At 70.9% G+C, this 56520-nt stretch carries 51 protein-coding genes, 1 tRNA gene and 1 pseudogene (1 of these 53 only partly in view); 27 read left to right on the top strand and 26 right to left on the bottom strand.

Going from position 1 to position 56520, the window contains the following annotated elements:
- The 6 genes from D3218_RS18410 to D3218_RS18385 all read left to right on the top strand — a co-directional run.
- Positions 1-1663: the 3' portion of a putative bifunctional diguanylate cyclase/phosphodiesterase gene (locus D3218_RS18410; protein ID WP_119541541.1), read on the top strand. The gene continues 521 nt to the left of window position 1, outside the view; the window shows 1663 of its 2184 coding nt (coding positions 522-2184); its start codon lies off the left edge, out of view; it ends in the stop codon at positions 1661-1663.
- Positions 1664-2044: 381 nt separating this feature from the next.
- Positions 2045-2815: an L-iditol 2-dehydrogenase gene (locus D3218_RS18405; protein ID WP_119541540.1), complete on the top strand. Its 771-nt coding sequence runs from the start codon at positions 2045-2047 to the stop codon at positions 2813-2815.
- Positions 2816-2901: 86 nt separating this feature from the next.
- On the top strand, positions 2902-3915 hold the full coding sequence (locus D3218_RS18400) for a LacI family DNA-binding transcriptional regulator (RefSeq protein ID WP_119541555.1): 1014 nt from the start codon (positions 2902-2904) through the stop codon (positions 3913-3915).
- Positions 3916-3940: 25 nt separating this feature from the next.
- Positions 3941-4906 carry a sugar kinase gene (locus D3218_RS18395; protein WP_119541539.1) on the top strand — a complete coding sequence of 322 codons (966 nt, stop codon included), beginning with the start codon at positions 3941-3943 and terminating at the stop codon, positions 4904-4906.
- Positions 4903-6222 (top strand): D-tagatose-bisphosphate aldolase, class II, non-catalytic subunit, encoded by a 1320-nt coding sequence (locus tag D3218_RS18390; protein WP_168990592.1) that lies wholly within the window; start codon positions 4903-4905, stop codon positions 6220-6222. The genes D3218_RS18395 and D3218_RS18390 overlap by 4 nt, the downstream gene beginning before the upstream one ends.
- Positions 6219-6881, top strand: a complete 663-nt coding sequence (locus D3218_RS18385; protein ID WP_210209710.1) for a DUF1989 domain-containing protein — start codon at positions 6219-6221, stop codon at positions 6879-6881. The genes D3218_RS18390 and D3218_RS18385 overlap by 4 nt, the downstream gene beginning before the upstream one ends.
- A gap of 17 nt (positions 6882-6898) precedes the next feature.
- Here the strand turns inward: D3218_RS18385 and D3218_RS18380 are convergent, their stop codons facing one another.
- From D3218_RS18380 to hutC, 6 genes are all read right to left on the bottom strand, one after another.
- Positions 6899-7630, bottom strand: a complete 732-nt coding sequence (locus tag D3218_RS18380) for an amino acid ABC transporter ATP-binding protein (RefSeq protein ID WP_119541537.1) — start codon at positions 7628-7630, stop codon at positions 6899-6901.
- Positions 7608-8267 (bottom strand): amino acid ABC transporter permease, encoded by a 660-nt coding sequence (locus tag D3218_RS18375; RefSeq protein WP_119541536.1) that lies wholly within the window; start codon positions 8265-8267, stop codon positions 7608-7610. Before D3218_RS18375 ends, D3218_RS18380 begins: the two co-directional genes overlap by 23 nt.
- The gene (locus tag D3218_RS18370; protein ID WP_119541535.1) at positions 8264-8935 is read right to left on the bottom strand and encodes an amino acid ABC transporter permease; all 672 of its coding nucleotides are present in this window, start codon (positions 8933-8935) and stop codon (positions 8264-8266) included. Before D3218_RS18370 ends, D3218_RS18375 begins: the two co-directional genes overlap by 4 nt.
- 74 nt (positions 8936-9009) lie before the next feature.
- Positions 9010-9801, bottom strand: a complete 792-nt coding sequence (locus D3218_RS18365) for a transporter substrate-binding domain-containing protein (RefSeq protein WP_119541534.1) — start codon at positions 9799-9801, stop codon at positions 9010-9012.
- Positions 9795-10538, bottom strand: coding sequence for a GntR family transcriptional regulator (locus D3218_RS18360; protein WP_425359317.1), 744 nt, complete (start codon positions 10536-10538; stop codon positions 9795-9797). Before D3218_RS18360 ends, D3218_RS18365 begins: the two co-directional genes overlap by 7 nt.
- A 186-nt stretch (positions 10539-10724) precedes the next feature.
- The gene (hutC, locus tag D3218_RS18355) at positions 10725-11468 is read right to left on the bottom strand and encodes a histidine utilization transcriptional repressor HutC (protein WP_119541532.1); all 744 of its coding nucleotides are present in this window, start codon (positions 11466-11468) and stop codon (positions 10725-10727) included.
- A gap of 129 nt (positions 11469-11597) precedes the next feature.
- Here hutC and hutF point away from each other — a divergent pair, with 129 nt between their 5' ends.
- From hutF to D3218_RS18320, 7 genes are read left to right on the top strand one after another with little or no spacing between them, the layout of a single operon-like run.
- A complete protein-coding gene (gene hutF, locus D3218_RS18350) occupies positions 11598-12968 on the top strand; it encodes a formimidoylglutamate deiminase (protein ID WP_119541531.1) in 1371 nt (456 codons plus the stop codon).
- Complete coding sequence (locus D3218_RS18345; RefSeq protein WP_245415112.1) at positions 12965-14473, top strand: HAL/PAL/TAL family ammonia-lyase; 1509 nt, start codon at positions 12965-12967, stop codon at positions 14471-14473. The genes hutF and D3218_RS18345 overlap by 4 nt, the downstream gene beginning before the upstream one ends.
- Positions 14470-15681 carry an imidazolonepropionase gene (gene hutI, locus D3218_RS18340; protein WP_119541530.1) on the top strand — a complete coding sequence of 404 codons (1212 nt, stop codon included), beginning with the start codon at positions 14470-14472 and terminating at the stop codon, positions 15679-15681. The genes D3218_RS18345 and hutI overlap by 4 nt, the downstream gene beginning before the upstream one ends.
- 3 nt (positions 15682-15684) lie before the next feature.
- A complete protein-coding gene (gene hutH, locus D3218_RS18335) occupies positions 15685-17226 on the top strand; it encodes a histidine ammonia-lyase (protein ID WP_119541529.1) in 1542 nt (513 codons plus the stop codon).
- Positions 17223-18032: an N-formylglutamate deformylase gene (gene hutG / locus D3218_RS18330; RefSeq protein WP_119541528.1), complete on the top strand. Its 810-nt coding sequence runs from the start codon at positions 17223-17225 to the stop codon at positions 18030-18032. Before hutH ends, hutG begins: the two co-directional genes overlap by 4 nt.
- The gene (hutU, locus tag D3218_RS18325) at positions 18029-19714 is read left to right on the top strand and encodes a urocanate hydratase (RefSeq protein WP_119541527.1); all 1686 of its coding nucleotides are present in this window, start codon (positions 18029-18031) and stop codon (positions 19712-19714) included. The genes hutG and hutU overlap by 4 nt, the downstream gene beginning before the upstream one ends.
- 10 nt (positions 19715-19724) lie before the next feature.
- Positions 19725-20309 carry a HutD/Ves family protein gene (locus tag D3218_RS18320; protein ID WP_119541526.1) on the top strand — a complete coding sequence of 195 codons (585 nt, stop codon included), beginning with the start codon at positions 19725-19727 and terminating at the stop codon, positions 20307-20309.
- Between the two features lie 81 nt (positions 20310-20390).
- Here D3218_RS18320 and D3218_RS18315 read toward each other — a convergent pair whose 3' ends face one another.
- The 4 genes from D3218_RS18315 to D3218_RS18300 form a co-directional block, all read right to left on the bottom strand.
- A complete protein-coding gene (locus D3218_RS18315) occupies positions 20391-21293 on the bottom strand; it encodes a D-ribose ABC transporter substrate-binding protein (protein WP_425359318.1) in 903 nt (300 codons plus the stop codon).
- Positions 21294-21396: 103 nt separating this feature from the next.
- Positions 21397-22473 (bottom strand): ABC transporter permease, encoded by a 1077-nt coding sequence (locus D3218_RS18310; protein WP_119541524.1) that lies wholly within the window; start codon positions 22471-22473, stop codon positions 21397-21399.
- Positions 22470-24029 (bottom strand): sugar ABC transporter ATP-binding protein, encoded by a 1560-nt coding sequence (locus tag D3218_RS18305; RefSeq protein ID WP_119541523.1) that lies wholly within the window; start codon positions 24027-24029, stop codon positions 22470-22472. Before D3218_RS18305 ends, D3218_RS18310 begins: the two co-directional genes overlap by 4 nt.
- The gene (locus D3218_RS18300) at positions 24026-24679 is read right to left on the bottom strand and encodes a DUF2291 family protein (protein WP_119541522.1); all 654 of its coding nucleotides are present in this window, start codon (positions 24677-24679) and stop codon (positions 24026-24028) included. The genes D3218_RS18305 and D3218_RS18300 overlap by 4 nt, the downstream gene beginning before the upstream one ends.
- Before the next feature lie 357 nt (positions 24680-25036).
- Between D3218_RS18300 and D3218_RS18295 the strand changes: the two genes are divergently transcribed.
- Genes D3218_RS18295 through D3218_RS18280 form a run of 4 tightly spaced genes read left to right on the top strand, consistent with a single transcriptional unit; the run spans position 25037 to position 30072 of the window.
- On the top strand, positions 25037-25924 hold the full coding sequence (locus tag D3218_RS18295; RefSeq protein WP_119541552.1) for a sugar-binding transcriptional regulator: 888 nt from the start codon (positions 25037-25039) through the stop codon (positions 25922-25924).
- Positions 25925-25978: 54 nt separating this feature from the next.
- Entirely contained in the window at positions 25979-27604 is a 1626-nt protein-coding gene (locus D3218_RS18290; RefSeq protein WP_119541521.1) for an FGGY-family carbohydrate kinase, read from the top strand.
- Positions 27605-27608: 4 nt separating this feature from the next.
- Positions 27609-29123 carry a glycerol-3-phosphate dehydrogenase gene (locus tag D3218_RS18285; protein WP_119541520.1) on the top strand — a complete coding sequence of 505 codons (1515 nt, stop codon included), beginning with the start codon at positions 27609-27611 and terminating at the stop codon, positions 29121-29123.
- Positions 29124-29139: 16 nt separating this feature from the next.
- On the top strand, positions 29140-30072 hold the full coding sequence (locus D3218_RS18280; protein WP_119541519.1) for a sugar phosphate isomerase/epimerase family protein: 933 nt from the start codon (positions 29140-29142) through the stop codon (positions 30070-30072).
- On the opposite strand, the gene mnhG is transcribed toward D3218_RS18280, so the two are convergent.
- The 14 genes from mnhG to D3218_RS18210 all read right to left on the bottom strand — a co-directional run bounded on the left by mnhG (position 30069) and on the right by D3218_RS18210 (position 42296).
- Positions 30069-30458: a monovalent cation/H(+) antiporter subunit G gene (gene mnhG / locus D3218_RS18275; protein ID WP_119541518.1), complete on the bottom strand. Its 390-nt coding sequence runs from the start codon at positions 30456-30458 to the stop codon at positions 30069-30071. The two genes, D3218_RS18280 and mnhG, sit on opposite strands and share 4 nt — an antisense overlap.
- On the bottom strand, positions 30455-30745 hold the full coding sequence (locus D3218_RS18270) for an MrpF/PhaF family protein (protein ID WP_119541517.1): 291 nt from the start codon (positions 30743-30745) through the stop codon (positions 30455-30457). The genes mnhG and D3218_RS18270 overlap by 4 nt, the downstream gene beginning before the upstream one ends.
- Positions 30742-31083, bottom strand: a complete 342-nt coding sequence (locus tag D3218_RS18265; RefSeq protein WP_119541516.1) for a Na+/H+ antiporter subunit E — start codon at positions 31081-31083, stop codon at positions 30742-30744. The genes D3218_RS18270 and D3218_RS18265 overlap by 4 nt, the downstream gene beginning before the upstream one ends.
- Entirely contained in the window at positions 31080-32603 is a 1524-nt protein-coding gene (locus tag D3218_RS18260; protein ID WP_119541515.1) for a proton-conducting transporter transmembrane domain-containing protein, read from the bottom strand. Before D3218_RS18260 ends, D3218_RS18265 begins: the two co-directional genes overlap by 4 nt.
- Complete coding sequence (locus D3218_RS18255) at positions 32600-32983, bottom strand: NADH-quinone oxidoreductase subunit K (protein WP_119541514.1); 384 nt, start codon at positions 32981-32983, stop codon at positions 32600-32602. Before D3218_RS18255 ends, D3218_RS18260 begins: the two co-directional genes overlap by 4 nt.
- The gene (locus tag D3218_RS18250) at positions 32980-33390 is read right to left on the bottom strand and encodes an MnhB domain-containing protein (protein WP_119541513.1); all 411 of its coding nucleotides are present in this window, start codon (positions 33388-33390) and stop codon (positions 32980-32982) included. Before D3218_RS18250 ends, D3218_RS18255 begins: the two co-directional genes overlap by 4 nt.
- The gene (mbhE, locus tag D3218_RS18245) at positions 33387-35699 is read right to left on the bottom strand and encodes a hydrogen gas-evolving membrane-bound hydrogenase subunit E (RefSeq protein WP_210209709.1); all 2313 of its coding nucleotides are present in this window, start codon (positions 35697-35699) and stop codon (positions 33387-33389) included. The genes D3218_RS18250 and mbhE overlap by 4 nt, the downstream gene beginning before the upstream one ends.
- Positions 35700-36011: 312 nt before the next feature.
- Entirely contained in the window at positions 36012-37052 is a 1041-nt protein-coding gene (locus D3218_RS18240) for an ABC transporter substrate-binding protein (RefSeq protein ID WP_119541550.1), read from the bottom strand.
- 44 nt (positions 37053-37096) lie between these two features.
- Positions 37097-37885: an ABC transporter permease gene (locus D3218_RS18235; RefSeq protein ID WP_119541512.1), complete on the bottom strand. Its 789-nt coding sequence runs from the start codon at positions 37883-37885 to the stop codon at positions 37097-37099.
- Positions 37882-38700 (bottom strand): ABC transporter ATP-binding protein, encoded by an 819-nt coding sequence (locus D3218_RS18230; RefSeq protein ID WP_119541549.1) that lies wholly within the window; start codon positions 38698-38700, stop codon positions 37882-37884. The genes D3218_RS18235 and D3218_RS18230 overlap by 4 nt, the downstream gene beginning before the upstream one ends.
- A 215-nt stretch (positions 38701-38915) precedes the next feature.
- The gene (locus D3218_RS18225) at positions 38916-39845 is read right to left on the bottom strand and encodes a hydroxymethylglutaryl-CoA lyase (RefSeq protein ID WP_119541511.1); all 930 of its coding nucleotides are present in this window, start codon (positions 39843-39845) and stop codon (positions 38916-38918) included.
- Complete coding sequence (locus D3218_RS18220; protein WP_119541510.1) at positions 39842-41089, bottom strand: CaiB/BaiF CoA transferase family protein; 1248 nt, start codon at positions 41087-41089, stop codon at positions 39842-39844. Before D3218_RS18220 ends, D3218_RS18225 begins: the two co-directional genes overlap by 4 nt.
- A gap of 72 nt (positions 41090-41161) precedes the next feature.
- Positions 41162-42094 (bottom strand): LysR family transcriptional regulator, encoded by a 933-nt coding sequence (locus D3218_RS18215; RefSeq protein WP_119541509.1) that lies wholly within the window; start codon positions 42092-42094, stop codon positions 41162-41164.
- A gap of 128 nt (positions 42095-42222) precedes the next feature.
- A tRNA-Gln gene (locus tag D3218_RS18210) sits at positions 42223-42296 on the bottom strand.
- 406 nt (positions 42297-42702) lie between these two features.
- Between D3218_RS18210 and D3218_RS18205 the strand changes: the two genes are divergently transcribed.
- Both D3218_RS18205 and D3218_RS18200 read left to right on the top strand, forming a co-directional pair.
- Positions 42703-44076 (top strand): Ppx/GppA phosphatase family protein, encoded by a 1374-nt coding sequence (locus D3218_RS18205; protein ID WP_245415110.1) that lies wholly within the window; start codon positions 42703-42705, stop codon positions 44074-44076.
- A complete protein-coding gene (locus D3218_RS18200; protein WP_119541508.1) occupies positions 44076-44825 on the top strand; it encodes an RlmE family RNA methyltransferase in 750 nt (249 codons plus the stop codon). Before D3218_RS18205 ends, D3218_RS18200 begins: the two co-directional genes overlap by 1 nt.
- Positions 44826-44837: 12 nt before the next feature.
- On the opposite strand, the gene D3218_RS18195 is transcribed toward D3218_RS18200, so the two are convergent.
- A complete protein-coding gene (locus D3218_RS18195) occupies positions 44838-46226 on the bottom strand; it encodes an MFS transporter (protein WP_119541507.1) in 1389 nt (462 codons plus the stop codon).
- 181 nt (positions 46227-46407) lie between these two features.
- Between D3218_RS18195 and D3218_RS18190 the strand changes: the two genes are divergently transcribed.
- On the top strand, positions 46408-47406 hold the full coding sequence (locus D3218_RS18190; RefSeq protein ID WP_119541506.1) for an MBL fold metallo-hydrolase: 999 nt from the start codon (positions 46408-46410) through the stop codon (positions 47404-47406).
- Between the two features lie 111 nt (positions 47407-47517).
- Positions 47518-49023, top strand: a complete 1506-nt coding sequence (gene guaB / locus D3218_RS18185) for an IMP dehydrogenase (protein WP_119541505.1) — start codon at positions 47518-47520, stop codon at positions 49021-49023.
- On the opposite strand, the gene D3218_RS18180 is transcribed toward guaB, so the two are convergent.
- The gene (locus D3218_RS18180) at positions 49002-49913 is read right to left on the bottom strand and encodes a LysR substrate-binding domain-containing protein (protein ID WP_119541504.1); all 912 of its coding nucleotides are present in this window, start codon (positions 49911-49913) and stop codon (positions 49002-49004) included. The two genes, guaB and D3218_RS18180, sit on opposite strands and share 22 nt — an antisense overlap.
- Positions 49914-50011: 98 nt before the next feature.
- Here D3218_RS18180 and D3218_RS18175 point away from each other — a divergent pair, with 98 nt between their 5' ends.
- The 6 genes and pseudogenes from D3218_RS18175 to D3218_RS18150 form a co-directional block, all read left to right on the top strand.
- Complete coding sequence (locus tag D3218_RS18175) at positions 50012-51517, top strand: catalase (protein ID WP_119541503.1); 1506 nt, start codon at positions 50012-50014, stop codon at positions 51515-51517.
- Between the two features lie 126 nt (positions 51518-51643).
- Positions 51644-52942: an RsmB/NOP family class I SAM-dependent RNA methyltransferase gene (locus D3218_RS18170; protein ID WP_119541502.1), complete on the top strand. Its 1299-nt coding sequence runs from the start codon at positions 51644-51646 to the stop codon at positions 52940-52942.
- Positions 52939-53391 carry a TspO/MBR family protein gene (locus tag D3218_RS18165; protein WP_119541501.1) on the top strand — a complete coding sequence of 151 codons (453 nt, stop codon included), beginning with the start codon at positions 52939-52941 and terminating at the stop codon, positions 53389-53391. The genes D3218_RS18170 and D3218_RS18165 overlap by 4 nt, the downstream gene beginning before the upstream one ends.
- Positions 53388-54056, top strand: coding sequence for a 5'-methylthioadenosine/S-adenosylhomocysteine nucleosidase (locus D3218_RS18160; RefSeq protein ID WP_119541500.1), 669 nt, complete (start codon positions 53388-53390; stop codon positions 54054-54056). Before D3218_RS18165 ends, D3218_RS18160 begins: the two co-directional genes overlap by 4 nt.
- A 9-nt stretch (positions 54057-54065) precedes the next feature.
- Entirely contained in the window at positions 54066-55622 is a 1557-nt protein-coding gene (gene guaA, locus D3218_RS18155) for a glutamine-hydrolyzing GMP synthase (protein ID WP_119541499.1), read from the top strand.
- 316 nt (positions 55623-55938) lie between these two features.
- Positions 55939-56400 (top strand): annotated as a pseudogene (locus tag D3218_RS18150) (Arm DNA-binding domain-containing protein); the annotation flags it as partial.
- Positions 56401-56520: the final 120 nt, after the last annotated feature.

Below are 56520 nucleotides of genomic sequence, written 5' to 3'. Positions count from 1 at the left end.
CAGCACGTCGGACTACGTGATCGTCCTCGATCGCGACTGGCGGATCACCTACCTGAACGAGCGGGCCCGGAACCTGATCGGCAAGACGCATCGGGTCCGCGTCGGGGACAGCCTGTGGGACCTCTATCCCGATCATGTCGGAGGGCCCTTCGACCGACACTACCGCGAGGCCATCGCCACCGGACGCACGGCCCGCTTCGAGGCCTTCCTACCCCGATACTCGATCTGGATGGAGGTCAGCGCGCATCCGTGGCGGGGCGGCCTGTCGGTCTTCTTCCGCGACGTGACGGAGGCGCGCGAGGCGCGGGAGCGGCTGTTCCAACTCGCCAACTTCGACTCGCTGACAGGCCTCACCAACAGGACCCATTTTAACCGGGCGTTGGACGAGGCGCTGGCGAGCGCCCGCCAAGGCGCGACGGCCGATGGGCCGGCCGGCGACGTCACGGTCATGCTCCTGGACCTCGACCTGTTCAAGGAGGTCAACGACACGCTTGGCCATCCCACGGGAGACGCGCTGCTGCGCCAGGTCGCCGAACGGCTGATCGAAGCGGTTCCCGCGAACGGCGTCCTGTCGCGTCTCGGCGGCGACGAGTTCGCCGTGCTCCTCGCGCCGGGTTCCGAAACCTCGCCTCCGGCATCCCGTGTCGTGAAGGCCATCCAGCGGTCGTTCGACGCGCCGTTCCAACTCGAGGAGAACTCGGTCCGGCTCAAGGCCAGCATCGGCCTCGCGGTCTCGACCGGGGGCGCCGAGGCGCGGCAGGAGGTCTTCAAGGCCGCCGACATCGCGCTCTACCAGGCCAAGGAGTCCGGCCGGGGCACCACGCGCATCTTCGACGCGGCCATGTCCCAGAAGGTCTGCGCCCGCCAGGACCTGAAACGCGATCTCGCCTTCGCCCTGGAGAAGGGCGAGCTGCGGCTCGTGTATCAGCCGATCCGCGATCTCGGGAGCGGACGCATCGCCACCGCCGAGGCGCTCCTGCGCTGGCGCCATCCCGAGAAAGGCGAGGTCTCCCCGGTCGACTTCATCCCGCTCGCCGAGGAGACGGGCCTCATCAACGCGATCGGCGAATGGGTGCTGGAGGCGGCGTGCCGTCAGGCGGCGCACTGGCCGGCGGACGTGTCCGTCGCGATCAACATCTCGCCAGTCCAGTTCCGCAGCGACACGTTCCCGATGAAGGTCGCGGCGGCCCTCGCGCGCTCGCGCCTCGCCCCCGCGCGGCTGGAGCTCGAGATCACCGAATCCGTGCTCCTGGCCGACAGCGAGCACAACATGCGCATCCTGCACGACCTGAAGGCGATCGGCGTGCGCATCTCGCTCGACGACTTCGGCACGGGCTATTCCTCGCTGTCCTACCTGCGGCTGTTTCCGTTCAGCAAGCTCAAGCTCGACCGATGCTTCGTCAGCGACATCGGCCGCTCCGCCCAGTCCGAGGCGATCGTCCGGGCCGTCGCGGACATGGGGCATGCCCTGTCCATGATGACCACGGCGGAGGGCGTGGAGACGTCGGGGCAGCTCGACTGGCTGCGCGCCAACGGTTGGTCGCAGGCGCAGGGTTACCTGATCGGGCGTCCCGCCGAGGCCGACGTCTTCGGGGCCCTCGTGGCCCCGTCCGGGCTCCGCGATCTCGAAGGCGCCGTTCCGTCGCGGGATCGAACAGGCTGATCGGCCGCCTTGCCGTCCACCGGGGCGGTGTCCTCCGACCGGACGCTGCGCAACGCCGACCGTTCCAACCGCTGGCGATCTGAAACGATCGGTGCTGCGAGCTCTTCACTGGTGGGACCGCCTTGGTCGCGTCCTTTCACTGCGCGCAGTTCCGCCCAAAGTTCCGTTTGGCCGGCCCTCGATTTTTACGCGCGTAAACAAAGTGGCGGCGCGGCCTTGACGACGGTTTTTTACACGCGTAGCAATCTGCCCTGCGGCGACGGGAGGACCGCACGGCCCGATCCACGGGTCCAAGCCGCTACGCGCGGCATCTTCCGCGAACCCTAGGACCGCCGGGCGGCGAGCAGCCGCCGGACCCCGTTGCCGTCGAGGACGAACGCCATGAGACTCCAGGGCAAGACCGCACTCATCACCGGCGGCGCGCGTGGCATCGGGCTGGGCTTCGCCCAGGCCTTCGTGCGCGAGGGCGCGCGCGTCGTGATCGGCGACGTCAACGTCGAGCGGGCGACCGCGGCGGCCGAGGCGATCGGCCCGGAGGCGAGCGCCGTGCGCCTGGACGTGACCGACCTCGCCTCGATCGAGGCGGTGGTCGCCGAGGTGGACCGGGCCCATGGCGGGATCGACATTCTCGTCAACAACGCCGCCATCTTCGACATGGCGCCGATCACCGACATCACCGCCGAGAGCTACGAGCGCGTGTTCTCGGTGAACCTCAAGGGCCCGCTCTTCATGATGAAGGCGGTGTCCAACGCCATGATCGCCCGAGGGCGCGGCGGCAAGATCATCAACATGGCGAGCCAGGCCGGCCGTCGCGGCGAGGCGCTGGTGCTGATGTACTGCGCGTCCAAGGCCGCGATCATTTCCGCCACGCAGTCCGCCGCCTTGGCGCTCGTCAAGCACGGCATCCAGGTCAACGCGATCGCGCCGGGCGTCGTGGACGGCGAGCACTGGGACCAGGTCGACGCCGCCTTCGCCAAGTGGGAAGGGCTGGCGCCGGGCGCCAAGAAGGCCGCCGTCGCCCGGGAGGTTCCGATCGGACGCTTCGCCCAGCCCGAGGACATCGCCGGCCTCGCGGTCTTCCTGGCCTCCGCCGACAGCGACTACATCCTCGCGCAAACCTACAATGTCGACGGCGGCAACTGGATGAGCTGAGGCCGGGGGCCGGGTCGCGACCGGCGGCGAAAGGGGAGGGAGCCTTGGCTCGCAAGCTTGCCGCCCTGCCGGCGCCCGTCCGCACGATGGAGGAGTTCTCGCTCTTCGTCGGCCTGTCCCGCCCGACGGTGTCGAAGTTCTTCAACGATCCGTCGTCCTTGAAGGAGACCACGCGGCGGCGAATCGAGGCGGCGCTCGCGACCTCCGGCTTCAACCGCAACCTCCTGGCGGCCAATCTCGGGCGCGGTCGGTCCAGCATCGTCGGCGTGATCGTGCCCGATCCCGCCGACCCGTTCTACGCCGCGCTGACGCGGCGGGTGCGCGGCATCGCCCTGGAAGCCGGGTTCGAGGCCTTCGTGCTGTCCTCCGACGGCGATCCGGCGAAGGAGGTCCAGGCGGTGAGGACCCTGTCTTCGATGAACGTCGCCGGCGCGGTGGTCGCGCCGCTCGGGAGGGCGCGCGACGGTTCCTCGGACGCGCTGGAGCGTTTGGAAACCGACATCCCGCTGGTCTATGTCGATTCCGCCCCCACCCATCCGGCCGCCTTCGTCGGCACGGACAACCGGCGCTCCTTCGACCGGATCGTCGGCTATCTGTGCGCGAGCGGCGCGCCGCCCGCCTTCCTGGGCATGCCGGCGGTGAACGCCAACGCCGCGGATCGCGCCAGGGCCTACGACGCCGCGATGGCCGGGCGGCACCTGCCCCCGCGCCATCTGGCCTTGCCCGAAGACGGGGACTGGGATTTCGAGAGGTTCGGGCACGAGGCGATGCGCATGGCGATCGAGGCCGGCGAGGCCGAGGGGCGCACCATCCTGTGCGCCAACGACCGGCTGGCCTTCGGGGCCCTCGCCGCCGCCTGGCAGGCGGGCTTGCGCGTGGGGCGCGGCGCTGGCTGCGACCTGCGGATTGCCGGCCACGACGATCATCCGCTGTCCCGCTACACCTGCCCGCCGCTGACCACCGTGGCGCAGGACTTCGACGAGATCGGCCGCCGGGCGGTCGGGATCCTGCTGCGACGCATGAGCGAGGGCGCGCCCGTCGATCCGGCCGGCGACGTCGCGCTGCTCGGCGCGGAGGTCGTGGAGCGCGGGTCGGCCTGAGACGAGACAACGAGGGAGAGAGACGATGGAATCCACGGGATCGAAGACGCTGGTGACCGCCGGCGAGATCGTGGTCGAGATCATGGCCACCGAGGTCGGCCAGACGTTCATGGAGCCGGGCTCGCTCGTCGGGCCCTTTCCTTCCGGCGCGCCGGCGATCTTCATCGACCAGGCCGCGCGCCTCGGCCAGCGCTGCGGCATGATCGCGGCGGTGGGCGACGACGACTTCGGCGCGCTCAACGTCCGACGCCTGGAGCTCAGCGGCGTCGACGTTTCGGCGATCGCGAGGCTGCCGGGCATCCCGACCGGCACGGCCTTCGTCCGCTACGCCGCCGACGGCGGCCGCGCCTTCGTCTACAACATCCCGCTGAGCGCTTCCGGCCACATCGCGACGACGCCGGAGGCGACCGCGCTCCTGGCACGCGCCGACCATTTCCACGTCATGGGCTCCTCGCTGTTCTCGCCCGCCGTCGTCGCCGTGGTCGAGGATGCGGTCCGCACCGTGAAGGCGCGGGGGGGAACCGTCTCCTTCGATCCCAACATCCGGCGCGAGATGCTGGACCTTGCCGGCATGCGCGAGGCGCTGTCCTCGGTGCTGGCATCCTGCGACCTCTTCCTGCCGAGCGGCGCGGAACTCTTCCTGTTCACGCGGGCACAGGACGAGGCGGGCGCCGTCGCCGAGCTCTCCGACCGGGGCATCGCGACGGTGGTGCTCAAGAAGGGCGCCGAGGGGGCCGTGCACTACCACCGCGACGGGCGCACCGCGTTTCCCGCGTTCCCGGTCCGGGAGATCGACCCGACCGGGGCGGGGGACTGCTTCGGCGCCGGCTTCGTCTGCGCCTGGCTGCGCGGGGCGCCGCCGGCCGAATGCCTCCAGGTCGCCAACGCGTGCGGCGCGCTGGCCGTGGGCGCCAAGGGGCCGATGGCGGGCACGGGAACGCTCGCCGACATCCGCGCGCTGATCGCCGCCAACGGGGAGGCGGGCTCGTGACCACGGCGACCGACCGCTTCGCCCGCATCGCGGACCGCTATGCCGCCGGCGAGGCGGCGGGCATCTGCTCGGTCTGCTCGGCGCATCCGCTGGTGATCGAGGCGACCCTCCGGCACGGGCTCGATCACGGCTCCGACGTGCTGATCGAGGCTACCTGCAACCAGGTCAACCAGGACGGCGGCTACACGGGCATGACGCCGGCCGACTTCCGGCGCTTCGTGGAGGACATCGCCGCCGAGGTCGGGTTTCCGTTGGACCGGCTGGTGCTGGGCGGCGATCATCTCGGTCCCAATCCCTGGAAGGCCTTGCCCGCCGAAGAGGCCATGGGCAAGGCCGAGGCGATGATCGCGGCCTTCGCCGAGGCCGGCTTCACCAAGCTGCATCTCGACACGTCGATGGGCTGCGCCGGCGAGCCCGCCGCGCTGGCGGACGAGACCGTCGCCCGGCGGGCCGCCAGGCTCGCTGGCGCGGCGGAACGGGCGGCTTCGGCCAAGGACGGCAGCCTTCCGGTCTATGTCGTGGGCACGGAGGTTCCGGTGCCGGGCGGGGCCTTCGAGGCGCTCGACCATCTCGTCGTCACGACGCCCGAGGCCGCGCGGCGCACGATCGAGGTCCACCGCGCGGCGTTCGCGGCGGCGGGCCTGGAAGAGGCCTTCCGGCGGGCCGTCGGCGCCGTCGTCCAGCCCGGCGTCGAATTCGGCAACGCCGAGGTGGTCGTCTACGAACCGGAGACGGCGCGCGCGCTGTCGGCGACCCTGGGCGCGCTGCCGGGCTTCGTGTTCGAGGCCCATTCCACCGACTACCAGCCGGTCGGGGCGCTCGCCGCGCTGGTGCGCGACGGGTTCGTGATCCTGAAGGTCGGACCCTGGCTCACCTTCGCGCTGCGCGAGGCGCTCTACGGCCTGTCGGCGATCGCCGACGTGCTGGCGCCGGAGGCGGGCGCCGAGGCGCTGCCCGCGACGATGGAGCGGGTCATGCTGGCCTCGCCGGACAACTGGCGGAAATACTATCCGGGCGGCGACGCCGAGCAGCGCATGCAGCGGCACTTTTCGTTCAGCGACCGAATCCGCTACTACTGGCCCGAACCCGAGGCGCGGGCCGCCGTCGATCGTCTGATGGCCCGGCTGGGCGAGCGGGAGATCCCGTTGCCGCTGGTCAGCCAGCATCTCGGCCAGCTCTATGCCGACGTCGCGGCGGGGCGGACCGAGCCCCGCGCTCGGCCGCTCGTCCTCGCGAGCGTCGCTCGGGTCCTGGACATCTACGCCGAGGCGATCGCCGGCCGGAGCCTCGGCACCGAACGCGGAGCGCCGTCGTGAGCGAAACCCTTCAGACCATTCCCGCCGGCCACGGCCGCGCCCTGCACCTGGCGGCCGGCCGGACCGTGCGCCTCGTCAACACGCACGGCACCCAGGTCGTGGACTGCTGGGCCTGGAACGCGGCGGACCTTGCCGAGCACATGTCGATGGAGGCGAGCCGGGTCTGGACGCAGCGCCTCAACCCCCTGGTCGGCGACAGCTTCGTGACGACGCGGCGTCGGCCGATCCTCACCGTGGTGGAGGATACCTCGCCCGGCGTCCACGACACGTTCATGGCCGCCTGCGACTGCCATCGCTACCGCGTGCTCGGTGTGGAGGGCTATCACCGCAACTGTCTCGACAACATGTACGAGGGGCTGGCCGAGCTGGGGCTGGAGCCGCCGGTCCCGATCCTCGCCTCGTTCAACGTCTTCATGAACATCGCGGTCCAGCCGGACGGGCGCACGCTGCTCACCGGCCCGACGCCCTGCCGGCCCGGCGACAGCATCTCGCTTCGGGCCGAGATGGACTGCGTGGTCGCCTTCTCGGCCTGCCCGCAGGACATCGTGCCGATCCAGGGCGGGGCGGCGAACACGCCGCGCGACGCCCATTTCGAGGTGATCGACGCGGATTTCTCGTCCGTTCCCGCCTTCCCCGCCTGGGTGCCGGCCCGGCGCTGAGCCGCGCGCGGCGCTCGTCAGGATGGGGTCGTGCCGAGGAACCGCCGGAGTTCGGGCGTCCTCGGCGCGGCGAACAGCTCCGCCGGCGGCCCGATCTCGTGGACGCGCCCCTCGTGCATGAACACGACGCGCGAGGCGACTTCGCGCGCGAAGGCCATCTCGTGCGTGACCATCATCAGCGTCATGCCCTCGGCGGCCAGCTCGCGCACCACGGCCAGGACCTCGGCCACGAGCTCGGGGTCCAGCGCCGACGTGATCTCGTCGCACAGCAGCGCGATCGGCTCCATCGCCAGCGCGCGGGCGATCGCCACGCGCTGCTGCTGGCCGCCGGACAATTCGTCCGGGTAGGCGTCGAACTTGTGGCCGAGCCCGACGCGCTCGAGCTGCTGGCGAGCCATGGCCTCGGCGGCCGCCTTGTCGGCTTTCTTCACCACCCGCTGGCTCAGCATCACGTTGCGGCCGGCGGAGAGGTGCGGGAACAGGTTGAACTGCTGGAAGATCATGCCGACCTTGAGCCGCAGCGCCTTGAGGTGCAGCTCGTCGTCCAGGAGCTGCGCGCCCGCCACCACGATCGAGCCGCCGTCGATCGTCTCCAGTCCGTTGATGCAGCGGAGCAGCGTCGACTTGCCCGAGCCGCTCTTGCCGATGACGGCGACCACCTCGCCGGGCTCCACGTCGAGATCGATGCCCTTCAGCACCTCGTTCGAGCCGAAGCGCTTCCTGACCTCAGTGACCGCGATGAGCGACATTGAGCTTCCTTTCGAGGATCTGCGAGCTCTTCGACAGCGGCCAGCACAGCGCGAAGTAGATCAGCGCGACGAAGCTGTAGACCGTGAAGGGCTGGAAGGTGGCGTTGGTGACGATCGTGCCGGCTTTGGACAGCTCGGTGAAGCCGATGATCGACGTGAGGGCCGTGCCCTTGACCACCTGGACCGAGAAGCCGACCGTCGGCGGCACCGCGATGCGCAGCGCCTGCGGCAGGATCACGTGGCGCATCTGCTGCACCCGGCCCATGCCCAGGCTCGCCGAGGCCTCCCACTGGCCCTTGGCGATCGCCTCCACGCAGCCGCGCCAGATCTCCGCCAGGAAGGCGGCGCTCCAGAGGACCAGCGCCGTGGCCGCCGCGAGCCAGGCCGGCACGTCGACGCCGAACAGGCCAAGGCCGAAGAAGGCGAGGAAGAGCTGCATCAGGAGCGGCGTGCCCTGGAAGAGCTCGATATAGCCCTTGGCGACGAGCCGCGTGCCCCGCCGCTTGGATATGCGCAGGAACAGGAGCGCGAGCCCGACGATCCCGCCCCCCACGAAGGAGACCAGCGAGAGCACCACGGTCCAGCGGGCGGCCAGGAGCAGGTTGCGCAGGATGTCCCAGGTCGTGAACTCGATCATGCGGCCCTCCGCCTCGGGAAGATCGCGCCGCCGAGGAGCCGCATCGCCTGCCGCAGCAGGACGGCGAGGACGAGATAGACGAGCGTCGAGACGAGATAGGTCTCGAAGGCCCGGAAGTTGCGCGACTGGATGAAGTTGGCGACGAAGGTGAGGTCCTGCGCGGCGATCTGCGAGACCACCGCCGAGCCCAGCATCACGATCACGACCTGCGAGGAGAGCGCCGGCCAGATGCGCTGGAGCGATGGCGCCAGCACCACGTGGCGGAAGGTCTGGATGCGCGACATCGCCAGGCTCGCCCCGGCTTCGAACTGGCCGCGCGGCGTCGCCTCGATCCCTGCGCGCACGATCTCGCAGGCATAGGCGCCGAGGTTCAGGATCATGGCGAGGTAGGCCGCCGTCATCGCGTCGAGCTGCACGCCGAGGCCCGGCAGCCCGAAGAAGATGAAGAAGAGCTGGATCAGGAAGGGCGTGTTGCGGATCATCTCGACATAGGCCGAGACCGGCCAGCGCAGCCCCTTGGGCCCGAGCGAGCGGGCCCAGGCGCACGCGACGCCGAGGCCGACGCCGAGGACGCCGCCCACGAGCGTCAGCCGCAGCGTGACCCCGATGCCGGACAGGATCTGCGGCCAGTAGTCGGCGAGCCAGCCGAAATCGAACTGGTAGGACATGGGTTTCGCGATGTCTCGTGGAACGGGAGGCCGGGGTCCGCGCGCGGCGGCGAGGATCCCGGCCGGCGCGGAGTTCAGAGGTCCTTCGGCAGGTCCGCCTTGAGCCACTTCTGCGCGATGGCGTTGAGCGATCCGTCGGCCTTGGCCGCCGCGACGATCTCGTCCACCTTGGCCTTGAGCGCCGTCTCGCCCTTGTTCATGCCGATGTAGCAGGGTGAGTTCTGGACCAGGAACTTCAGCTCGGGCCGCTTGGGCGGGTTGCGCTCCAGGATCGCGGCGGCGACGACGTTGCCGGTGGCGATGAGCTGGACCTGGCCGGACAGGAAGGCCGAGATCGTGCCGTTGTTGTCCTCGTAGCGGTTGATCACCGCGTCGGCGGGTGCGAGCTTGGAGATCTCGAGATCCTCCGTCGCGCCGCGCGTGACGCCGAGCGTCTTGCCCGAAAGCGCGGCCGCGTCGGCGGCCTCCACGTCCGCCGGACCGAAGACGCCGCTGAAGAAGGGCGCGTAGGCGGTGGAGAAGTCGATCACCTTCTCGCGGTCCGGGTTCTTGCCGAGCGAGGAGATCACGAGGTCGACCTTGTTGGTCTGCAGGAACGGGATCCGGTTGGCCGAGGTGACGGGCGTCAGCTCCAGCTTGGCACCGAGCTTCCCGGCGATCAGTTCGGCCATGTCGATGTCGTAGCCCTGGGGCGCCATGTCGGTGCCGACCGAGCCGAAGGGGGGGAAGTCCTGCGGGACGGCCACGCGCAGCGTGCCGCGCTGCGCGATGTCGGCGAGCGCGTCGGCGCTGGCGGGCGAGGCGGCCACGGCGGCGAGACCGGCGAGGCCGAGGCCGGCGGCGATCAGGGTGCGTCGGTTCAGCATGCGGAAGACCTTCTGGTTCGTGCGGGAGGGAAGGCGGGAAGCGCCGAGGCGTTCGGGGGCAGGAGGGAGCGGCGCAGATCGGCCAGCGCGTCGGCCCCCATGTCGAAGTCCAGCCCCGCTTCGACCTCGTCGAGGTGCCGCGTCGCCTCCTCGGCGGCGGCATGGCGGTCGCCGCGCTCCAGCGCCGCGACGATACGGCAATGGCCGCGATGCGACTCCTCCGCGTGGTCGTCGGACTGGTAGAGCATCGCGATCAGGATGGTGCGCGCGGTCAGGTCGCGCATGATCTCGGCGAGGACCGGATTGCCGAGGATCTCCATGAGGCGGATGTGGAAGTCGCCCATCAGGCAGACGAGGCGCGGATGGTCGCCGGCGGCGATCGCGCTCCGTTCGTCGGCGAGATGGGCGTGGAGCCGGGCGCGATGGTCGGGCGCGAGCGGCGGCAGGAGGCGGATGGCGCCGCCTTCCAGGGCGCGGCGCGCCCCGAACACGAGCCTCGCCTCGGCGACAGAGGGCTCCACCACGAACCATCCCCGGCGCGGGCGCACCTCCACGATGTGCCGCGCCTCGAGGCGCATCATCGCCTCGCGCACCAGCGTGCGCGACACGCCGAAGATCTTGGCGAGCTCGCTCTCCCCCAGGCGCGAGCCCGGCCGGATCCGGCGCGCCAGGATCGACGCGAGGATCGCCTCGTCCATGGACGGGCCCGTGGGGTCGATGAGGGGAGCGTCTTGCATACAACGATGGAATGCAAGGCGCATGCCAGTCGTGGTCCGGCGGCCGAGGCGGCGCCGCGCTCGCGTTCGGGCGCGGATGCGTGCTAGATTTTGTGCAGTGCGATGGAATTTCCGCCACGTCGGCAGCGGTCGCTCGCAGGCCCCATCGGCTTCATTCCGCGCGTGCGTTCGCGTGCGCCGGGAGCGTCAGGACGTGCTTTCCAGCCGGTAGCGCGAGCCGGGATAGACCAGCCGCACCGCCGAGACGACGCCCTCGCGCGACCAGGTGCGCCGGCGCACGAGCAGGCAGGGTTCGCTGCGGCCGATGCCCAGGAGGCGGCACTCCCAGGGCTGGGCGGTGACGGCCTCGATGAACTGCTCGCTGCGCACGATGGGCGCCACCGCCGACAGGTAGCTGTTGGGCGTGACGGCGAGGAAGTCCTGCTCGAGATAGGCGCGCGCCCGATCCGGATTGACGAACCGGTCCTCGATCTGGATCGGCAGGTCATCCTCCTTGTGGACGATCACCGAATGGAACACGCTCGCCCCGATCGCCCCGTCCAGCGCCTCGGCGAGATCCGGCCCGCAGATCTCGTGCTGGTGGACGATCACCTCGGCGTGGTGCTGGCGCCCCCGCAGGGTGATCTCGTCGGCGATGTTGGGCACGCTCTGGAAGGCGGAGCTGCGCTTGCGCGAGGACACGAACGATCCCTTGCCGCGCACGCGGGTGACGATGCCCTCCGCCGCCAGCTCGCGCAGCGCGCGGTTCGCCGTCATCCGGCTGATGCCGAGATGCTCCACGAACTCGTTCTCGGACGGAACGCGATGCTCGGGCGGCCATTCGCCGGACTCGACGCGGCTGCGGATGTAATGCTTCAGCCGGGCGTAGAGCGGGGTCTCGTCGGCGACGGGGGCGTCCGCGGCTCCACCAAAATCCTCAAGTAGCGACATCCCGGTTCCACGGACTCCTCGACCGGCTCGACATATAGCAGACAATCGGGCGTCGGAGGCCAGAAAGGCCTTGCAAACGCGGAACGCATCGCGAATGTTGTATAGGCAACTTCGTCGGAGCCTTCCCGCATGACCGGAATCCCCGCCGCCCTGTTCTGCCCCTCAGCCCTCCTCGCCGACGGCTGGAGGAACGATGTCCGGATCGAGGTCGATGCGGCGGGATGCATCGGCGCGATCGACGTCGGGGCGTCGCCGGAGGGTTGCGAGCGGCTGCCGGGCCCGGTCGTGCCGGCGCTCGCCAACCTCCACTCGCACGCGTTCCAGCGCGCCATGGCGGGTCTGGCCGAGATCGCGGGATCGGGCGACGACAGCTTCTGGACCTGGCGCGCCGAGATGTACCGCACGGTCGGGCGCATGGGGCCGGAGGCGATCGAGGCGGTCGCGGCCAAGCTCTACGTGGAGATGCTGAAGGGCGGCTACGGACGCGTCGCCGAGTTCCACTACCTCCATCATGCGCCGGGCGGCGACCCCTACCCCGACCCGGCCGAGACCTCGCGCCGCATCCTGGCGGCGGCGGGCCGCGCCGGCATCGGCCTCACCCATCTGCCCGTGTTCTATGCCCACGCCAATTTCGGCGGCGCGGCGCCGGGCGACGGGCAGCGCCCCTTCCTGCACGACGTGGACGGCTTCCTGGCGCTGCTCGAGGCGCTCGGCCCGGCCTGCCGCGAGGCGGGCGCCGGGCTCGGCCTCGCGATCCATTCGCTGCGTGCCGCGACGCCGGACGAAATGCGCGCGATCCTGGCGGCCGAGCGGACCGCGGGGCCGATCCACATCCACGTCGCCGAACAGGAGCGCGAGGTCGAGGACAGTCTCGCCTGGAGCGGCCGCCGCCCGGTGGAATGGCTGCTCGGCGAGATGCCGGTCGACCGCCGCTGGTGCGCCATCCACGCCACGCACATGACGCCGGACGAGACGGCGGGGCTCGCCCGCGCCGGCGCGGTGGCGGGGCTGTGCCCGGCGACGGAGGCCAATCTCGGCGACGGCATCTTCCCCGCGACGGATTTCGTGGCGGCGGGCGGGCGCTTCGGCGTCGGCACCGACAGCCATGTGGCCACGGGCGTGGCGGAGGAGCTGCGCCTTCTCGAATACGGCCAGCGCCTCCGGGACCGGCGCCGCGCGCGCCTTGCCGCCGCGCCCGGCGCCTCGGTCGGCCGATCCATGTTCGATGCCGCCCTCGGCGGCGGGGCGCAGGCCTGCGGCCTCGCGCAGGCCGGCATCGCGGTGGGCGCGAGGGCCGACCTCGTGGCCCTCGACGGCGACGACCCCTTCGTGGCGGAGGCCGAGGGCGACGCGGTGCTCGACCGCTGGATCTTCGCCCTAGGCGACCGCGCGGTGCGCGACGTGGTGGTGGCGGGCCGCCGTGTGATCCGCGACGGGCGGCACCGGGACGACGCGGTGATCGACGCCGCCTTCGCTCGCGTGCTCCGGGCGCTGCGTTGACCGACCGGCCGGCCCCCGTGGAGCTCGACGGCCCGCCCCACCCCGCGTCGATCGCCGCCGTGGCGCTGGGCGCGCCGCTCGCGCTCGCGCCGGAGGCTTGGGCGCGGGTCGCGCAGGCGCGCCGCGTGGTGGAGAGCCTGTCGGAGCGCGGCGTGCGCGGCTACGGCATCAACACCGGCGTCGGCGCGCTGTGCGATGTCCTGATCGACCGCCCGCGCCAGCGTGCCCTGTCGCGCAACATCGTGCTCAGCCACGCCTGCGGTCTCGGCGAGCCGCTCGGCCGCGAGGAAACCCGCGCGGTGATGGCAGCCCAGGTGGCCGGCTACTCGCGCGGCGCCTCGGGCGTGCGCCCCGAGATCGTGGAAACGCTGCTCGCGCTCCTCGACGCCGACATCCTGCCGGCCGTTCCCTCGCGCGGCTCGGTCGGCTACCTCACCCACGCTGCGGCGATTGCGCTCGTGCTGATCGGCGAGGGGCGCGCTCGCCACGGCGGCGAGACCATGCCGGGCGCCGAGGCGCTGCGCCGGATCGGACGCGCGCCGCTGGTGCTCGAGGCCAAGGAGGGCCTCAGCCTCGTCAACGGCACGCCGTGCTCGACGGGGCTCGCCTGCCTCGCGCTGCACCGCATCGCGCTGCTGCTTGACTGGGCCGACGCGGCGGCCGCGCTGAGCCACGACGCGCTTGGCTCCCAGCTCGGCACCTTCGATGCCGACGCCCTGGCGCTGCGCCGGTCCGAGGGTCTTCAGGCCGTGGGCGCGAACCTGCGCGGATGGCTGGACGGCAGTGCCCGGCTCGCGGCGCGCGCCGGCCGGCGCACGCAGGATCCGCTCAGCCTGCGTGCCGTGCCCCATATCCACGGTGCCGCGCGCGACGCACTGGCGCGGGCCGAGGCCGTGGTGGCGGACGAGCTCGCCAGCGTCACCGACAACCCGGCCGTGGGCGGGACACCCGAGGCGCCGGAGGTCCGCTCGCAGGCCCACGCCGTGGCGGCCGCCCTGGCCCTCGCGCTCGACGCGCTGGCCCCCGCCGCCGCCGCGCTCGCCGCCGTGTCCGAGCGACGTATCGACCGGCTGGTGAACCCGCTGGTGAGCGGACTGCCGGCGTTCCTGGCGGACGAGGGCGGGGTGTCCTCGGGCTTCATGATCGCGCAGTGCACGGCCACCGCCCTGGTCGCGGAGAACCGCCGCCTGTCCCTGCCGGCGAGCCTCGACGGCGGTATCACCTCCGCCTTGCAGGAGGACGTGCTGACCCACGCGACGCCCGCCGCGACCAAGCTCCTCCAGATCGTCGACAACCTTCGCGACGTGCTGGCGATCGAGCTTCTGGCCGGCGCGCAGGCCAGCGAGCTGCACGGCGGCGCCGCCCCGGCGCCGCGCCTCCAGGCCCTGGTCGCGCGCATCCGGCGCGACATCCCCTTCTATGCCGACGACCGGCCGCTGGGCGACGACATCGAGCGCCTGCGCGTCCTTCTTTCTCGCCCCCCGCACGAGGTGATCCGCCCATGAAACGCCTGCTCGCGAACGCCCGCCTCGCCACCCTGGCCGAGGGGGCGCCCGGTCTCGGCCTCGTGGAGGACGGCGCCGTCCTGATCGAGGACGGACGCATCGCCTATGCCGGCGCGGCGCGCGAGCTGCCGGCGGCCCTGTCGGCGGGTGCGGAAGCGGTGGACTGCGGAGGACGCTGGATCTCGCCCGCGCCGATCGACTGCCACACGCATCTCGTTCACGGCGGGGACCGCGCGCGCGAGTTCGAGATGCGGCTCGAGGGCGCGAGCTACGAGGAGATCGCGCGCGCCGGCGGGGGCATCGTCTCCTCCGTGGCGGCGACCCGCGCCCTGTCGGCGGGGGAACTGGCGGAGGCCGCGCTGCCGCGCCTCGACGCGCTTCTGGACGAGGGCGTCTCCACGGTGGAGATCAAGTCCGGATACGGGCTGGACGTCGCCAGCGAATGCCGGATGCTGGAAGCGGCGCGGCTGTTGGCCGAGCGCCGGCCCGTGCGCGTGTGCACGAGCTGGCTCGCGGCGCATGCCCTGCCGCCCGAATACAAGGGCCGGGCGGGCGAGTATCTGGACGAGGTGGCGATCCCCGGCCTGCGCGAGGCGCACGGGCGCGGACTGGTGGACGCCGTGGACGGTTTCTGCGAGCGCATCGCCTTCTCGGCGGCCGAGATGGAGCGCGTGTTCGAGGCTGCGAAGGCACTCGGGCTTCCGGTGAAGCTCCACGCCGAACAGCTCTCGCAGGGCGGCGGCGCGGCGCTGGCCGCGCGCTTCGGCGCCCTGTCAGCCGACCACCTCGAATACGCCACGGCCGCCGACGCGGCGGCGATGGCCCGTGCCGGCACCGTCGCGGTGCTCCTTCCCGGCGCCTACTACTTCATCCGCGAGGAGAAGGCGCCCCCGGTGGCTCTCTTCCGCGAGGCCGGCACGCACATGGCCCTGGCCACGGACTGCAACCCCGGCACCTCGCCGCTGACCTCGCTGCTGCTCACGATGAACATGGGCGCCACGCTGTTCCGCATGACCGTGGCCGAATGCCTCGCCGGCGTGACGCGCGAGGCGGCGCGCGCGCTCGGCCTTCTCGCCGAGACCGGAACGATCGAGGCGGGCAAGTCGGCGGACCTTGCGGTCTGGAGCGTCGCGAGCCCGGCGGAGCTGGTCTACCGCATCGGCTTCAACCCGCTCCATGCCCGCTACTTCCGCGGCGAAAGGAACTGATCGATGACCGTCACGCTTCGACCGGGCGAGGTGTCGCTCGCCACCCTCGAGCATCTCTACTGGACCGGCGAACCGGTCCGCCTCGACGCCGCTTTCGACGCCCGCATCGCCAAGGGTGCCGAGCGCATCGCGGCGATCGCGCGCGGCAACGCGCCGGTCTACGGCATCAACACGGGCTTCGGTAAGCTCGCCTCGATCAAGATCGACGCGGCGGACGTCGCCACGCTCCAGCGCAACCTCATCCTGTCGCATTGCTGCGGCCTCGGCGAGCCGCTGCCCGAGAACGTCGTGCGCCTCGTCATGGCGCTGAAGCTGATCTCGCTCGGGCGGGGCGCGTCGGGCGTGCGCCTGGAGCTCGTCCGGCTGATCGAGGCGATGCTGGAACGCGGCGTCGTGCCCGTGATCCCCGAAAAGGGCTCGGTCGGCGCCTCGGGCGACCTCGCGCCGCTCGCGCACATGACCGCCGTGGTGATGGGCGAGGGCGAGGCCTTCGTCGGCGGCGAGCGCCTCCCGGGCGGCGAGGCGCTCCGGCGCGCCGGGCTCCGGCCGATCGAGCTGGCCGCCAAGGAGGGGCTCGCCTTCATCAACGGCACGCAGGTCTCCACCGCGCTGGCGCTCGCCGGTCTGTTCCGCGCCCATCGCGCGGCGCGTACGGCGCTCGTCACCGGCGCCCTGTCCACCGACGCGGCCATGGGCTCCTCCGCGCCGTTCCATCCCGAGATCCATGCGCTGCGGGGCCATCAGGGTCAGATCGACGCCGGCGCCGCGCTGCGCCGCCTTCTCGACGGCTCGCCGATCCGCGCCAGCCACGTGGAGGGCGACGAGCGCGTGCAGGATCCCTACTGCATCCGCTGCCAGCCCCAGGTCGACGGCGCCTGCCTCGACCTCCTGCGCCAGGCGGGTCGCACGCTGGAGATCGAGGCCAACGCGGTGACCGACAATCCGCTGGTCCTGTCCGACGGGGAGGTGGTCTCGGGGGGCAACTTCCACGCCGAGCCGGTGGCCTTCGCCGCCGACCAGATCGCGCTGGCGGTCTGCGAGATCGGCGCGATCGCGCAGCGCCGCATCGCGCTGCTGGTGGACCCGGCGCTGTCGCACGGGCTGCCGGCCTTCCTGGCCAGGAAGCCGGGCCTGAACTCGGGCCTGATGATCGCCGAGGTGACCTCCGCCGCGCTGATGAGCGAAAACAAGCAGATGTCGCATCCGGCCTCGGTGGATTCGACGCCGACCTCGGCCAATCAGGAGGACCACGTGTCCATGGCCTGCCACGGGGCGCGTCGGCTGCTGCCCATGACGCAGAACCTCTTCGCGATCGTCGGCATCGAGGCGGTGACCGCCGCCCAGGGCGTCGAACTGCGCGGCCCGCTGGAGACCAGTCCGGAGCTGCGCGCTGTGGTGGCGGTGTTGCGGCGTTCGGTGGCGAGCCTCCACGAGGATCGCTACCTCGCCGGCGACCTTGCCGCCGCCACCGCGCTCGTCGCCGCGGGGGCGCTGGCCGAGGCCGTGTCGCCCGGCATCCTGCCCGGACTGGAGATGCCCGCATGACGCCGGTCGCCGTCCACCGGGGCGCGTCGCCCGTGATCCTCGCCTTTCCCCACACGGGGACCGAGGTGCCGCCCGACATCGCAGCCCGGCTGAACGCCGAGGGGCGCGTCCTGCGCGACACGGACTGGCACATCCACCGGCTCTACGACGGCCTCCTGGACGACGAGACCACCGTCCGGGCCACCTTCCACCGCTACTGCATCGACGCCAACCGCGACCCGGCGGGTAACAGCCTCTATCCCGGCCAGAACACGACCGGACTGGTGCCCGAGACGAATTTCGACGGCGCGCCGATCTGGGCGGACGGTCAGGAGCCGAGCGCTCGCGACGTGGCCGACCGCCTCGAGCGGTTTCACGCGCCCTACCACGCGGCGCTTCTGGCCGAGGTCGAGCGGGTCCGGGCGCTGCACGGCGTCGCGATCCTCTACGACTGCCATTCCATCCGCTCGCCGATCCCCTTCCTGTTCGAGGGCGACCTGCCCGACCTCAACATCGGCACGGACGGCGGCGCCACCTGCGATCCCGCCGTGGAACGGGCGGCGAGCGAGGTCTGCGGTGCCGCCGAAGGCTTCACCAGCGTGCTCAACGGCCGCTTCCGGGGCGGCTGGACGACACGCCACTACGGTAGGCCCGAGACCGGCGTCCACGCCATCCAGATGGAACTCGCCCAGGCGACGCATCTCGCCGACGGGGCGCCCCCGTTCGCGCTCGACCCATCCCGCGCGGAGCGCCTGCGCGCCGTGCTGCAACCCCTCCTGCGCCGCATCGAGGCGGTCGCTCCCTCTCTCAAGAAGGCTAGCCGATGACCAATCCCCGCCACAACATCCGCGACGTGCGCGCCGCCACGGGCACCGAGCTCACGGCCAAGAGCTGGCTCACCGAGGCGCCGCTGCGCATGCTCATGAACAATCTCGACCCGGACGTGGCCGAGAACCCGCACGAGCTGGTGGTCTACGGCGGCATCGGCCGCGCCGCGCGCACCTGGGACGACTTCGACCGCATCGCCGCGACGCTGCGGACCCTCGACGAGGACGAGACGCTGCTCGTCCAGTCGGGCAAGCCGGTGGGCGTGTTCCGCACCCACAAGGACGCGCCGCGCGTCCTGATCGCCAATTCCAACCTGGTGCCGCACTGGGCGACCTGGGACCATTTCAACGAGCTGGATAAGCGCGGACTGGCCATGTACGGCCAGATGACCGCCGGATCCTGGATCTACATCGGCACGCAGGGCATCGTGCAGGGCACCTACGAGACCTTCGTGGAGGCCGGTCGCCAGCACTACGACGGCGATCTCCGGGGCAAGTGGGTGCTGACCGGCGGCCTCGGCGGCATGGGCGGCGCGCAGCCGCTGGCCGCGGTCATGGCCGGCGCCTCGTGCCTCGCGGTCGAGAGCGACGAGACCCGCATCGATTTCCGCCTGCGCACCCGCTACGTCGACGAGAAGGCGAAGACGCTGGACGAGGCGCTCGCGATGATCGAGCGCTGGACCGCGGCCGGCGAGGCCAAGAGCGTCGGGCTGCTCGGCAATGCGGCCGAGATCTTTCCCGAGCTCGTGCGGCGCATGCGGGCCGGCGGCCCGCGTCCCGACATCGTCACCGACCAGACCTCGGCGCACGACCCGCTCAACGGCTACCTGCCGATCGGCTGGACCGTCGCCGAGCACCGGGCGAGGCGCGAGAGCGATCCGAAGGCCGTGGAAGCGGCGGCCCGCGCCTCCATGCGCCAGCACGTGGAGGCCATGGTCGCCTTCCACCATTCCGGGGTGCCGACGCTCGATTACGGCAACAACATCCGCCAGGTGGCCAAGGAGGAGGGGCTGGAGAACGCCTTCGACTTCCCGGGCTTCGTGCCGGCCTACATCCGCCCGCTGTTCTGCCGGGGCATCGGCCCGTTCCGCTGGGCGGCGCTCTCGGGCGACCCGGAGGACATCTACAAGACCGACGCCAAGGTGAAGGAGCTGCTGCCCGACAACCACCACCTCCACCGCTGGCTCGACATGGCGCGCGAGCGCATCGCCTTCCAGGGCCTGCCGGCGCGCATCTGCTGGGTCGGCCTCGGCGACCGGCACAAGCTCGGCCTCGCCTTCAACGAGATGGTTCGCAACGGCGAGCTGAAGGCGCCCGTGGTGATCGGCCGCGACCATCTGGATTCGGGCTCCGTCGCCTCGCCCAACCGCGAGACCGAGGCGATGCGGGACGGTTCGGACGCCGTGTCGGACTGGCCGCTGCTCAACGCGCTCCTGAACACCGCCTCGGGCGCCACCTGGGTGTCGCTGCATCACGGCGGCGGCGTCGGCATGGGCTTCTCGCAGCATTCCGGCATGGTGGTCTGCGCCGACGGCACGGACGACGCGGCGCGCCGGCTGGAGCGCGTCCTGTGGAACGACCCCGCCACCGGCGTCATGCGCCATGCGGACGCCGGCTACGAGATCGCGACGGACTGCGCCCGCGACAAGGGACTGCGCCTGCCCGCGATCCTCGGCAACTGAGGAGGCGGCCATGCAGCTTCTCGCCGCCTCCGCCCATCGGCGGATGCCCTGGAAGAACGGCGGCGGCGAGACGATCGAGATCGCCGCCCACCCCGCCGGGGCGGGGCTCGCCGACTTCGACTGGCGCGTGTCCATGGCGCGGGTCGAGGGCGACGGACCCTTCTCGGTGTTTCCCGGCATCGACCGCACGCTCTGCATCCTGGACGGGGAGGGGCTGGAGCTCGACGTCGAGGGGCTCGGGCGCCGTCGCCTGACCCTCGCCTGCGCGCCCTTCGCCTTTCCCGCCGACGCGCCCACCGGCGCGCTGCTGCTGGGCGGGCCGATCACCGACCTCAACGTGATGTCGCGCCGCGGCGCGCTGTCCCACCGGGTGGAGCGGATCGACATCGCGGCGGGCGGCGAGGCGGCGGTCGCACCCCGGCCGGCGCGCTGGTCGCTCCTGCTGGCGAACGGGGCCTGCCGGGTGGAAGGCGCCGGGGCGCCGCGCGCGATGGCGGACCGCGACGCGCTCCTGGCCGAAGGGTCGCTTCCCGCCCTGCGCGCCTACGCGCCGCAGGCGCCCGCATCGCTCTTCGTGGTGACGATCGCGCCCTGAGGCGCTCATGAAAAAGGGCGGCCCCGAGGGCCGCCCTCTCTTGTCCAAGCCCGGCGGGCGCGGGGCCCGCGCCTCGGCCGTTCAGGGCGCCATGGTGAAGGGCGCCGTCATCTTGTCGACGTTGTCCTTGTTGATCAGGATGCAGTCGAAGAGCTGCTTCTCCTCGGCCACGCCCGTCTCGCCGTTCTTGATGAAGTTGTCGGCCTGCTTCACCGCCTCGGCGGAGAACACGGCGACCGGCTGGAGAACGGTGTACTGCAGCTCGCCCGCCTTCACCGCGGCCACCGCGTCCGGCGAGCCGTCGAAGCCGCCCACTTTGATGCTCGACAGCTTGCCGGCTTCCTTCAGCGCCGCGACGGCACCGAGCGCCATCTCGTCGTTGCCGCTGATGACGCCGATGATGTCCGGGTTCGCCTGCAGGAGCGACTGCATCTTGTTGTACCCTTGCGTGCGGTCCCAGTTGGCGACTTCCTGGCCGACCTTCTCGAGATCGGGATACTGCGTCAGCACCGTCTCGAAGCCGTTGGAGCGGGTCTGCGCGTTGTTGTCGGAGGGCGCGCCGAAGAGCTCGACATACTTGCCCGTGTCGCCCACGGCCTCGACCCAGGCCTGGGCGCCGATCGCCGCGCCCTGCGCGTTGTTGGACACGAGCTGCGCCTTGGCGAGGCCTTCCTGGTTGATCTCGGCGTTGACGAGGATCACCGGAATGCCCGCGTCCACCGCCTTCTTCACCGCGCCCACCGAGCCGTCCGCGTTGGCCGGGTCGAGGATGATCGCCTTCACCTGGCTGGTGATGGCGGTGTCGATCAGGCGCGACTCGGCGTTGGTGTCGCCCTTGTGGGCGGCGACGGTGGCCGTGTAGCCGAGCTTCTCGGCCTCGGCCTTGGCGACCTCGCCTTCGGTGAACCAGTAGGGGTTCGACGGGTCGTTGACGATGATGGAGATCGCGCCGTCGGCGAAGGCCGGGGCGGAGAAGATGGTCATCACTGCCGCGGCGGTCGCCGCCAGAAGCGTCCGGGTCATACGCATGGTCGTCTCACTCCCTGATGAATGCCGGTTCCCGGCAAGGCTTGCCGTCGTGGAGGCATCATGCCTTCGATGGCGAAGAGGCGGTGGCCTTGGGCGTCGCGGGCTTGGCCCGGCGCCGGCCGTACTGGATGGAGTTCAGAAGCACGGCGAGCACGATCACCGCGCCGGTGAAGACGGTCTGCCAGTAGGCCGACACGCCGATAATCACGAGGCCGTCGGCCAGGAAGCCGATCACGAAGGCGCCGAGCATGGTGCCGCGGATGTTGCCGCGCCCGCCCGTGAGCGCCGCGCCGCCGATCACCACGGCCGCGATCGCGGTCAGCTCGTAGGTGGTGCCGGCGGTGGGGCCGGCGGAGGTGAGCTGCGACGACAGGACGAGGCCCGCGATCGCCGCGCACACGCCCGACAGGACGTAGACCGTGATGGTGACGCGCTTCACCGGCACGCCCGACAGTTCGGCCGCGCGCCCGTTGCCGCCGGTGGAATAGACCCAGCGGCCGAAGGCGGTGCGGTTGAGCAGGACGCTGCACAGGATCGCGACGGCGGCCAGGATCAGGACGCCGATCGGCACGTTGAGCACGCGGTTGAAGCCGAGCCAGTCGAAGCCGGTGTTGCCGAGCTCGGGCCGGCCGCCGAGATTGTTGTAGGTGAGGCCGTTGGTCATCAGCAGCGCGATGCCGCGCGCCACGTAGAGGAGGCCGAGCGTCGCCACGAAGGCCGGCACCTTGAAGAAGGCAATCAGGATGCCGTTGGTGAGCCCGACCAGGGCGCCGACGCAGGCCGTCAGGATCACCACGACCCAGACCGGCGGATAGAGGATGACGCCCATCGGCTCCAGCGTCACGCCCTGCATCAGGGCGCCGGCGATCACGCCGGACAGGCCCAGCGTCGAGCCGACCGACAGGTCGATGCCGCCGGTGAGGATGACGAGGAGCATGCCGATGGCCAAAAGCCCGAAGATGGCCACGTGCGAGGCCATGGTCAGGAAGTTGCCGGTGGAGAAGTAGTAGGGCGACAGCGAGGAGAAGATCGCGATGATGGCGATCAGCGCAAAGAAGGCGCGCCCTTCCAGAAGCACGCGGCCGAGATCGAACCCGCCGCCGGACGCTTTTCCCACAGTGCTGGTGGTGCTCATGACGGAACTCCGGTTCGTTCGGTCACGGCTTCGCCGGAGGCGGCCATGATCTCTTCCTTGGTGGCATCCGCGCCGAACTCCGCCGAAATCCGGCCGCGGTGCATGACGACGATGCGATGGGCGACGGCGAGGCATTCCCCGACCTCGGAGGTCGAGTAGACGACGGCGAGCCCCTTGCGGGCGCCCTCGGCCAGAAGCTTGAACACCTCGGACTTGGCGCCGATGTCGATGCCCCGGCTCGGCTCGTCGAGCAGCACGACCCGCGGGTCGGTGGCCAGCATCTTGCCGATCACGACCTTCTGCTGGTTGCCGCCCGACAGCGAGCCGATCGGCGCGCCGCCGCCGTCGGTCTTGATGTGGACGTCGCGGATCGCGTCCGAGACGATCCGGCGCTCGCGCCCGCGCGAGGTGAAGAGGCCGCGCGTGAAGCTGCCGATCGAGGCGAGCGAGAGGTTCTCGCCGACGCTCATGGTCTGGACCAGGCCGTCGCGCTGGCGGTCCTCGGGCACCAGCACCAGGCCGCGCGCGATGCGCTGGGCGATCGACAGGCCGGACAGGTCCTCGGCGCCGAGCATCACCCGGCCGCCGCTCGGGCGGAGCCGGCCGGCCACGGTCTCCATCATCTCGGTGCGTCCGGCGCCCATCAGGCCGTAGATGCAGACGATCTCGCCGGCGCGCACGTCGAGGGAGAACCCGTCCACCACCGAGCGGTCGGGCCGCGCCGCGTCGGGCACGCTCAGGGACTCGATCCGCAGCGCCACGTCGCCGAACGCGTAGCCGCCGGGCGGCGAGCCGAGGTCGTAGTTCTCGCCCACCATGTTGCGCACGATCCATTCCAGGTCGATCGCGGCGCGCGGCGCGTAGGCCGTCATGGTGCCGTCGCGCAGCACCACGGCGTGGTCGGTGATCTGCAGCGCCTCTTCCAGGTGGTGCGAGATGTAGACGATGGACACGCCGCGGCTCTTGAGGTCGCGGATCACCTTGAAGAGCACCTCCACCTCGGCCGCGCTGAGCGCCGAGGTCGGCTCGTCCATGATGAGGATGCGCGACTTGACCGAAAGCGCGCGCGCGATCTCGACGATCTGCTGCTGGCCGAGGCGCAGGTCCTCCACCGAGGTCAGCGGATCAATGTCCTCTTCCAGTTCCTCCATCAGGAGGCGGGTGATGCGCTCTTCCTCCGCGAAGTCGACGTCCCCGGTCGGGCGAACGATCTCGCGGCCCATGAAGATGTTGTCGCGCACCGACAGGTTGGGCGCGAGCGACAGCTCCTGGTGGATGATCGAGATCCCGCCGCGGTCGCGCGCGTCGGTGGACGAGGAGAACACCACGGGCCCGCCGTCCAGCACGATCTCGCCGGACGTCGGCTTGACCACGCCCGACAGGATCTTCATCAGCGTCGATTTGCCGGCGCCGTTCTCGCCGAAGAGCGTGGTCACCTGACCCTTGTGGACGTCGAAGTTGACGCCCTTCAGCGCATGCACGCTGCCGTAGGACTTGGCCACGTTGCGCGCCGACAGGACGACGTCGCCGTCCTTCGCTTCGCCCGCCGCCGTCACTGCACGGAGATCCCGACCGGCGTCACCAGCCAGCTCTTCGGATTGACCAGGCGGAAGACGCCGGTGACGAAGACCGTCTTGCCGGTGAGGGCGGTGTTGTCGATCCCGGCCAGCACCTCCTTCTTCACCTCGTCGTTGATGGCCGCGCCGGCGTTCTGATATTCGATCTGGTTCTTGAACTGGCCGAAGCTGATCTCGCCGGTCGCGTCGCGAAGGTCGGTGCCGTTCACCGCCGGGCCGGTCTGGACGCGCACCGTGGTCTCGGCCGGCATGCCAGGCACGTCGATCTTGTAGATGCCGGAGCGACCCTCGCCGACGGTGCCGGTGAACGTCACCGGGAACACCGGGCCCGTGCCGCCGGACACGCCGTGCTTCTCGGTCGCCGCCGCCTTGTCGGCGGCGAGCTCGCCGGCGAGCTGGCTCGCGTCCACCGCTCGCTGCTCGACGCTGGCGCGGATCTCGGGGAAGGCCTTCGCGCCGAATGTGGCGGGCGAGAAGGCCTCCGCCTGGATGTCGTGTTCCGAGCCGATGGTGACGATGCGCGTGTCGTAGGCCATCGCCGCGACCAGCGCGACGACGAGCACCGCGCCGATCAGCGGCGCGCGGGAGGCACTCTTGCCGCGCGGCGCGCGTTCAGCCTGAAGGGTCATCGAATTCTCCTCGTCCCGTCGGGGCGGGCCGTGCCGCCGCGTTGGGGGAAGGAGGCATGCGGCGCCGTCCGGCGCGAAGCCGGCGTCGGCCGAGGGCGTGTCGTGCCCTGTCGCATCCCGTGTCCTCCCCACGTCGGCCGGGTCCCGATGCTCCTCGTTCGGGGTCGGGGCGACATCGGGTGCCCCGCCGGCAAGGGCAGATTATTGACACTCGATCCTCGAATGCAATAGTTTTCTTTCAACGCAAAATTTTGCAGTGCAAGGGCGAACCCGGGAGGAACGGTGCGCACGTCCAGCAAGCGCGACTCCGACGAGAGCCTCGCCATCCGCGCGGCATGGCTTCATTACGCCGGCGGAATGACGCAGGGCGAGGTGGCGCAGAAGCTCGGCGTCTCGTCGACCAAGGCGCATCGGCTGATCGCCTGGGCCTACCAGAACGGCGCGGTGAAGGTGTCGGTGGTCGGCAGCGTCGCCGAATGCGTGACGCTGGAGGACGCGGTGCGCGACGCCTACGGGCTGGCGGTCTGCGAGGTCGTGCCGGACCTGCACGAAGAGGACAGGTTGCCGCTGCGCGCGCTCGGCGGGGCGGGCGCCTCGTTCCTGGAGCGCGAGGTCGAGGCCGGGGCGGGCGGCGTGCTCGGCATCGGCTTCGGGCGCACGCTCGCCGCCGCCGTCACCGCCATGGCGCCCACCGGCTCGGGCGCGATGCGCTTCGTCTCGCTGATGGGCGGCCTGACGCGCAACTTCGCCGCCAACCCGCACGACGTGATCCACCGGCTGGCGGAACGCACGGGGGCGCTGGCCTACGTGATGCCGATTCCCTTCGTCGCCAATTCGTCGGCCGACCGCGACGTGCTCCTGTCGCAGCGCGGCGTCGACGAGATCTTCCGCCTCGCCTGCGGAGCGGACCTGATGCTGATGGGCATCGGCACCGCCGAGGTCGACGCGCAACTCGTCGGCTCGGGCATGATCCTGCCCGACGAGATCGAGGAGGTGCGCCGGGGCGGCGGCGTCGGCGAGATGCTCGGTCACTTCCTGGACGAGGACGGCGCGCCGGTGGAGACGCCGCTCACGGGACGCACCGTCTCGCCGGCGCTGGACGACATCCGTGGCCGCCGGGCGGTCGCGATCGCGGGCGGGCCCGGCAAGGTGGCGGCGATCCGCGCCGTGCTGCGCAGCCGGGCACTGACCGGGCTGATCACGGACGAGCGCACGGCGCGCGAGCTGATGCGGGCCATGGGCTGAGGGAGGAGGCGAGGATGGAGACGGCTTCGACGGGCCCCGGCAGGGGAGGAGCGCATGGCTGAACGGGCGGATGTCTTGATCGGAATCGACGCCGGCACGTCGGTGATCAAGGCCGTGGCCTTCGATCTCGCGGGCCGCCAGCTCGGCGCGGCGGCCGTGGCCAACACCTATCGCGAGGAGCCGGACGGCTCGGCGGTGCAGTCCATGGATCGCACCTGGACCGACTGCGCCAGGGCGCTGCGCGAGCTGGGCGACGTGGTGGACGGACTTGCCCGGCGCACCGCCGCCGTGGCGGTGACGGGGCAGGGCGACGGCACCTGGCTGGTCGGGGCCGGAGACCGGCCGGTGGGCGACGCCTGGCTCTGGCTCGACGCACGCTCCGCCCCCACGGTCCGGCGGCTCTGGGCCCACCCGTTGGAGCGCGCGCGCTTCGAGCGCACCGGCACCGGGCTCAACACCTGCCAGCAGGGCGCGCAGCTCGCCCACATGGCGGCTCGGCATCCCGAGCTCCTGGCGCGTGCGGAAGCGGCGCTCCACTGCAAGGACTGGCTGCACCTGTGCCTCACCGGCGTGCGGGCGACCGACCCTTCGGAGGCGAGCTTCACCTTCGGCGACTTCCGCACCCGTGCCTACGACGACACGGTGATCGAGGCGCTGGGCCTGTCGGCGCGCCGCGACCTCCTGCCGCCGATCCTGGACGGCACCACCACGACCCATCCCTTGAGCCGCGAGGCTGCGCAGGCCACGGGGCTGACGGAGGGGACACCCGTCTCGCTCGGCTATGTCGACATGGTGATGACGGCGCTCGGCGCCGGCGTCTTCGCGCGCGAGCCGGGCGTCGCCTGCTCCACGGTCGGCTCCACCGGCGTCCACATGCGCGCCGTGCCGGCGCGCGACGTGGTGCTGAACGAGGAGGGGACGGGCTATGTCATCGCCCTGCCGATCCCCGGCGTGGTGACGCAGGTCCAGACCAACATGGCCGCCACCCTCAACATCGACTGGGTGCTGGGGCTGGCGGCCGATCTCCTGGCGGAGTTCGGCGAGCGGCCGTCCAAGGGCGATCTCGTCGGGCGGATCGAGGGCTGGCTCGCGCGCTCCGAGCCGGGCGCGCTCCTCTACCACCCCTATATCTCGGCCGGCGAGCGCGGGCCGTTCATCGACCCGGACGCGCGGGCCGGGTTCGTCGGCCTGTCCAGCGGCCACCGCTATCCAGACCTCGTGCGGGCCGTGGTGGAGGGCATCGCGATGGCGGCGCGCGACTGCTACGCCGCCATGGGCGACATGCCGCGCGAGCTGCGGCTCACGGGGGGCGCTGCGCGCTCGCGCGCCCTGCGCTCGGTGCTGGCGGCGGCCACCGGCGCCGCGGTGCGGACCTCGGCGCGCGAGGAGGCGGGCGCGGCCGGCGCGGCCATGATGGCGGCCGTCGCGATCGGCGCCTTTCCCACGATGGATGCCTGCATCGACACCTGGGTGACGCCGCTTCTCGGTGCCGCCGAGGCGCCCGACGCGGCGCTCGCCGTGCGCTACGCCGGCGTCTTCGAGGGCTACCGGCAGGCACGCCTCGGGCTGCGCCCGGTGTGGAACCATATGGCGGCGCTGCGCTCGCGCACCGTACGTCTCGATGCGGGCCCCGAGCCCGCCGAGCTGGCGATCGCCGCCGGCTCCGAAACAGGGAACTGAGGCGATGAGCGAGACCAAGACGGTGGACCTGCTGGTGGTCGGCGGCGGCATCAACGGCGTCGGCATCGCGCGCGACGCGGCGGGCCGCGGGCTTTCGGTGGTGCTGTGCGAGAAGGACGACCTGGCGGAGGGCACGTCGTCGCGCTCCGGCAAGCTGGTCCACGGCGGCCTGCGCTATCTCGAATACTACGAGTTCCGCCTGGTGCGCGAGGCGCTGATCGAGCGCGAGGTGCTGCTGCGCTCGGCGAGCCACATCATCTGGCCGATGCGCTTCGTGCTGCCGCATTCCCCGGAGGACCGCCCGGCCTGGCTCGTGCGCCTCGGCCTCTTCCTCTACGACCACCTGGGGGGGCGCAAGAAGCTGCCGGGCACCCGCACGCTCGACATGCTGCGCGACCCCGAGGGCGCCCCGATCCTCGACAAGTACCCACGCGGCTTCGAGTATTCCGACTGCTGGGTCGACGACGCCCGCCTGGTGACGCTCAACGCCGTGGATGCGGCCGAGCGCGGCGCCGAGGTGCTGACCCGCACGGCCTGCGCCGGCGCGCGGCGCGAGGGCGACGCGTGGGCGGTGGAACTGCGCGACGAGACCACCGGCGAGACGCGCCGCCTGCGGGCGCGCTGCATCGTCAACGCCGCCGGCCCCTGGGTCAACGACATGGTGGGACGCGTGGCGGGCCGCAACTCGCGGCGCAACGTGCGCCTCGTCAAGGGAAGCCATCTCATCGTGCCGAAGTTCTGGCGCGGCGAGCACGCCTATCTGGTGCAGAACACCGACAAGCGCGTGATCTTCATCAACCCCTACGAGGGCGACAAGGCGCTGATCGGCACCACCGACATCGCCTACGAGGGGCGGGCCGAGGACGTCGCCGCCGACGAGAGCGAGATCGCCTACCTGCTCGCCGCCGTGAACCGCTACTTCAAGGAGAAGCTGCGGCGCGAGGACGTGCTCGAGACCTTCTCGGGCGTGCGACCGCTGTTCGACGACGGCAAGGGCAACCCCTCGGCCGTGACGCGCGACTACTCGTTCGACCTCGACGAGGACGGCGGCGCGCCGATGCTGAGCATCTACGGCGGCAAGATCACCACCTTCCGCGAGCTCGCCGAGCATGCGATCGAGCGGATCGGCAAGTTCTTCCCGCAGATGGGCAAGGCCTGGACGGCCGAGGCGACGCTGCCCGGCGGCGACATCGCCGACGCGGACTTCATCCAGTTCTGCGAGACGATGCGCAGCGCCTATCCCTGGATGGGCCGCGAGACGATCCACCGCTTCGGACGGCTCTACGGCACGCGCATGCAGGCCATCGTCGGCACCGCGACCTCGGTGGAGGGGCTCGGGCGGCGCTTCGGCCGGCGTCTGTTCGAGGCGGAGGTGCGCTACCTCGTGGCCCACGAGTGGGCCGAGCGCCCGCAGGACATCCTGTGGCGCCGCACGAAGGAGGGGCTGCACATGACCCCCGCCGAGCGGGCCGAGTTCGCCGAGTGGTTCGATAGCGCCGAGCTCCCTCGCGCCGCCTGATCTTCGAGGACACCCCATGCCGCTGACGCTTTCGCTGAACACCAACCCGCTGGTGAACCGCTTCGCCGACCCCGACGACCTGATCGACACGGTGGCGCGGAACCTGAGGATCCGCGACCTCCAGCTCACCCACGAGTTCGTCAATCCGTCCTGGCCGGCCCCGGTGGTGCGGCGGCTGACCCGGCGGATGGACGCCGCGCTCCGGCGCACCGGCGTGCGCGTGACCAGCGGCATGACCGGGCCCTACGGGCGGCTCAACCATTTCGGCCATCCCGACCGCGACGTGCGCCGCTACTATGTCGACTGGTTCAAGACCTTCGCCGACATCGTGGGCGACCTCGGCGGCACGTCGGTCGGCACGCAGTTCGCGATCTTCACCTATCGCGACTTCGACGACCCGGCGCGGCGCGAGGAGCTGACCGCGATCGCGGTGGATTGCTGGGCCGAGGTCGCCGAACACGCCAAGGCGGCGGGCCTGCGCTACGTGTTCTGGGAGCCGATGAGCGTCGGGCGCGAGTTCGGCGAGACCATCGCCGCCTGCAAGTCGCTGCAGGACCGGCTGACCGCCGCCGGCATGGCGGTGCCGATGTGGATGATGGCCGACATCGACCACGGCGACGTGACCAGCGCGAACCCGGACGATTTCGACCCCTACGCCTGGGCCCGCGCCGTGCCGGAGGTCTCGCCCATCATCCACATCAAGCAGAGCCTGATGGACAAGGGCGGGCATCGTCCCTTCACCGCCGAATTCAACGCCAGGGGCCGCATCCAGCCGGAGCCGCTTCTCGCGGCACTGGCGGAGGGCGGCTCGCGGGACAACGAGATCTGCCTCGAGCTGTCGTTCAAGGAGCGCGAGCCGAACGACCGGCAGGTGATCGAGCAGATCGCCGAATCCGTCGCCTTCTGGGCTCCGCACATCGACACCGGCGCCGGCGACCTTCGGGTCTAGAGCTCCCGGCCGAGGCCGGCGTCCGCGTCGAGCGCCTCGAGGGCCGCCGGCTGCCGGTCGAGGACACCTTCCAGCGCGTCGGGGCCGCGAAGGCCGCCCATGTCGGCGCCGGAGACGTAGGCGGCGCGGCCGAGGAGATGGCCGGCGACCGGGATCGTCAGGAGCAGGAACAGCACCACCGCCAGCCCGATCAGCGTGGCGTCCAGCCGCTGGAGCTGGAGCACCACGCCGAGCACCACGAACCCGGCGCCGAGCGTTCCCGCCTTGGTCGCGGCGTGCATGCGCTGGAGCGGGTCGGAAAAGCGCAGGAGCCCGAGGGCGGCGGCGAACAGGAACACCACGCCCACGAGCTTGGACGCCAGCGCCAGGAGCGAGAGGAGGATCATCGCCGGCCCCCCTTGCGCTCCAGGAGCGCGGCGAAGGCGCAGGTCGCGACGAAGGAGATCAGGGCGATGCCGAAGGCGACGTCCAGGAACTCGCGCCGTCCGGTCGCGCCCGCCGTCAGCGCCGCGATCGCCACCGCGATGCCGGTGAGCATGTCCACCGCGATGAAGCGGTCCGCGTAGCCGGGGCCGCGCACCATCCGCCAGAGCGTAAGGGCGAGCGGCACCATCAGGAGGGTGACGAGACCGGCGCTCAGCCAGTCGAGCAGGGCGGACAGGGTTTCCATCATCCCTCGATCCTCCGGATGCGGTCCTCGAACGCGGTGCGGATGCCGGCGACGATCGCGTCCGGGTCCTCGGCGTCGAGCGCGTGGATGAACAGGGTCCGCCGGTCGTCGCTGACATGGATCGAGCAGGTGCCCGGCGTCAGCGTCACGAGGTTGGCGAGCACGGCGATGCCGAAGTCGGTGCGCAGGGCGATCGGCATGGCGATGATCGCCGAGGCGGTGCGCGGCTGGCGCGCGAAGGCCGCCCGCGCCACGGCGACCGAGGACGTGACGAGCTCGCGCTGGAACACGGCGGCCAGCACCAGGCAGTCCAGCGCGCGGGCGAGCGGAGACGGCCTCATGGCGCCGTCCTCGGCGCGGCGGCGGTGCCGGGCCCGAGCACCGCGTCGATATAGGCCGACGGATCGGCAAGGCTCGCGGCCGCCTGATCCGCGAAGACCACGAAGGGCTGGGCGAACAGGCCGATCACCACCGTCACGGTCGACAGGAGGGCGATCGCCGCCAGCATCGGCGCCGGGACGGGGCGGGCGGCCTCGCGCGGCAGGACGGGCGCCTTCCAGAACGCCTCCATCCAGATCTTGGTCATGGAGTAGAGCGTCAGCAACCCGACGAACAGCGCGACGCCGACGAGCCACCAGGCCTCGGCCTTCACCGAGGCGTCGATCACCATGAACTTGGCCCAGAAGCCCGACAGCGGCGGGATGCCCCCGAGCGACAGGGCAGGCACCAGGAACAGGACGGCGAGCAGCGGTGAACGCTTCAGGAGGCCCCCGGACCGCCGTAGGTCGAACGTGCCGGACGCCCGGTGGATCGCGCCGGCGATCAGGAACAGGTTGGCCTTCACCACGATGTGGTGGACGATGTAGAAGATCCCGCCCGCCAGTCCCGCCGGCGTCGCCAGCGCGAGGCCGAGCAGCATGTAGCCGATCTGGCTGACGATGTGGAACGACAGGATGCGCCTGACGTCCCACTGCACGGCCGCGCCGAACACGCCGAACAGCATCGTGCCGGCCGCCATCACCGCGAGGATGCCGCGCAGGCCGTCGTCAGCCGCGAAGATCAGCGTGAAGACGCGGAAGCAGGCATAGACGCCGACCTTGGTCAAAAGGCCCGCGAAGATCGCCGCGATGGTGATCGAGGCCGTGTGGTAGGAGGCGGGGAGCCAGAAGAACAGCGGGAAGTAGCCCGCCTTGATGCCGAAGCCCGCCAGGAACAGGAGCGCCGAGATGGTGAGCGTCGCCGAAGGCGGCAGCGTCGGCATGACCCGGCCGAGGTCGGCCATGTTGAGCGTGCCGGTGGCGCCGTACAGGAGCGCCACGGCCAGGAGGAACAGCAGGGTCGAGAAGAGGTTGAGGACGGCGTATTTCAGCGTTCCGTCGAGCTGGGCGCGGGTGCGCCGGATCGCGAGCAGGCCCATCGCCGTGATGAGCATGATCTCGAACCAGACGTAGAGATTGAAGATGTCGCCGGTCAGGAAGGCGCCGTTCACGCCCGTCAGCATCCCGTGGAACAGGACGTGGAAGCCGGCCGCCTCCTCGCGCCGCCGAATGTCGGCGAGGCCGAAGATCATGACGCTCACCGCCATCAGGCCGGTGATCGCGGCCATCGCGGCGCCCAGGCGGTCGGCCGCGAAGGTCACGCCGAAGGGCGCGGCCCAACTGCCGAACTGGATCGCCTGCGTGCCCGCGGCGACGACCCGCCACAGCAGGAACAGCGAGACGCACAGGAGCGCCAGCGTGCCGAAGCGCGAGACGAGCCGCTGCGCCCCGACGTGGCGCCAGAGCGCGGCGCACAGGGCTGCTGTGACGAGCGGCACGGCCACCGGCCACAGGACCGCGTTGGCGAGAAGCACGGCCGTCATGGACGGCGCTCCCGGTCGGCGAAGGGCGTTCCCAGCCGCTCCGCGTCGCCGAGCTCGCGCCCGTCCAGCGTGCCCACGGAGCGCCAGAGCCGCAGAGCCAGCGCCGCCACGAAGGAGACCAGGGCGAAGCCGATCACGATGGCGGTGAGGATCAGCGCCTGGGGCAGGGGATTGGCGGCGCTCGACGCCAGAGCGTCCTGCCCCCCGAGGATCACCGGCGGCACGTCGGAGGCGATGCGGCCGGCGTAGAAGATCACGAGGTTCACCGCGGCCGACAGCACCGCGACGCCGAACAGGATGCGCACCGCGTGGCGAGACAGCATCATGTGGACGCCGCAGGCCGCGAGCACCGCGATGGCGAGGGCATAGGCGAGTGTCACGAGCCCGCGTCCTCCTCGTAGAAGCGCAGGACGAGGGCAAGAACGCCGCCGATCACCACCATGTAGACCCCGATGTCGAACAGGAGCGCGGTGCCCAGATGCAGGCTGCCGAGATGCAGCCACCAATGCGTCAGGAACGATCCGTGTGTCACGAGCCCCGGCACTCCGGACAGGAGGGCGAGGACGAGGCCGAGGCCCATCACCGCCACGGGGTGGAGCCGCAGGGCGCGGCGCGCCGCGTCGACGCCCTCGGCGAGGGCGAGGACGGCAAGGCCCGAGGCGCCGATCAGCCCACCCACGAAGCCGCCGCCCGGCTCGTTGTGGCCGCGATACAGGACGTAGAGCGAAACGGCGATCATCAGCAGGAAGAAAAGGCGCGAGAAGGCGGAGAGGACGATCGAGTTCACTTCGCGCCCCCCGATCCCGTCCGGCGCCGCAGCAGGCTCCAGGCGCCGAGCGCGGCGAAGCAGACGACGGAGATCTCGCCCAAAGTGTCGATGGCGCGGAAGTCGACCAGGATGACGTTCACGACGTTGCGCCCGAACGCCTCCGGGTAGCTCGCGGCGGCGAAGAAGGCCGACAGGCGCGGATCGAAGGGCACGGCCGTCATCGCCGCCAGCGCGACGAAGACCACGAGGCCGAAGCCGGCGGCGAGCACCGCGTCGAAGCGCCGCTCGCCGCGCGTGCGCGTCGGCACCGGGTTCAGCGGCAGCCGCAGGAGCAGCGCGGTGAGGATCACCACCACCAGCACCTCCACCGAGAACTGGGTCAGCGCGAGGTCGGGCGCGCCGTTGACCAGGAACACCAGCGCCGAGCCGAAGCCCACGATGCCGACCGAGACCATCGCGGCCAGCAGCGAACGCGTGCGGGCCGCGGCGAGCGCGCCCGCCACTATGAACGCGAGTACGGCCAGCGGGGCCGGGTGGAGGGCGGACGCATCGAGGTCGATCGCGAAGCCGGGCGCCGCGAGCAGGAGGCCCGCCAGGACCAACGCGACGGTGGCGGCGACCACGGTGGCCGTGTAGCGCCGCTGGTCGCCGTTCTGGAGCATTCGGGTGGAGCGCTCGGCGAGCGACAGGATGCCGTCGAAAACGGCGTAGTAGCCCCGGTCGCCCAGGAGCGCGACCAGCGGCGGCCATTCGCCGAGGCGCCAGTGGACCCGCGGCCAGGCGAGATAGAGAACGACGCCCAGGGCCACCACGCCGGCGCTTAGGGCGAGCATCGGCGTGAAGCCGTGCCAGAGGTAGATCGACGCCTCGATGGGCGCGCCATGGAGCGCGCTCGCGGCGGGGACGATCAGCGTCTGCGCCACGAGGCCGGGCATCAGACCGAACAGGAGGCCGAGGCCGGCCAGGACCAGCGGGCCGAGCACGAGGCCCGGCGTCTCGCGGTGCTTGATCTCGGACGGGGCGTCGCGCCGTTTCCAGAACGGGTCCACGGCCGAAAGCAGCGCGATCATGCCGAAGGCGGCGTTGCCGACCACCACCAGCGCGATGGCGAGGGCGCCGGCGGCGTCGGCGAGCTGCGCCTCGAACACGAGCTCCTTCGCGACGAAGCCGATCATGGGCGCCAGCCCGGCCATGGAGACGGCCGCGAGGGCGGCGGCCGCCGCCGTCAGGGGAAGCCGCGGGCCGAGGCCGGACATCTGGGTGACCTGGGTGCGGCCGGTCGCGTGGATCGCGTTGCCGGCGCAGAAGAACAGGGCGGCCTTGTAGAGCGCGTGGGCGAGGATGAAGCCGACGGTGGCCAGCGCGGCGGCCTCGCCGCCGAGCCCGATCAGGAGCACGAGAAGCCCGAGCGAGCCGACGGTCGACTGGGCGAGGATGCCCTTGAAGCCGGACTGCATCAGCGCCCGCAGGCCGCCCACGAGCAGCGTCGCCGTGCCGAAGACGACCAGCGTCGTGCCGAAGGCGGGCATGCCCGCGAAGGCCTGGTCGAAACGCGCCAGGAGGTAGACGCCGAGCTTCACCATGGTCGCCGAGTGGAGATAGGCCGAGGCGGGCGTCGGCGCCTGCATGGCGTTGGGCAGCCAGAAGTGGAACGGCACCTGGGCGGACTTGGTGAAGGCGCCGAGGCACAGGAGCACGAGGATGGCGGGGGCGAGCGGCGAGGCGGTCAGCTCGCCGCCGCGCGCGGCGATCTCCGACAGGCTGAACGTGCCCATCGCCGAGCCGATCAGGAGGATCGCGCCGAAGAGGCACAGGCCGCCTCCGGCGGTCACCACCAGCGACTGGAGCGCCGCCTTGCGCGCGGCGACCTGATGGGAATCGAAGCCGATCAGCAGGAAGGAGACGAGGCTGGTCAGCTCCCAGAACACGTAGAGGCCGACGAGGTTGTCCGACAGGACCGTGCCGAGCATCGCCGCCATGAACAGGAGCACGAGCGCCAGGAAGCTCGCGCCCTTGTCGCGCGGCTTCTCGGCGAAGTAGGCGCCCGAATAGACGCAGACCAGCGCGCCGATGCCGGTGATGAGAAGGCAGAACAGGAGCGAGAAACCGTCGAGGCGGAAGCCGAGGCCCACCCCCAGCGCCGGCACCCATTCCAGCCGCTCCACCAGCGCCGCTTCGCCGAGGCCCGCGCCCATCGCGGCGAAGGCGGCGAACAGGGCGGCGGGCACCAGCGCGCACACCCATCCGGGATGGGGCACGCGCGCGGCGAGGAAGCGGGCGAGAAGCGCTGCCGGAAACCCGGCGAACACGGCCGCGAACAGCATCATGCGATCGAACCGAAACGGGCGCGCGGCCGACGCGTGGTCGAGGGCGGACGTCGAGCGGGGTGGGAGGCGATCGAAGGGCGAACAGCGCGCGAAGCCGGCATGGGGTCTCGAACCCTTTCCCTTGAGGACGGTTTCACCATTCTCCGTCGGTTCAGGGAAGCCCTCGGCGCACGCAGCACACGCCGTCACTCGATTTAACGACCCCTCCGGGGTTGCCAAGGGTGTCGGGCCAACTTTCCTGTGAACGAACGCGCGGGCGGCGCCGGAGCCTTTCCGCCCCGGCGCCGCCCGACCTCTGGTGCGGCGTGGTCCTCAGCCCTTGGCGGCCGTGACGAACCGGTCGTCGAAGGTCTGGGCGAAGGCGATCTCGGCGTTGCCGAACTCGTCGGGCTCCAGCGTCTTCAGCATGGACAGCATGGACTGAAAGCCGTCCTCGGTGATGACGCCGTCGGGCGAGTACATCGGCCGGGCCTTCTCGAAGGCGGTCTTGTAGAACTCGCGGTCGCCGAAATGGTAGTCCTCGGGGACGCTGTCCGCCACCTCGTCGGGCGTCGCGGTCTGGAGCCAGGCGAGCGATTTCAGGAAGGCGTTGACGATGCGCTGCGTGGTCACCGGGTTGGCTTCCACGAAGTCGTGGCGCAGGTAGACGGTCGCGGCCGGGTTGGTGCCGCCGAAGAGCTGGCGCGTGCCGTCCTCCGTGCGGGTGTCGATCAGGGGGACGATGTCGCCGTCCACCTCGAGGCGCGAGGTCACGGGGTCGAGATGCGAGAGGCCCGCGATCTCGCCGCGCTTCACCGCCGCCACGGCGCTGGTGCCGCCGCCGATGCCGACCAAAGACACGTCGTCGGGCTTGAGGCCGGCCTTCACCAGCGCGTATTGCAGCATCAGCGCGGTGGAGGAGCCGGGCGCGGTGACGCCCATGGCGCGGCCCTTCAGATCGGCGATCGTCTTCACCTCGTCCGCGAGCGCGGAGCGCACGGCGATGGTGATGCCGGGGAAGCGGCCGAGGTCCGCCACGGCGCGGATGTCCTGGCCCCGATGCTGCATGCGCAGCGTATGCTCGTAGGCGCCGGTGACCACGTCCACCGAGCCTCCGACCAGCGCCTGGAGCGACTTGGCGCCGCCGCCGAAGTCGTTGATCGCGACGGTCAGGCCCTCCTCCTCGAAGAAGCCGCGCCGCTCGGCGATGGTCAGCGGCAGGTAGTAGAGAAGCGGCTTGCCGCCGACGCCGAGCGTCAGCGAGGGCTTCTCGATCGCGGCGCCCGCGTCCTGTGCGAAGGCCGGCAGGCGGGCCGACAGGGCGGCGAAGGCTGCGGCGCCCGCGCCGGCCATGAGAAAGTCTCTGCGTTTCATGGAATGGGCCCCTCCCAAGGCCTTGGCTGGATTGTCGGGTCGGATCAGGCGGTGGCGACCTGCGCCTGCGGGCGCCATACGAGCAGCCGTTCCTCGACCAGCGTCACGAGGGCGTCGATCACCAGCACGAAGCCCATCAGCACGAACATGCCGGCGAAGACGCCCGTCACGTCGAAGACGCCTTCGGCTTGCTGGATCAGGTAGCCGAGCCCGGCCGAGGATCCGAGATACTCGCCCACCACCGCGCCGACCACGGCGAAGCCGACCGCCGTGTGCAGCGAGGAGAACATCCAGGACAGGGCGGACGGCAGGTAGACGTGGCGCAGGAGCTGGCGCTCCGTCATGCCGAGCATGCGCGCGTTGGACAGGACGGTCTGGTTCACTTCCTTGACGCCCTGGTAGACGTTGAAGAAGACGATGAAGAAGACCAGCGTGACGCCGAGCGCGACCTTGGACCAGATGCCGAGGCCCAGCCACAGGGCGAAGATCGGCGCCAGCACCACGCGCGGCAGCGCGTTGGCGGCCTTGACGTAGGGGTCGAACACCATCGCCAGGATCGGCTTGCGCGCGAACCAGAAGCCGATGGCGACGCCGCCCAGCGAGCCGATCGCGAAGGCCAGCGTCGACTCCGCCAGGGTGATGCCGAGGTGGTACCAGATCGAGCCCGAAACGAACCATTCCACGATGCGCTCGCCGACGTCGATCGGCGTGGCGAAGAAGAAGCGGGCGTTGGCCGGGTTGCCGAAGAGCTCCGTCGCGGTGAACAGGTGCCACACGACCAGCGCCACCACGGCCACCGAGACCTGCAGAAGGATCAGAACCGGCCTGGTCATGCGGAGAGTCCGTTGGTCTGGCGGTAACCCTTCACGACCTCTTCCTTCAGGGCGTTCCAGATCTCGCGATGGATGTCGTGGAAGAGCGGGTCGAGCCGCACGTCGGCGATCTCGCGCGGACGCGCGATGGGGATTTCGTAGTCCCCGATGATGCGCGCGCGCGGACCGGCCGACATGATCACCACCCGGTCCGACAGGGCGATCGCCTCCTCGAGGTCGTGGGTCACGAACATCACGGCCTTTCGCTCGGCCGACCAGAGGTCGAGCAGCAGTCCGCCCATGATGACGCGGGTCTGCGCGTCCAGCGGGCCGAAGGGCTCGTCCATCAGAAGGATGTGCGGGTTGCGGATCAGCACCTGGGCGAGGCCGACGCGCTTGCGCTGGCCGCCCGAGAGCATGTGCGGATAGCGGTCGGCGAAGGCCGAGAGGCCGACGCGGGCGAGCCATTCACGCGCCCTCTCGTGCGCCTCGCGGCGGGGCGTGCCGGCGATGGTCAGCGGGATCGAGACGTTGTCGATCACCGTCTTCCACGGCATCAGCGAATCCTGCTGGAAGAGGTAGCCGGCCTGCGCGTTGAGGCCCGACAGCTCTTCGCCGAAGATGCGCACGCTTCCCGCCGTCGGCTTGAGAAGCCCGGCCGCCGCGTTGAGAAGCGTGGACTTGCCGCAGCCGGTCGGCCCGACCACGGCGACGAACTCGCCCTCGCGCACCGAAAGGTCGGTGGGCGCGACGGCCTCGAAACGGCCGCCGCCGGCAAGGCGGAAGGCGATCTCGACGCCGGACAGGCCGATCGCCTCGGCCGCGGCGGCCGGCACGGCGGCGTGCTGCGCGTCGTGCGCGGCTCGCACGGCGCTCAGCACGACGTCACCGCGCACCCGGCCGTCGCGCGCCGCCCTTCGCTCCCGGCGCCCAGCGCCCCTTTGATCGTCATCGGCGTCCTCCCCGACGTCGTTGGTGTTGCAGACTAGATGAAGCGACTAGCTTCCGAACATGCTTTAGGATGCAACGGGCGTTTCCCAAAGGCGAACGATCATGCCGCGCAGGTCGCGGGCCGCGAACGGAGCGCCTCGCGCACCCGCCCGCCCGACTGCGCGCCCGGCAGGCGCGCCGCGTCCTCGGCGACGCGGCTCAGCGCCTCCATGTCGATGCCCGTCTCGACGCCCATGCGGGCGAACATCCAGGCGACGTCCTCCGTGGCGACGTTGCCCGTGGCGCCCGGCGCGAACGGGCAACCGCCGAGACCGCCGGCCGCGCCATCGAACACGCGCACGCCTTCCTCGTAGGCGGCGAAGACGTTGGCAAGCCCGAGGCCGTAGGTGTCGTGGCCGTGCATAGCCCAATGCCGCACCTTGGGGAACCGTGCCATCGCCTCGCCGAACAGGCGGCGCATCTCGTCGGGAACCGCGCGGCCGGTTGTATCGCAGAGGCAGATCTCCGCGTCCGGCCGGTGCGGCACGAGCTGATCGAGAAGCGCCAGCACCGCCGCCGGCTCGACGCGGCCGGCGAACGGGCAGTCGAAGGCCGTGGCGAGGTTGAGGCGCAGCGGCACCTCGGCCGGCACTCGGGCGGCGAGCCGCGCGTAGTCCCCGGCCGATTCGGCCGGGGTGCGCCGAACGTTGTTGCGGTTGTGCGCCTCCGACACCGACAGGACGTAGGCCACCATGGGCGCCCGGGCGGCGAGCGCGTCCGCGCCGCGCCGCTCCGTCGGCACCAGGATCTGGGACAGGAGGCCGGCCTCGCCGCGCACCGCGTCCAGCACGGCCGGCGTGTCGGCGAGTTGCGGCACGGCCGCGGCGCTGACGAAGGAGCCGATCTCGATGCGGCGCAGGCCCGCCGCATGGAGCCGGCGCACGAAGTCGATCTTGGCGGCCGTCTTGATGAAGGGGCCGATCGGCTGGAAACCGTCGCGCGGGGCGACCTCGACGATCTCCACCGCGGTCCGGCGGTTCAGCGGGCTCATCGCACGGCTCCTTCCTCGCGCAGGGCGCGGATCTCCGCCCCGTCGAAGCCCGCCTCGGCGAGCACCTCGTCCGTATGGGCGCCGACGGCGGGCCCGGTCCAGCGGATGCCGCCGGGCGCCTCGGGCACATGGGGCACCACCCCTGCGTGGAGCACGCGGCCGATCAGCGGGTCGTCGAGCTCGCGCACCATGCCGCGCTCGCGATACTGCGTGTCGGCCGCGATGTCGGCGGCGCTGTAGCACAGGGTGGAGGGAATGTCGGCCTCGCCGAGGATGCGGTCGGCCTCCGCCGCATCCCGCTCGCGAGACCAGTCGGCGATGATGGCGTCGAGCCGCTCGACATGGCGGAGCCGCCCGGGATTGGCCGCGAAGTCGGGATCGTCGGCGAGCTCCGGCCGACCGATCACGCGCGCCAGGCGGCGGAACAGCGGGTCGGAGTTGGCCGCGATCAGCAGCCATTGCCCGTCGCGCGTCGGATAGGCGTTGGTCGGCGCGGCGGTCTTGATGCGCGAGCCCTGCGGCTGGCGCACCGTGCCGAACACGCCGTATTCCGGCAGCGTGCCCTCCATCATCGACAGCATCGCCTCGGTCAGCGCCACGTCGAGCGTGAAGGGGCCGGGCGCGCCGCCCGCGCGGTCGCGCTGCCAGAGGGCGGCCATGACGCCGAAGGCGGCGTAGAGCCCGGCGATCGAATCGCCGATCGAGATGCCGACGCGCGAGGGCGGCAGGTCGGTCTCCTCGGGCGGATGGTTGGTGAGGTAGCGCAGACCCCCCATCGCCTCGCCGATCACGCCGAACGACGCCCGGTCGCGATAGGGCCCGTCCTGGCCGAAGCCCGAGATGCGCCCGATCACGAGGCCGGGGCGCGCCTCGCGCAGCGCGGCCTCGCCGAGGCCGAGCCGGTCGAGCTGGCCGGGGCGGAAGTTCTCGACCAGCGCGTCGGCCCCCGCCGCCAGGCGCAGCACCACCTCGCGAGCGCGCGGATGCTTGAGGTCCAGTGCCACGCAGCGCTTGTTGCGCGCGTGCATGGACCACCAGGGCGAATGACCGTTGGCCTGCTCGCCCCATTGCCGCACCGGATCGCCGCCGGGCGGCTCGATCTTCACGACGTCCGCGCCGAGGTCGGCGAGAAGGCGCGTGGCGAAGGGGGCCGCCACGAAGTGGCCGAGCTCCAGGATGCGCAGCCCGGCGAGCGGACCCGCGCCCGGCGCCTCGCGCACGCCCGCCTCGTTCCAGGTGTCCATGCCCGCCTCCCGTCGAACCGCTTGTTGGGGCGACTTTGGTTGCGGGCGGGGAGGGGGTCCAGTCGTCTCCGGTCAACCTCCGTTCGCGGTCGGCGAACTGCCGCATCGCAGGAGATGCTTGCGCAGGAGCCGCGTCGCCTGGGGCAGGGACGCGGGCGCCCGGGACACGAGCTTCAGGTCCCGGTGCGCCCAAGGGTCGGTCAGCGGTATGGCGACGAGGTCCATGCCGCGCGCGATCACCGCGAAGGCGCGGTCGGGGATGAGGCCGACGCCGAGCCCGCTCTCCACCATGCGCAGGACCGCGTCGAAGCCGGGCACGTGGATGCGCAGCTTCACGTCGCGCGCCGCATGGGCCGCCTCCACGGCCGAGCGGCGATAGATCGCGCTGTCCTGGTGGAGGCCGATATGCTCGTAGTCGAGCGTATCGAGGAAGCCGACGCGCTCGCGCCGGGCCAGCGGATGGTCGCGCCGGACGGCCAGCACCAGCCGGTCCCGCCGGTAGGGCGCGGCGGCGAGGTCGCGGCTGTCCACGGTGGACACGCACAGGCCGATGTCGCCGACGCCCTCCTCGATGCCCTTCACCACCGCGTAGCTGGTGCGCTCCTCCAGCTCGATCCGCACCCGCCCGTTGGCGCGGTAGAAGTCCGACAGGTCCTCGGGCAGGAATTCGACGATCGAGGAGATGTTGGCGAGGATGCGCACGTGACCGAGCAGCCCGTGCGCGTGGTCGGCGAGCTCGGCGCCCATCTTGTCCACCGAACGGAGGATGGAGCGGGCGTGGTGCAGCAGCGTCTCGCCGGAAGCGGTCGGCGCCATGCCGCGCGCATGGCGGTGGAAGAGCTCGGTGCCGAGCGTCGCCTCCAGCTCGGCGAGGCGCTTGGATAGGGCGGACGGCGCGATCCCCGCCCGCTCGGCCGCTCGCGTCAGATGCTCCTCCTCGCATACGGTCACGAAGAGCTGGAGCGTGACGAGGTCGACGCGGCGCACGAGGGAAGAGGGAATCATCGGGGGATCGACGGAGCCTTGCTGCCCGCCTCTTGTGCGCCGGACATCCGGGGAGGGCAAGGCGCGGACGAAGCGCCCGACCGGCGTCGACGGACCGATCGAGACGTGGCGACGGCGATGGGAAGGAGTGGCTGGGGGACCTGGATTCGAACCAAGACTAACGGAGTCAGAGTCCGCTGTTCTACCCTTAAACTATCCCCCAGCAGGGATCCGCTCTCGCGGCGGGGCGTCGGCCTCGGCGGCCGTGTCCCGTGAGCGGCGAGATAAGGGATTTGCGCGTGGGCGTCAACCGCTTTGCGAAGCCGACGTGACGGCCGAGGCCATTGGGGCGAAAGCATGTCCGCGGGCTCGCTTTCGTTGGAACGTCGGGCTTGCGCCTTGTGCATCGTGGCCGGTCGGCTACACTCCGGGCAACGTCATTGGCCCTTCGGGGCTTGGAGCGCCTTCGTGGCCGGCTCCGGAGAAGAATTGTGATCCATGAGCAGCATCAAGACCGAACGGCAGTCAGGCACCTAGGCAGCGATCTTTCGGCGGTTCTCGGCAGGCCGGTGGGCGAGGGCGCTGCGAATCGCGCCGATTCTCCCGCGCCGACGCGCGAGCCGGCGACGGTGGCCGGCGAGGACGACGGCGCGACCGGGCGTCGGCTGTCGAAGCGCCAGCGCCGTCGTCGGCGCAAGGCCGTCCCGGTCTCCCTTCCGGCGGCGGGGGACCCTGCGTTGCACGACCTGCCGCCGGCGCTCAGCGCCAAGCTGACCGAGGCCGAGCGCGCGCTGCGCGGGCGTTGCGAGGCGGAGGCGGAGAAGAGCGCCGCGAGGCCGGCCGCCAAGGGGCGCCGCCGCCGGCGCGGGCGCGGCCGTTCGGGCACGACGCCCGCCACTTCGCCGGGCGTGCATTCCCCGGTGGCCGTCGCCGCTCCGCCGCGGCCGTCGCCGACGCGACGCGCGATGCGGCCGGACGGCGAGGCGGGACGCATGCCGGCCTATGCCGCGCTGGATCTCGGCACCAACAACTGCCGGCTCCTGATCGCGGTGCCGACGCGCCCCGGCCAGTTCCGGGTGATCGACGCCTTCTCGCGCATCGTGCGCCTCGGCGAGGGCCTCGGGCGTACCGGCAGCCTCGCCGCCACCGCGATGGACCGGGCGGTGGCCGCGCTGGAGGTCTGCAGCCAGAAGCTCTCCGCGCGCGAGATTTCCGGCGCGCGGCTGATCGCGACGGAGGCCTGCCGCTCGGCCGCCAACGGCGCCGAGTTCATCGAGCGCGTCCAGCGCGACACGGGGCTGTCGCTCGAGATCGTCACGCGCGAGACCGAGGCGCGGCTGGCGGTGTCCGGCTGCGGCTCCCTGGTGGATCGCTCGGCCAAGGGCGCGGTTCTCTTCGACATCGGCGGCGGATCCACCGAGATCGCGCTGCTCGACCTGCGGCGCGGCGCGAGCCGGCGCCTGTCCAACCACATCGTCGCCTGGACATCGCTTCCCGTGGGCGTGGTGACGCTGGCCGAGCGCCACGGCGGGCGCGACGTGCCGCCGGAGGTGTTCGAGCGGATGATCCGCGAGGTGGAGGCGATGATCGCGCGCTTCCCCGGGGCAGGCAAGCTCGCCGACCTCGTGGGGCGCGACGGGTTCCACCTCCTGGGCACCTCGGGCACCGTGACGACGCTCGCCGGCGTGCAGCTCGAGCTGGAGCGCTACGACCGGCGGCAGGTGGACGGGCTCTGGCTCGCCGCGCCCGACATCGACCGCCTGGTCGGCAAGATCGCCGGCTGGAGCTTCGAGGAGCGGGTGGCCAATCCCTGCATCGGCTCGGAGCGGGCCGACCTCGTGCTCGCCGGCTGCGCGATCCTGGAGGCGATCCGGCGCGTCTGGCCCGCCAAGACCCTGCGCGTCGCCGATCGCGGCCTGCGCGAGGGGCTTCTGACCGAAATGATGGTGGCGGACGGCGTCTGGCGACGCCCGGTTCCGCCCAGTGCAAGGCAGACCGTTTGATGGCAGGCTCGGGACGGGGCGACGACCGGGGCTTTGCGGTCCGGGTCAAGAAGAAGCGCGGCCTCAAGGCGTCGTCGCGCGAATGGCTGCAGCGCCAGCTGAACGATCCCTACGTGCGCCGGTCCAAGATCGACGGCTACCGGTCACGCGCGGCCTACAAGCTGACCGAGATCGACGATCGCTACAAGCTCCTGCAGAAGGGCATGCGGATCGTCGACCTCGGCGCGGCGCCGGGCGGCTGGTGCCAGATCGCGGTGGAGCGCACGGCCGCTTCCGCCGACGAGGCGCATGTCGTGGGCATCGACTACCTGCCCGTGGACCCGATTCCGGGCGCCACCATCCTGGAGCTCGACTTCCTGGACGAGACGGCGCCCGACCGGCTGATCGAGGCGTTGGGCGGCGACCCGGACATCGTGATGTCCGACATGGCCGCGCCCACCACCGGCCATCGCCGGACCGACCACCTGCGCACCATGCACCTGTGCGAGGTGGCGGCGGACTTCGCCGTGCGCACGCTGCGGCCCGGCGGCCATTTCCTCACCAAGACCTTCCAGGGCGGCACCGAGGGCGAGCTTCTCGCCATGCTGAAGCGCAACTTCCGCACGGTGCACCACGTCAAGCCGCCGGCCTCGCGCGAGGGGTCGGTGGAGCTCTACCTCCTGGCCAAGGGCTTCAAGGGGCGCGGCGCGGCCCCGGCCGCCGAGGCGGCGTCGGACGACGACGACGGGGAGGCGGGCCCGCTCGGCTGAGGCCGGCCGCCGCTATTCAGCCGGCACGCGCCGGCCGGCGAGCTCCGCCCCCGCCTCGCGCGTCAGGCGCATGAAGGGGATCGCGGCCAGCATGGTGACCAGCCCGACCGCCAGGAACGCGAGCGAGAAGTCGGCCAGGGTGGCGTGGTCCCGGCCGTGCAGCACGATCCCCGCCTCAAGGATGCCGCCCGCCGTCGCCACGCCTCCGGCGATCGCGATCTGCTGGAAGGCCGCGAGCATGGAGGTCGCGTCACCCGAGCGGTTGTGCGGCACGTCGGCGAAGGCGATCGTGTTGGTGCCGGTGAAGAACATCGAGCGGAAGAAGCCGCCGACCAGCATCAGGACGATCAGCACGCCGATCGGCACCCCGGGGCCGTAGAAGGCGATCGCCCCGATCAGCGAGCCGCCGATCAAGGCGGAGACCACCAGGGTCGGGCGGAAGCCGAAACGCTTGAGAATGGGCTTGATCAGCGCCTTGGTGGTCATCGCCCCGCCGATCGACACGGCGCTGACGAGGCCGGACTGGAAGGCTGTGTAGCCGAAGCCGATCTGCAGCATCAGCGGAAACAGGAAGGGCGTCGCCCCGGCGCCGATGCGAAACAGCGAGCCGCCGATCACCGACGCGCGCAGCGTGGCGATGCGCAGGAGTTCGAGCCGAACCACCGGATGCGCCGTGCGGCGCGCGTGGCGCACGTAGAGAAGCGCGAACACGGCGCCCACCAGCGTGGTGGCGATGCCGACAGCCGGCGGCAGGGCGGGCAGCGAGACCACCGAAAGGCCGAACACCACGCCCGCGCAGGCCAGGCCCGAGAGCACGAAGCCCGCCCAGTCGAAGGAGACGTCCCGCATCGGCTCCACGCGCGGCAGGAACCGCTGGGCCAGCGCCATGCCGGCGATTCCGACCGGAATGTTGATGAAGAAGATCCAGCGCCAGTCGGCGAAGGTGGCGATGGCTCCGCCGAGCGGCGGGCCGATCAGCGGCCCGACCAGCGCAGGCATGGTGAACCACGCCATGGCGCCCACGAGGTCGGAGCGCGGCACCGCGCGCACCAGGAGCAGCCGCCCCACCGGCGTCATCATCGCCCCGCCCATACCCTGCACGAAACGGGCGATCACGAAGCCTTCCAGCGAGGAGGCGAAGCCGCAGGCGAGCGAGCCGACCAGGAACACGCCGATCGCCGTCTGGAACACCGGCTTGGCGCCGAACCGGTCGGCCATCCGCCCCGAGATCGGAATGAACACGGCGAGCGCGACGTAGTAGCTCGTCAGTGCCAGCTTCAACGCGATGGGGCTCGTGCCGATGTCGCGCGCGATCGTGGCGAGCGAGGTCGCGATCACCGTGGAATCGATGTTCTCCATGAACAGCGCGACGGCGAGGACGAGGGGGACGATGCGCTTCAAGACAGGCTCGGCGGGAGGACGGGGGGACGCCGGGTGGGATATAAGCCGACCTTAGCGTCTGCGCCAGTCGCTCCGAGCGTCCGCGACGGGCATCGCGGCGTCGATGGCCTTGTGCGCAGGCCTTGTTGGGCCATCTTCACGATTATCCGCATCCAACCGATCGAACGTGAGGCCGCCTCCGATGTCCGACGCCTTCGAACTCAATCGCCGCAACGCGCTGCTCCTGGCGGCCGGCGGTGTCGCCGGGACGCTGACGCCGCGCGCGGCCGCAGCGCAGGGATCGACCATGGAAACCACGAGCGACACGCATCCTCTCGCCCCCGGCTGGCGGCGCTTCAAGATCGGCGATGCCGAGGTGACGGTGATCCTCGACGGCATCCGGCCGGGCGAGGGGCCGTTCCCGACCTTCGGCGAGGACCAGAGCCAGGAGGTCGTCGGCGCGCTGATGGAGGACAATCTCCTGCCGCCCGCGCGTTTTGCGAACTTCTTCCAGCCCGTGCTCCTGCGGCTCGGCGACGAGCTGGTGCTGGTGGACACCGGCATGGGCGCCGCCGGACGCGCCAACGGCATGGGCCTTCTGACGCAACGCATGGGGCAGGCGGGCGTGACGCCGGGGGACGTGACGCTGGTGGTCCTGACCCATCTGCACGGCGATCATATCGGCGGCCTGATGGAGGCGGGCGCACCGGTCTTCGCCAACGCGCGCTACGCCGTGGGGCGCACGGAGATGGAGTTCTGGACCTCGGACGAGGCCAAGAACGGCCCGCGCGCCGACAACGCCAAGGCGGTGGAGGCGAGCGTGGTGCCGCTGGCGGACAAGACCACGCTCCTGGGCGACGGCGACGCGGTCGTGCCCGGGATGACGGCGCGTGCCGCCTTCGGCCACACGCCCGGCATGCTCGCGTTCGAGGTGTCGTCCGCCGGCGAGCGTCTGTTCCTGATGGCCGACACGTTCAGCCATTTCGTGGTCTCGTTCCAGCGGCCCGACTGGCAGGTGCGCTTCGACCAGGACAAGACCGCGGCGGCGCAGACGCGCCGGCAGTTCGCCGCGATGCTCGCGGAGGCGAAGGTGCCGCTTCTCGGCTATCACCTTCCGTTCCCCGGCTTTGGCTACGTGCGCCAGGACGGCGACGCGTTCCGCTTCGTGCCGGAGACCTACCAGATGCTGGCGGGCGGCTGAGCGCCCGCCGTCAGCTTTCCTTTCGTGGGGGCCCATGCTACGAGCCCGTGCCAATCCGACAAACGCCGGCGCTCCCGAGGGGGCGCCGGCATTCATTTTCAGGGACTGGCAATGGCACGCATCATCGAGACCGCGACCGGCGCGCTGGCACTGACCTTCGACGACGTGCTGCTCCAGCCCGGCCACTCCGAGGTCATGCCGGGCCAGGTGGACGTGAGGACGCGCATCACGCGCACGCTCCACCTCAACATCCCCATCCTCTCGGCGGCGATGGACACGGTCACCGAGTCGCGACTCGCGATCGCCATGGCCCAGGCCGGCGGCATCGGCGTGATCCACCGCAACCTGACGCCGGCGGAGCAGGCCGAAGAGGTCCGGCAGGTCAAGAAGTTCGAGTCGGGCATGGTGGTGAACCCGGTCACGATCGGGCCGGACGCGACGCTGGGCGACGCGCGCGCGCTGATGCAGGCGCACCGCATCTCGGGCATTCCCGTGGTCGAGAACGCCGGGCGCGGCGGCCAGACCAAGGGCCGCCTCGTCGGCATCCTGACCAACCGCGACGTCCGCTTCGCCTCCGACGACCGTCAGAAGATCTTCGAGCTGATGACGCGCGAAGGGCTCGTGACCGTGCGCGAGACGGTGGACCAGGAGGAGGCCAAGCGCCTCCTGCACAAGCATCGGATCGAGAAGCTCCTGGTGGTGGACGGCGAGGGCCACTGCATCGGCCTCATCACCGTGAAGGACATCGAGAAGTCGCAGCTCAACCCCAACGCCGCCAAGGACGCGCAGGGCCGTCTGCTGGCGGCCGCCGCCACCAGCGTCGGCGACGACGGGTTCGAGCGCGCCGAGCGCCTGATCGACGCCGGGATCGACCTGATCGTCGTGGACACCGCGCACGGCCATTCGCAGCGCGTCCTGGACGCCGTCGCGCGCGTCAAGACGATGTCCAACGAGGTGCAGGTCATCGCCGGCAACGTGGCGACCCCCGGCGGGGCGCAGGCGCTGATCGACGCGGGTGCCGACGGCATCAAGGTCGGCATCGGGCCGGGCTCGATCTGCACCACGCGCATCGTCGCCGGCGTCGGCGTCCCGCAGCTCTCGGCGATCATGGATGCGGTGAACGTCGCCGACAAGGCGGGCGTGCCGGTGATCGCGGACGGCGGCATCAAGTATTCCGGCGATCTCGCGAAAGCGCTGGCGGCGGGCGCTTCGGCCGCCATGGTCGGCTCGCTTCTCGCGGGCACCGAGGAGAGCCCCGGCGAGGTCTATCTGCACCAGGGCCGCTCGTTCAAGGCGTATCGCGGCATGGGCTCGGTGGGCGCCATGGCGCGCGGCTCGGCCGACCGCTACTTCCAGGCCGAGGTGCGCGACACGCTGAAGCTCGTGCCCGAGGGCATCGAGGGGCAGGTGGCCTACAAGGGCGCCGTGGGCGCGGTTCTGCACCAGCTCACCGGCGGCCTGCGCGCGGCCATGGGCTATACCGGCGCCGCCACGCTGCCGGAGTTCCGTGAGAAGGCGACCTTCGTGCGCATCTCCAACGCGGGCCTGCGCGAGAGCCACGCCCACGACGTGACGATCACGCGCGAGAGCCCGAACTACCCCGGCTTCGGCGCCTGAGCCTCGGCGAGGCAGGCGCGCATCAGCTCGGCCAGCCGCTCGAAGTCCGAGCGGCGGCCCGACGACGAGCGGAACGCTAGCACCAGCGTGCGCTCGGGTGCCGGCTCCCGGAAGGGCAGGAAGGCGATGCCGCCGGCGCGCCCCTCCGCCGCCACCGCGCATTGCGGCACGAGCGTGACGCCGAGCCCGCCGGCCACCATGCGCATCAGCGTGTTGAGGCTGGTCGCGCCGAGCGTGGCGAGATCGCGCGATTCGGCGATCCGGCACACGTCCAGCGCCTGGTCGCGCAGGCAGTGCCCTTCTTCCAGCAGGATCAGCCGCTCCCCCTCCAGCCGCTCCGGCGCGACGGGCACGGGGATGCGCGCGGCGCTCGCCTCCGGCACCGCGAGCAGGAACGGGTCGACGCCGAGCGGCATCGTCTCGACGCCCTTCCGCTCGACGGGAAGGGCCTGGACCACGCAGTCGAGCTCGCCGCGCGCCAGCTCGTCCGCAAGCTGCGCCGTGACGTTTTCCCGCACCCCGACGGCGAGGCGCGGGAACGACCGCGACAGCTCCGCCAGGAGGCCCGGCAGGAGATAGGGCGCGAGCGAGGCGATGATGCCGAGCCGGAGCTGCCCGACGAGAAGCTCGTCGCTGGCGCGGGCGAGCGCCTCCAGGTCCCGCACCTCGGCGAGGATGCGCCGGACGCGGCGGGCCACGGTATCCCCTTCCGCCGTCATCGAAACCCCGTTCGGCCGCCGCTCGAAAAGGGCGGTGCCGAAGTCCGTCTCCATCTGCGCGATCTGCGCCGAGAGCGCCGGCTGCGAGATGTTGAGCCGCTTGGCCGCACGCCCGAAATGCAGCGTCTCGGCGAGGGCCTCGAAATAGCGGAACTGGCGAATGGTGAACATCGCGATCGGATAATCCTATCGATCGGCCGAGTAAATACGATTGGAAACTATCGAGGGAATCGGGTTGGAATGTTTCCAACCTGATCACGGAGAGTTCCATGACCGACACACCGCGGCTCACGACGACGGCCGGCGCGCCGCTCTCGAGCAACCAGAATTCCAAGACGGTCGGCCGCAACGGCCCGGTGCTGCTGGAGGACTACCAGCTCATCGAGAAGCTGGCGCACCAGAACCGCGAGCGCGTTCCCGAGCGCGTCGTGCACGCCAAGGGCTGGGGTGCCTACGGCACCCTGACCGTGACCGAGGACATCACGCGCTACTCGCGCGCCAAGGTGTTCTCCGCGGTCGGCAAGCAGACCGAGATGCTGGCCCGCTTCTCCACGGTCGCCGGCGAGCAGGGCGCGGCGGATGCCGAGCGCGACGTGCGCGGCTTCTCCTTGAAGTTCTACACCGACGAGGGCAACTGGGACGTCGTCGGCAACAACACGCCGGTGTTCTTCGTCGCCGACCCCTACAAGTTCCCGGACTTCATCCACACGCAGAAGCGCCACCCGCGCAGCAACCTGCGCTCGGCGACGGCCATGTGGGACTTCTGGTCGCTCTGCCCCGAGTCGCTGCACCAGGTGACGATCCTGATGTCGGACCGCGGCATCCCGGTCGACCCCTCCCGCATGAACGGCTACGGCTCGCACACGTTCTCGTTCTGGAACGACGCGGGCGAGCGCTTCTGGGTGAAGTTCCACTTCAAGACGAAGCAGGGCCACAAGACCTTCACCAACGAGGAGGCCGAAAAGGTCATCTCCAAGTCGCGCGAGAGCTACCAGGAAGCCCTCTACGGCATGATCGAGGCCGGCCGGTTCCCGAAGTGGGACTTCTTCGTGCAGGTGATGCCGGAGATGGAGGCCGAGGCCTTCGAGGAGAAGACCGGGTGGAGCGCCTTTGACCTTACCAAGGTCTGGCCGCACGGCATGTATCCGCTGATCAAGGTCGGCGAGTTCGAGCTGAACCGCAACCCGGACAACTACTTCACCGAGATCGAGCAGTCGGCCTTCAACCCGTCCAACGTGGTGCCGGGCATCGGCTTCTCGCCGGACAAGATGCTGCAGGGCCGCCTGTTCTCGTATCCGGACGCGCATCGCTACCGCATCGGCGTCCACTACGAGTCGCTGCCGGTCAACAAGCCGCGCTCGCCGGTGAACCACTACAATCGCGACGGCTCGATGCCCTTCGGCCTGATGACCAACCCGGACGCCTACTACGAGCCCAACTCGTTCGGCGGGCCGGTCGAGGATCCGAGCGTCGCCGAGCCGCCGCACCGCTACGCGGGCGAGGTCGGCCGCTACGAGTATCGCGCCGAGGCCGACCACTACAGCCAACCGCGCGCGCTGTTCCAGATGTTCGACGACGCCCACAAGGAGCGCCTGTTCGCGACCATCGCGGGCGCCATGCAGGGCGTGCCGGACTTCATCGTGGAGCGCCAGCTCGGCCATTTCGACAAGGTGCATGCCGACTACGGCGCCGGCATCCGCCGGGCACTGGCGAGCCAGGTGCGCGACGACGCCGAGGCGAGCCTGACGACCAGCCACTCGGCGGCCGCCGAGTAGGGCGACGCGCACGAGCGGGAAAGGAAGGGCCGGGAGCGATCCCGGCCCTTTTCGCGTCCCGCCCTCGGCTTGTGGTCGGCGTGCGGCCGGACTACCAAGCCCTTCGAGAAACGGAGACGAGGTGTCATGCGGCTTGGCGGGCGGATCGCGGCGGCGGTCGAGGTGTTGGACGACATGGCCTCGCGCCGGCGCCCGGTGGCGGATGCGCTGAAGGACTGGGGCCTGTCGCACCGCTTCGCCGGCTCGGGCGACCGCTCGGCCATCGGCAACCTCGTCTACGACGTGCTGCGCCGCCGCCGCTCGCTGGCGCACCGCATGGGCACCGACGCGACCGGGCCGCTCGTCTTCGGCGCCTTTCTCGACTCCTCCGGCATGGACCCCGCCGAGCTTCGCGCGGCTCTGGACGGCGACCGCTTCGCGCCGCCGCTGCCCGACGACGCCGTGCTCGCGCGCTTTCGCCGGGCGGGCGCGGAGGGGAGCGAGCCGGCGGTCGCCGCCGACGTGCCGGACTGGCTGGCCGAGCCGCTCCGAGCCGCGCTCGGCGACGACTGGATCGCGGAGGCGCGGGCGCTCTCCGACCGTCCGCCGCTCGACATGCGCGTCAACACGCTGAAGGCGGCCCGCGGCGAGGTCGAGGCCGAGCTTGCGCCGTTCGGCGCGGGGCCGACCCCGCTCTCGCCGGTCGGCCTCCGCGTCGCGCCGATCGCGGGCGAGGGGCGGCATCCCAACGTCCAGGTGGAGCGCGGCTTCCAGACCGGCGCCTTCGAGATCCAGGACGAGGGCTCGCAGGTCGCGGCGCTCCTGTGCGGTGCGCGAGCCGGCGAACGCGTGCTCGACTACTGTGCCGGGGCCGGCGGCAAGACGCTGGCGCTCGCAGCCGCCTCGGACAACCAGGCCGAGATCCACGCCTTCGACGCCGACCGCCAGCGCCTCGCCCCGATCTGGGATCGGCTGGCGCGCGCCGGCGCCTCGTCGGTCACCGTCCACGCGCCGCGCGACGACCTGACGCCGCTGCATGGCACGATGGACCTCGTGGTGGTCGACGCGCCCTGCACCGGCACCGGCACCTGGCGCCGCCGGCCGGACGCCAAGTGGCGCCTCAACGAGGCGCAGCTCGCCAAGCGCACCGGCGAGCAGGACAAGGTGCTGGACGCGGCGGCGCGCTTCGCCAAGCCGGGCGCGCGCCTCGCCTATATCACCTGCTCGGTGCTCCGGGCCGAGAACGCCGAGCGGGTGGAGGCCTTTCTCGGGCGCATGCCGGGCTGGCGGCTGGCGGACGCCGAGGCGCTCTGGGCCGACAGGCTCCCCGCCGCGGGCCCCGCCTACCACGCCGAGCGCATCGCGGCCGGCTCCGTGCTGACGCTGACGCCCCTGCGCTCGGGCACGGACGGCTTCTTCTTCGCGCTCCTGGAGCGGACGCCATGATGCGCTGGCTGAGCCTTCTCGCGTTTCTCGCCGTGTCGCTCGGCGGCGGGTTGTTCGTCGGCGCCCGCAACACGCCGGACGACTGGTACCGCCATCTCGAGAAGCCGTGGTTCAATCCGCCCGACTGGATCTTCGCGCCGACCTGGACCGTGCTCTACGTCCTAATCGCGGTGGCCGGCTGGCGTGCCTTCCGGGCGGCCAACCGGCGCGCGGTCGTCGCCTGGGCGGTGCAGATGGCGCTGAACTTCCTGTGGTCGCCGCTGTTCTTCAGCGCCCATGCGGTGCTGCCGGCGCTGGTGGTGATCCTCGGGATGCTGGCGGCGATCCTGGCCTTCATGGCGCGCACCGGCGGGCGAGACCCGATCGCCTTCTGGTGCTTCGTGCCCTATGCGGCCTGGGTGTCCTATGCGACGCTTCTCAACGCGGCGATCTGGAGGCTGAACGGATGAGGTTCGAGGTCCCCCTGGAGACCGTGGGCGGCCGCCGCGTGCTGTTCGCCCTCGCGGCCTTGCCCGAATACGGGCCGGCGCTGCGGGCGCGCATCCGGCCGCTCGTCACCGGCGTCGGGCCGATCGAGGCGGGCGTCGCCACGGCCTGCGCGCTCGGCGCCTGCGCCGCGCGCGGGCAGATGCCCGATCTCGTGGTGTCGCTCGGCTCGGCCGGTTCGGCGACGCTGGAGCAGGGCGCGATCTACCAGGCCTCGCACGTGTCCTGGCGCGACATGGATGCGAGCCCGCTCGGCTTCGCGCGCGGCGTGACGCCCTTTCTCGACCTGCCGCCGGAAATGCCGCTGCCGACCCCGCTGCCCGGCCTGCCGACGGCGCGCCTCTCGTCGGGGGCGGACATCGTCAGCGGCGCGGCCTACCGCGCCATCGACGCCGACATGGTGGACATGGAGACCTTCGCGGTGCTGCGCGCCTGCCAGCGCTTCGGGGTCGCGCTGATCGGCCTGCGCGGCATCTCCGACGGGGTGAGCGAGCTGCACCGCCTCGACGACTGGACGGCGCTCCTGCCGCTGATCGACGGGCGCCTCGCCGACGCCCTCGACCGCCTTGCCGAGACCCTGCCGGGCTGGTCGCCCGAGCCCCCTTGTTTTTCGGCGGCGCCTGACTAGAAGTCCGCCATGACCCAGCACCCCGACAACATCCTCATCGTCGATTTCGGCTCCCAGGTGACGCAGCTCATCGCGCGTCGCGTTCGCGAGGCCGGCGTCTATTCTGAGATCGTGCCGTTCCAGTCGGCCGAGGAAGGCTTCCGCCGCCTCAAGCCGCGCGCGGTGATCCTGTCGGGCTCGCCCGCCTCCACCACGGAGGAGAACTCGCCGCGCGCGCCGGACGCGATCTTCGACGCGGGCGTGCCGGTTCTGGGCATCTGCTACGGGCAGCAGACCATGTGCGCCCAGCTCGGCGGCCGGATCGAGGGCGGGCTGCACCGCGAGTTCGGACGCGCCTTCCTCGAGGTGCAGAAGGGCTCGCCGCTGTTCGACGGGATCTGGGCCGAAGGCACGCGCCACCAGGTCTGGATGAGCCACGGCGACCGGGTCACCGCGCTGCCCAAGGGCTTCGAGATCGTCGCCACCTCGCCCGGCGCGCCGTTCGCCGCCATCGCCGACGAGGCGCGGCGCTTCTACGGCGTCCAGTTCCACCCGGAAGTGGTCCACACGCCGGACGGCGCCAAGCTCATCTCCAACTTCGTCCATCGCATCGCCGGCCTGCCGGGCGACTGGACCATGGCCGCCTTCCGCGCCCAGGCGATCGAGGAGATCCGCGCCAAGGTCGGCAAGGCCAAGGTGATCTGCGGCCTTTCGGGCGGCGTGGATTCCTCGGTGGCGGCGATCCTGCTGCACGAGGCGGTCGGCGACCAACTCACCTGCATCTTCGTCGACCACGGCCTCCTGCGCATGGGCGAGGCCGAGGAAGTCGTGGGCATGTTCCGCGACCACTACAACATCCCGCTCGTCCACGTGCAGGCGCAGGACATGTTCCTCGACGCGCTGGAAGGGGAGATGGATCCCGAGGTCAAGCGCAAGACGATCGGCCGCCTGTTCATCGAGACCTTCGAGGCCGAAGCCGCCAAGATCGGCGGCGCCGAGTTCCTGGCGCAAGGAACGCTCTATCCCGACGTGATCGAGAGCGTGTCCTTCACCGGCGGCCCGTCGGTGACGATCAAGTCGCACCACAACGTGGGCGGCCTGCCCGAGCGCATGAACATGAAGCTCGTGGAGCCCCTGCGCGAGCTGTTCAAGGACGAGGTGCGCGAGCTCGGCCGCGAGCTCGGCCTGCCGGACCGTTTCGTCGGCCGCCATCCTTTCCCGGGTCCGGGCCTTGCGATCCGCTGCCCCGGCGGCGTCACGCGCGAGAAGCTCGACATCCTGCGCCAGGCCGACGCGATCTACCTGGACGAGATCCGCAAGGCCGGGCTCTACGACGCGATCTGGCAGGCCTTCACCGTGCTCCTGCCCGTCCAGACGGTCGGCGTGATGGGCGACGGGCGCACCTACGAGTTCGTCTGCGCCCTGCGCGCCGTGACCTCGGTGGACGGCATGACAGCGGATTTCTACCCCTACGACATGGAGTTCCTCGGCAACGCGGCGACGCGCATCATCAACGAGGTGCGCGGCATCAACCGCGTGGTCTACGACATCACGTCCAAGCCGCCCGGCACGATCGAGTGGGAATGATTCAGGCCTATCCGAGGGTATCTAATACTACGCCATAACTTCCAGCAAGTCGATGATATAAAACGAAAAATACTTCTGCATGTTTCGGAATCTATCGTGGGGTAAGCGTCACAGGTGACGGACTTTTCGGCGGTCCCCACAAACTTGCTCAATTGATCTTTTGAAAGTACCGTCAGGGGCGTGAGAGCTGCTGACGGACTTTTTTTGACCATAACGCATTGGAAATTAAGATAAAAATTTCCGAATGATGGGCTAAAAACGGCTGACGTACTTTTTAGTGGCTTTCTCCGCTTTCGGTCCTGTTTCGGAGGGAAGAATGCTTACAGACGCCGCCATTAAGGCTTTGAGACCACGAGATAAAATGTACAAGGTGACGGACCGCGACGGGATGTACCTGTTGGTGTCGCCGACCGGCGCGTTGACCTTCCGCGTCGACTACCGTTTGAACGGGCGCCGGGAAACGGTGATCATTGGCAGGTACGGCCCAACGGGCGTTTCGCTTGCGCGCGCCCGAGAGAAGCTGATCGAGGCCAAACTGATGATTCAGGATGGCGTCTCGCCTGCGTTCGAAAAGCGACGCGAGAAGCGGCGGATCAAGGAAGCCAAGAGTTTCGGCGAATTTGGCGAGCGCTGGCTGCAAGACGCGCGAATGGCCGATAGCACCCGCGCCATGCGCCGCACCATCTTCGAGCGCGATATTCTGCCGACCTTCCGGAACCGGCTCCTGCACGAGATTCTGCCTGAGGATCTGCGCGCGATGTGCGAGAAGGTGAATGAACCGCCCCGGGTTTGTCGGAGGCTCCAACTCTTGAGAGGATGGAGCCATGACGAAGAGAACACCGCCGTTTAGTCCCGAGGTCCGCGCCCGTGCGGTTCGGATGGTGATGGATCACCGTGA

Origin of the sequence: Aureimonas flava, assembly GCF_003583935.1 — a bacterium.
Lineage (GTDB): Bacteria > Pseudomonadota > Alphaproteobacteria > Rhizobiales > Rhizobiaceae > Aureimonas > Aureimonas flava.
Note: the sequence above shows the minus strand (reverse complement) of the source record. Positions and strands in the feature narration are given on the sequence as shown.

Excerpts from the sequence above, each read along its gene's own strand:
- D3218_RS18405 (WP_119541540.1), top strand. The coding sequence starts at position 2,045 with ATGAGACTCCAGGGCAAGACCGCACTCATCACCGGCGGCGCGCGTGGC.
- D3218_RS18400 (WP_119541555.1), top strand. The coding sequence starts at position 2,902 with ATGGAGGAGTTCTCGCTCTTCGTCGGCCTGTCCCGCCCGACGGTGTCG.
- D3218_RS18395 (WP_119541539.1), top strand. The coding sequence starts at position 3,941 with ATGGAATCCACGGGATCGAAGACGCTGGTGACCGCCGGCGAGATCGTG.
- D3218_RS18380 (WP_119541537.1), bottom strand. The coding sequence starts at position 7,630 with ATGTCGCTCATCGCGGTCACTGAGGTCAGGAAGCGCTTCGGCTCGAAC.
- D3218_RS18375 (WP_119541536.1), bottom strand. The coding sequence starts at position 8,267 with ATGATCGAGTTCACGACCTGGGACATCCTGCGCAACCTGCTCCTGGCC.
- D3218_RS18370 (WP_119541535.1), bottom strand. The coding sequence starts at position 8,935 with ATGTCCTACCAGTTCGATTTCGGCTGGCTCGCCGACTACTGGCCGCAG.
- D3218_RS18365 (WP_119541534.1), bottom strand. The coding sequence starts at position 9,801 with ATGCTGAACCGACGCACCCTGATCGCCGCCGGCCTCGGCCTCGCCGGT.
- D3218_RS18360 (WP_425359317.1), bottom strand. The coding sequence starts at position 10,538 with ATGCAAGACGCTCCCCTCATCGACCCCACGGGCCCGTCCATGGACGAG.
- hutC (WP_119541532.1), bottom strand. The coding sequence starts at position 11,468 with ATGTCGCTACTTGAGGATTTTGGTGGAGCCGCGGACGCCCCCGTCGCC.
- hutF (WP_119541531.1), top strand. The coding sequence starts at position 11,598 with ATGACCGGAATCCCCGCCGCCCTGTTCTGCCCCTCAGCCCTCCTCGCC.
- hutI (WP_119541530.1), top strand. The coding sequence starts at position 14,470 with ATGAAACGCCTGCTCGCGAACGCCCGCCTCGCCACCCTGGCCGAGGGG.
- hutH (WP_119541529.1), top strand. The coding sequence starts at position 15,685 with ATGACCGTCACGCTTCGACCGGGCGAGGTGTCGCTCGCCACCCTCGAG.
- hutG (WP_119541528.1), top strand. The coding sequence starts at position 17,223 with ATGACGCCGGTCGCCGTCCACCGGGGCGCGTCGCCCGTGATCCTCGCC.
- hutU (WP_119541527.1), top strand. The coding sequence starts at position 18,029 with ATGACCAATCCCCGCCACAACATCCGCGACGTGCGCGCCGCCACGGGC.
- D3218_RS18320 (WP_119541526.1), top strand. The coding sequence starts at position 19,725 with ATGCAGCTTCTCGCCGCCTCCGCCCATCGGCGGATGCCCTGGAAGAAC.
- D3218_RS18315 (WP_425359318.1), bottom strand. The coding sequence starts at position 21,293 with ATGACCATCTTCTCCGCCCCGGCCTTCGCCGACGGCGCGATCTCCATC.
- D3218_RS18310 (WP_119541524.1), bottom strand. The coding sequence starts at position 22,473 with ATGAGCACCACCAGCACTGTGGGAAAAGCGTCCGGCGGCGGGTTCGAT.
- D3218_RS18300 (WP_119541522.1), bottom strand. The coding sequence starts at position 24,679 with ATGACCCTTCAGGCTGAACGCGCGCCGCGCGGCAAGAGTGCCTCCCGC.
- D3218_RS18295 (WP_119541552.1), top strand. The coding sequence starts at position 25,037 with ATGACGCAGGGCGAGGTGGCGCAGAAGCTCGGCGTCTCGTCGACCAAG.
- D3218_RS18290 (WP_119541521.1), top strand. The coding sequence starts at position 25,979 with ATGGCTGAACGGGCGGATGTCTTGATCGGAATCGACGCCGGCACGTCG.
- D3218_RS18285 (WP_119541520.1), top strand. The coding sequence starts at position 27,609 with ATGAGCGAGACCAAGACGGTGGACCTGCTGGTGGTCGGCGGCGGCATC.
- D3218_RS18280 (WP_119541519.1), top strand. The coding sequence starts at position 29,140 with ATGCCGCTGACGCTTTCGCTGAACACCAACCCGCTGGTGAACCGCTTC.
- mnhG (WP_119541518.1), bottom strand. The coding sequence starts at position 30,458 with ATGATCCTCCTCTCGCTCCTGGCGCTGGCGTCCAAGCTCGTGGGCGTG.
- D3218_RS18270 (WP_119541517.1), bottom strand. The coding sequence starts at position 30,745 with ATGATGGAAACCCTGTCCGCCCTGCTCGACTGGCTGAGCGCCGGTCTC.
- D3218_RS18265 (WP_119541516.1), bottom strand. The coding sequence starts at position 31,083 with ATGAGGCCGTCTCCGCTCGCCCGCGCGCTGGACTGCCTGGTGCTGGCC.
- D3218_RS18260 (WP_119541515.1), bottom strand. The coding sequence starts at position 32,603 with ATGACGGCCGTGCTTCTCGCCAACGCGGTCCTGTGGCCGGTGGCCGTG.
- mbhE (WP_210209709.1), bottom strand. The coding sequence starts at position 35,699 with ATGATGCTGTTCGCGGCCGTGTTCGCCGGGTTTCCGGCAGCGCTTCTC.
- D3218_RS18240 (WP_119541550.1), bottom strand. The coding sequence starts at position 37,052 with ATGAAACGCAGAGACTTTCTCATGGCCGGCGCGGGCGCCGCAGCCTTC.
- D3218_RS18235 (WP_119541512.1), bottom strand. The coding sequence starts at position 37,885 with ATGACCAGGCCGGTTCTGATCCTTCTGCAGGTCTCGGTGGCCGTGGTG.
- D3218_RS18225 (WP_119541511.1), bottom strand. The coding sequence starts at position 39,845 with ATGAGCCCGCTGAACCGCCGGACCGCGGTGGAGATCGTCGAGGTCGCC.
- D3218_RS18220 (WP_119541510.1), bottom strand. The coding sequence starts at position 41,089 with ATGGACACCTGGAACGAGGCGGGCGTGCGCGAGGCGCCGGGCGCGGGT.
- D3218_RS18215 (WP_119541509.1), bottom strand. The coding sequence starts at position 42,094 with ATGATTCCCTCTTCCCTCGTGCGCCGCGTCGACCTCGTCACGCTCCAG.
- D3218_RS18200 (WP_119541508.1), top strand. The coding sequence starts at position 44,076 with ATGGCAGGCTCGGGACGGGGCGACGACCGGGGCTTTGCGGTCCGGGTC.
- D3218_RS18190 (WP_119541506.1), top strand. The coding sequence starts at position 46,408 with ATGTCCGACGCCTTCGAACTCAATCGCCGCAACGCGCTGCTCCTGGCG.
- guaB (WP_119541505.1), top strand. The coding sequence starts at position 47,518 with ATGGCACGCATCATCGAGACCGCGACCGGCGCGCTGGCACTGACCTTC.
- D3218_RS18180 (WP_119541504.1), bottom strand. The coding sequence starts at position 49,913 with ATGTTCACCATTCGCCAGTTCCGCTATTTCGAGGCCCTCGCCGAGACG.
- D3218_RS18175 (WP_119541503.1), top strand. The coding sequence starts at position 50,012 with ATGACCGACACACCGCGGCTCACGACGACGGCCGGCGCGCCGCTCTCG.
- D3218_RS18170 (WP_119541502.1), top strand. The coding sequence starts at position 51,644 with ATGCGGCTTGGCGGGCGGATCGCGGCGGCGGTCGAGGTGTTGGACGAC.
- D3218_RS18165 (WP_119541501.1), top strand. The coding sequence starts at position 52,939 with ATGATGCGCTGGCTGAGCCTTCTCGCGTTTCTCGCCGTGTCGCTCGGC.
- D3218_RS18160 (WP_119541500.1), top strand. The coding sequence starts at position 53,388 with ATGAGGTTCGAGGTCCCCCTGGAGACCGTGGGCGGCCGCCGCGTGCTG.
- guaA (WP_119541499.1), top strand. The coding sequence starts at position 54,066 with ATGACCCAGCACCCCGACAACATCCTCATCGTCGATTTCGGCTCCCAG.